We start from the raw sequence: 54,634 nt of genomic DNA on the forward strand, positions 1-54,634 counted from the left end.
GGCCGCATTCCGCTGCTGGTGGGCGGCACCATGTTGTATTTCAAGGCGTTGCTGGAAGGATTGTCGCCGTTGCCGTCCGCCGATCCCGCGGTGCGCGAGCGCATCGAACGGCAAGCGGCGGAGCAGGGCTGGGAGGCGCTGCACCGTCAGTTACAGGCGATCGATCCGGTCGCGGCAGTGAGAATTCATCCGAATGATCCGCAGAGACTGTCCAGAGCACTGGTAAGTTTTTTTTATTTCGGGTAAAACTTTAACGGAACTGACTAAAATTTCGGGTGAATCGTTACCGTATCAAGTTCACCAATTTGCGATAGCGCCGACCAGCCGTGAGTTGATCCATCAACGCATCGAGCTGCGGTACCATCAAATGTTGGCGGCGGGTTTTGAGACGGAAGCGCGTGCACTTTTCGCACGGGGTGATTTGCATACGGACTTGCCCTCCATTCGCTGTGTCGGTTACCGCCAGATGTGGTCATACTTGTCTGGTGAAATTAGTTACGATGAGATGGTTTATCGTGGTATTTGCGCAACACGTCAGTTGGCTAAACGCCAGATGACCTGGTTACGGGGTTGGGAGTCGGTCCATTGGTTGGACAGTGAAAAGCCGGGAGAGGCTTTGGACTCGGTGACACAGGTTGTTAGTGCATAGGTTGGGTGATTGTGTACAATTGCTGAGTATTCAGCGCGCAAATTTTTTACGTCGTTTATTTTAGAGCCGACAGGTTCTTAGTTACAAACAACAAGCAAATAAGGAAAAGATAGAATGGCTAAGGGGCAATCTTTGCAAGATCCGTTCCTGAACGCATTGCGTCGTGAACGTGTTCCGGTTTCTATTTATTTGGTGAATGGTATTAAGCTGCAAGGCCAGATTGAGTCTTTTGACCAGTTTGTCATCCTGTTGAAGAACACGGTTAGCCAGATGGTGTACAAGCACGCTATCTCTACCGTTGTCCCGTCACGCCCGGTCTCGCATCACAGCAACAATCCGAGCGGCGGTTCAAGCAACTATCACCATGGTAACAATCCGTCTGCGCAGCAACAGCCGCAGCAGGAAAGCGATGACGCTGAATAAAGCGCGTTGCAAGTCAACCATGACGGGGAGCATAAGCAGCCGCGTGCTGTTTATGTCCCCCAAACTCACGGTGAGTGTCCGTTTGAGAGGTTGCACGCTTGTTTGACCGTTATGAAGCCGGTGAGCAGGCCGTACTGGTTCATATCTATTTCTCGCAAGACAAAGATACGGAAGACCTCAACGAGTTCGAATCGCTGGTCTCCTCAGCCGGTGTCGAAGCTTTGCAAGTGGTGACTGGTAGCCGCAAAGCCCCGCATCCGAAGTACTTTGTCGGCGAAGGAAAGGCCGAAGAAATTGCAGATGCGGTGAAAGCCAGCGGCGCGTCTGTTGTCCTGTTTGATCATTCCCTTTCCCCGGCGCAGGAAAGAAACCTCGAGCGCCTGTGCGAATGCCGGGTGATCGATCGCACCGGGCTGATTTTAGACATCTTTGCCCAGCGTGCCCGCACCCATGAAGGTAAGCTGCAGGTGGAGCTGGCGCAGTTGCGTCACATTGCCACGCGTCTGGTACGCGGCTGGACGCACCTGGAGCGGCAAAAAGGGGGGATTGGCCTGCGCGGGCCGGGGGAAACCCAGCTTGAGACCGACCGTCGCCTGTTGCGCGATCGCATCAGCTTGATTCTGCGCCGCCTGGAGCGGGTAGAAAAGCAGCGTGAACAAGGCCGACGCGCGCGGACCCGCGCCGATGTGCCGACCGTATCGCTGGTGGGCTACACCAACGCCGGCAAATCCACCCTGTTTAACCGAATAACGTCTGCCGAGGTGTATGCGGCGGACCAGCTATTTGCCACCCTGGATCCTACGTTGCGGCGCATTGACGTGCCGGACGTGGGGGATACCGTGTTGGCGGATACCGTAGGCTTTATCCGACACCTGCCGCACGATCTGGTGGCCGCCTTCAAGGCGACGCTGCAGGAGACGCGCCAGGCCTCTTTGCTGCTGCACGTCATCGACGCGGCGGATCCGCGCGTCGACGAGAACATCGACGCGGTGAACACCGTGCTGGCGGAGATAGACTCGGATGAAATCCCTACACTGTTAGTGATGAACAAAATAGATATGCTGGACGATTTTGTGCCGCGTATCGACCGCAACGATGAAAACCTGCCGATCCGGGTGTGGCTGTCCGCCGCCAGCGGAGAGGGTATTCCGTTGCTGTATCAGGCGTTGACGGAGCGCTTATCGGGGGAGATCGCGCATTACGAATTGCGCTTACCGCCACGGGCAGGCCGTCTTCGCAGCCGTTTTTACCAGCTTCAGGCGATTGAAAAAGAGTGGAACGAAGAGGACGGCAGCATTGGCGTGGTGGTGCGAATGCCGATCGTCGAATGGCGTCGTCTCTGCAAGCAAGAACAGGACCTGATTGACTTTATCGTATGATCATATCCTGTTACATTTATGCTTCGCGAAAGCCTGAAGTACCCAATCACAGAATATGGAGCTAAAACATGGCGTGGAATCAGCCCGGTAATAACGGACAGGACCGCGACCCGTGGGGGAGCAGCAATAACAATGGCGGCAACTCTGGCGGTAACAACAAAGGCGGTCGTGATCAAGGGCCACCTGATTTGGATGATATCTTCCGCAAACTGAGCAAGAAATTGAGCGGTTTTGGCGGGGGCAAAGGCTCCAACAGCAATAGCGGCGGCACCGGGGCCTCCGGCCCGGGCTTCAGCGGCCGCATTATCGGTATCGCGGCGGTTGCCGTGGTGGTGATCTGGGCCGCCAGCGGCTTCTACACCATCAAGGAAGCCGAGCGCGGCGTTGTGACGCGTTTCGGTAAGTTCAGCCACCTGGTGCAGCCGGGCCTGAACTGGAAGCCGACCTTCATCGACGACGTGCGTCCGGTGAACGTGGAATCCGTGCGTGAGCTGGCGGCGTCCGGCGTGATGCTGACCTCCGATGAAAACGTGGTGCGCGTGGAAATGAACGTGCAGTACCGCGTGACCAACCCGGAAGCGTACCTGTTCAGCGTCGTCAATGCCGACGACAGCCTGAGCCAGGCGACCGACAGCGCCCTGCGCGGCGTGATCGGCAAATACTCGATGGATCGCATCCTGACCGAAGGCCGTACCGTGGTGCGTAACGATACGCAGCGCATGCTGGAAGAGACCATTCGTCCTTACAACATGGGCATCACGCTGCTGGACGTCAACTTCCAGGCGGCGCGTCCGCCGGAAGAGGTGAAGGCGTCGTTCGACGATGCGATCGCCGCGCGTGAGAACGAGCAGCAATACATCCGTGAAGCGGAAGCTTACGCCAACGAAGTTCAGCCGCGTGCGAACGGCCAGGCGCAGCGTCTGCTGGAAGACTCCAAGGCTTATAAAGACCGCACCGTCCTGGAAGCTCAGGGTGAGGTGGCGCGCTTTGCCAAGCTGTTGCCGGAATACAAGTCCGCACCGCAGATCACCCGCGAGCGTCTGTATATCGAAACCATGGAAAAAGTGCTGGGCCATACCCGTAAGGTGTTGGTGAGCGACAAAGGCAACAACCTGATGGTGCTGCCGCTGGATCAGATGCTGCGCGGCCAAGGCGCGGCGACGGAGAGCGGCAACAAGGATACCAGCCTGATTCGCCTCAATCCGAATCCAGCGCCGGCTGCCAACAGCAGCACTCCGCGCACCAGCAGCGGATCGGTTATGGATCAGCGCCGGGCGAATGCGCAGCGTGACGACACCACTCGCGTAGGGAGAGAGTAATCAATGCGTAAGTCTTTTGTAGTTATTGTCCTCGCGGTGCTGGTGGTGCTGTACGCTTCGCTGTTCGTGGTGCAGGAAGGCCAGCGTGGCATCGTGCTGCGCTTCGGCAAGGTGCTGCGCGACGGCGAAAACAAGCCGCTGGTGTATGCGCCGGGTCTGCACCTCAAGATCCCGTTCATTGAGACCGTGAAGAACCTGGATGCGCGTATCCAGACCATGGACAACCAGGCCGATCGCTTCGTGACCAGCGAGAAGAAAGACCTGATCGTTGACTCCTATCTGAAGTGGCGCATCAGCGACTTCAGCCGCTACTATCTGGCGACCGGCGGCGGCGACGTCTCCCAGGCCGAAGTGCTGCTGAAACGCAAGTTCAGCGACCGTCTGCGTTCCGAAATCGGCCGCCTGGACGTGAAAGACATCGTGACCGACTCGCGCGGCAAGCTGATGTCTGACGTGCGTGACGCGCTGAACACCGGCACCGTGGGTGACGGCGAAGAAGTGGCGACCACCGAAGCCGATGACGCTATCGCCTCTGCGGCGGCGCGCGTTGAGCGGGAAACCACCGGCAAACAGCCGCAGGTGAACCCGAACAGCATGGCGGCGTTGGGCATCGAAGTGATCGACGTGCGTATCAAGCAGATCAACCTGCCGGCCGAAGTCTCCGACGCCATCTACCAGCGTATGCGCGCCGAGCGTGAAGCGGTAGCCCGTCGCCTGCGCTCGCAGGGCCAGGAAGAAGCCGAGAAACTGCGCGCCAGCGCGGACTACGAAGTGACCCGTACCCTGGCGGAAGCCGAGCGTCAGGCGCGTATCACCCGTGGTGAAGGCGATGCTGAAGCAGCCAAGCTGTTCGCCAACGCGTTCAGCCAGGATCCGGACTTCTATGCCTTTATCCGCAGCCTGCGTGCCTATGAAGCCAGCTTCAAGGACAACCAGGACGTGCTGGTACTGAGCCCGGACAGCGATTTCTTCCGCTACATGAAGTCGCCTGATACCCTGCGCAAATAAGCGCGGCAGGCAATCTGATCGAGGGCCCGTTTTCGCGGGCCCTTTCTCGTTTTTGGGGGATGCATGAACTCAACGATTTGGCTGGCGCTCGGGCTGGTTCTGGTGCTGGAAGGATTGGGGCCGATGCTGTTTCCGCAGGCCTGGCGCAAAATGATTGTGGCGATGTCGCAGTTGCCGGACGCGACGCTGCGGCGATTTGGCGGTGGAATAGTGGTTGCGGGCTGCGTGATCTACTACATGTTGAGCGGCCGCACGGGTCTTTAAAGTCTAGCCCAAAATTTATGCAATCGTATGCTAAAAGTGCTGAAAATCGAAAATTACGGTGGTAGAATCCATTTTTAAGCAATCGGTGATTTTGAAAAATGGGTAAGAACGTCGTCGTACTGGGCACCCAATGGGGTGACGAAGGTAAAGGCAAGGTTGTAGACCTGCTGACTGAACGGGCTCAATATGTTGTGCGCTACCAAGGTGGCCATAACGCTGGCCACACTCTGGTAATCAACGGTGAAAAAACCGTTCTTCATTTAATTCCTTCAGGCATTCTGCGTGAAAACGTCACCAGCATCATCGGCAACGGTGTTGTTCTGGCGCCGGACGCGTTGATGAAAGAAATGGGTGAACTCGAAGCGCGTGGCATCCCGGTACGCGAACGTTTGTTACTCTCTGAAGCTTGCCCGTTGATCCTGCCTTACCACGTTGCGTTGGATAACGCGCGTGAGAAAGCGCGCGGCGCGAAAGCGATCGGCACCACCGGTCGCGGCATCGGCCCGGCTTACGAAGATAAAGTGGCTCGTCGCGGTCTGCGCGTCGGCGATCTGTTCAACAAAGAAACCTTCGCCGTTAAGCTGAAAGAGATCGTCGATTACCACAACTTCCAACTGGTCAACTACTACAAAGTTGAAGCCGTCGATTATCAGGCGACGCTGGACTACGTGCTGTCTATCGCCGATATCCTGACCGCGATGGTGGTTGACGTTTCCGAACTGCTGGACGGCGCGCGCAAGCGTGGCGATCTGATCATGTTCGAAGGCGCTCAGGGCACCCTGCTGGATATCGACCACGGTACTTACCCGTATGTGACCTCTTCCAACACCACCGCCGGCGGCGTGGCTACCGGTTCCGGTATCGGCCCGCGTTATGTGGACTACGTGCTGGGCATCGTGAAAGCCTACTCCACTCGCGTGGGTGCAGGCCCGTTCCCAACCGAGCTGTTCGATGAAACCGGCGAGTACCTGTGCAAGCAGGGTAACGAGTTCGGCGCCACCACCGGCCGTCGTCGTCGTACCGGCTGGCTGGACGCGGTAGCGGTGCGTCGCGCGGTGCAGATCAACTCCCTGTCTGGCTTCTGCCTGACCAAACTGGACGTCCTGGACGGCCTGAAAGAAGTGAAGATCTGCGTGGGTTACCGCATGCCGGACGGCCGTGAAGTGGACACCACTCCGCTGGCGGCTGAAGGCTGGGAAGGCATTGAGCCTATCTACGAAACCATGCCGGGCTGGAGCGAAACCACCTTTGGCGTGAAAGAGCACAGCAAGCTGCCTCAGGCTGCGCTGAACTACATCAAGCGCATCGAAGAAGTGACCGGCGTACCGGTAGACATCATCTCTACCGGCCCGGATCGCAGCGAAACCATGATCCTGCGCGACCCGTTCGACGCATAATCAGGCTTTGCGGCATTAAACAAACCGGGCGCGTCCCGGTTTGTTTTTATCCTGACTCCCTCCGATTGCGGTTTCACGTCAAAAAATCCTTTCATAAACCCGCCTTAGGGCGCGGGATTCGCTAAATAATTAGCGACGAACTCTCCGGCTGGTTTATTATCCAATGAGTAATCTTTTGAATAGCGCCGAAAAGCGGCGTATCAGACGGGTAAAGTCATACCCAGAGGTAAGATGTGCAGTTAACAAGTTTTACTGATTATGGTCTGCGGGCGTTGATCTACATGGCCTCGTTGCCGCAGGACAAGATGACCAGTATCTCGGAAGTGACCGAGGTGTATGGCGTGTCTCGCAACCATATGGTGAAGATCATCAATCAGTTGAGCCGGGTCGGTTTTGTCACGGCGGTGCGCGGCAAGCATGGCGGCATCCGTTTGGGCAAACCGGCCGAGAGCATTCGCCTCGGCGATGTCGTGCGGGCGCTGGAGCCGCTTGCGCTGGTTAACTGCAGCAGCGAGTTTTGCCACATCACCCCTGCCTGCCGATTGAAGCAGGTGCTCCAACAGGGCGTACAGAATTTCCTTGAAGAGCTGGATAAGCATACGTTGGCCGACATGGTCGAAGACAATCCGCCGCTCTACAAGCTATTGCTTGTCGAATAAAACGACGTTGAGAAGACAAGGCTCAACGTCATCCTGCTGATGACAACGGAGGAACCGCAATGTCACAAGATCCATTCCTGGAACGAGAAGCAGAAAAATACGAATCTCCCATTCCCAGCCGTGAATATATCCTGGCCCATTTGGCGAAACGAGAAACGCCGGCCAGCCGCGAAGAACTGGGCAACGAATTGGGCCTCAGCGGCGAAGAACAGCTGGAAGCGCTGCGCCGCCGCCTGCGCGCCATGGAGCGCGATGGCCAGTTAGTGTTTACCCGCCGCCAGTGCTACGCGCTGCCGGAACGTTTGGACCTGCTGCGCGGCACGGTGATTGGCCACCGCGACGGCTACGGCTTCCTGCGCGTTGAAGGCAGCAAAGACGATCTGTACCTGTCCGCCGAACAGATGAAAATGGCGATCCACGGTGACGTGGTGCTGGCGCAGGCGCTGGGCGCGGATCGCAAAGGGCGTCGCGAAGCGCGCATCGTGCGCGTGCTGGTGCCGAAAACCAGCCAGATCGTCGGCCGCTTCTTCATGGATGCCGGTACCGGCTTCGTGGTGCCGGACGACAGCCGTCTGAGCTTCGATATTCTGATCCCGGCGGACAGCGTCAGCGGCGCGCGCATGGGCTACATGGTGGTGGTGGAGCTGACTCAGCGCCCGACCCGCCGCACCAAAGCGGTCGGCAAGATCGTCGAGATCCTCGGCGACAAAATGGGCACCAGCATGGCGGTGGATATCGCGCTGCGCACCCATGAGATCCCGCATACCTGGCCGCCGCAGGTGGAAAAGCAGGTGGCCGATCTCAGCGAACAGGTGCCGGAAGCGGCCAAGAAGGGCCGCGTCGATCTGCGCAAGCTGCCGTTGGTCACCATCGACGGTGAAGACGCGCGCGACTTCGATGATGCCGTGTACTGCGAGAAAAAACGCGGCGGCGGCTGGCGCCTGTGGGTAGCGATCGCCGACGTCAGCTACTATGTGCGTCCACGCACCGCGCTGGACGACGAAGCGCGCAGCCGCGGCAACTCGGTGTATTTCCCGTCGCAGGTGATCCCGATGCTGCCGGAAGTGCTGTCCAACGGGCTGTGCTCCCTGAACCCGCAGGTCGATCGCCTGTGCATGGTGTGCGAGATGACCATCTCCGCCCAAGGGCGCCTGTCCACGGCCAAGTTCTACGAGGCGGTGATGAGCTCCCACGCCCGCCTGACCTACAACAAGGTGTGGCACATTCTGCAGGGCGATCAGGAGCTGCGCGAGCATTACCACCCGCTGGTCAAGCACCTGGAAGAGCTGCACGCCATGTACAAGGTGCTGGATAAGGCGCGCGCCGAGCGCGGCGGCATCGCGTTTGAAACCGAAGAAGCCAAATTCATCTTCAACGCCGAACGCCGCATCGAGCGCGTGGAGCCGACGGTGCGCAACGACGCCCACAAGCTGATCGAAGAGTGCATGATCATGGCCAACGTGGCGGCCGCGCGCTTCGTCGAGAAACGTAACGAGCCGGCGCTGTACCGCGTGCACGATCGTCCGAGCGATGACCACATCTCCGCGCTGCGCAGCGTGCTGAGCGAGCTGGGGCTGACGCTGGGCGGCGGCAACAAGCCGCAGCCGAAGGACTATGCGGTGCTGATGGATGAAGTGTCCGAGCGCCCTGACCACGAAATGCTGCAAACCATGTTGCTGCGCTCGATGAAGCAGGCGATTTACGATCCGGAAAACCGCGGCCACTTCGGCCTGGCGCTGGCCTCTTACGGCCACTTCACCTCGCCGATCCGCCGTTATCCGGATCTGGCGTTGCACCGCGCGATCAAATACCAGCTGGCCAAAGAGCATGGCGAGCCGAAAGAGCGCTGGACGCCGACCGGCGGCTGGCACAGCGAATTCGAAGAGATGCTGCAGCTGGGCGAACACTGTTCGATGACCGAGCGCCGCGCGGACGAAGCGACGCGCAACGTCGCCGACTGGCTGAAGTGCGACTTCATGCAGGATCACGTCGGTGAAGTGTTCAGCGGCATAATCTCCAGCGTGACCGGCTTCGGCTTCTTCGTGCGCCTGAACGATCTGTTCATCGACGGGCTGGTGCACGTATCAACGCTGGATAATGATTACTATCGCTACGATAATATCGGCCAGCGCCTGATCGGCGAGTCTTCCGGCACGGTCTATCGCCTGGGGGATACGGTGGAGATCCGCGTGGATGCGGTGCATATGGACGAGCGCAAGATCGACTTCGCGCTGGTGTCCAGCACCCGCAAAGCGCGCGGTGAAGGCAAAACCGAGCGCGATCGCGCCAAGAAGGGCGGCCAACGCACGCTGCGCGACAGCGGCAATGCGGGGCGCGGCAAGCGCCGCGGCGGCAAACCGCCGGCCAACTTCGAGCCGGACAGCGCCTTCCGTAAGCAGGATGACGCCAAGCCCGCGGACAACGTGAAGAAGGCGAAAAAGAAAGCCAAGAAAGCGTCCGACAAAACGCGGAAAATCGCGGCGGCGACCAAAGCCAAACGCGCAGCCAAGAAGAAAGGTGCCGAGCAGGCTTAACCTGCCGCACATCGTTACCATCGGCCGGTTATCGCCGGCCGCACGACTTTAAAAGAGCATCATGAGCGAAATTATTTACGGCATCCACGCCGTCAAAGCCCTGTTAGAGCGCGATCCGCAACGCTTCCTGGAAGTGTTTATCCTGAAAGGCCGCGAAGATCGCCGCCTGCAGCCGCTGATCGCCGAGCTGGAAGCGACCGGCATCGTGATCCAGGTGGCGAATCGCCAATGGCTGGATGACAAGGTTGAAGGCGCGGTGCACCAAGGGATCATCGCCCGGGTGCGCGAAGGGCGTCAGTATCAGGAGAACGATCTGCCGGGCCTGTTGGAGAGCGTGGAAACGCCATTCCTGCTGGTGCTGGACGGCGTGACCGACCCGCATAACCTCGGCGCCTGCCTGCGCAGCGCCGATGCGGCCGGCGTGCACGCGGTGATCGTGCCCCGCGATCGTTCCGCCCAGTTGAACGCCACCGCCAAGAAAGTGGCCTGCGGCGCCGCCGAAAACGTGCCGTTGATCCGCGTGACCAATCTGGCGCGCACGCTGCGTCTGCTGCAAGAGATGAATGTCTGGGTCGTCGGCACCGCCGGCGAAGCCGACCATACCCTGTATCAGAGCAAAATGACCGGCCCGATGGCGCTGGTGATGGGCGCGGAAGGCGAAGGCATGCGCCGCCTGACCCGCGAACACTGCGATGAGCTGATCAGCATCCCGATGGCCGGTACCGTCTCTTCACTGAACGTGTCGGTCGCCACCGGCATCTGCCTGTTCGAAGCGGTGCGCCAGCGCGGCTGATTCTTCTGACGGGGGCGCCGTGCTCCCGTTAATTCCCCCTCTTGTGATCCCGCCTGCGGCAGAAATCTCTGCGCCGACCATACTTACCCCTGACGCTTTTTTCAGGGAGCACTCTCATGGTCTGGACTACGCACACCGTTTTTAACCAACCCAAGCCGCTGGGCAACAGCAACCTGTTTCTCTCCGATACGCCGCTGCGCGAAGCGTTGCAGCGCGAGCAAGGCGGTTGGGACGCAGAGATATTGGCTTCGCTGGGCCAGCAGCTCGGCACGCAGGAGTCGCTGGAGCTGGGGCGGCTGGCCAACGCCAACCCGCCGGAGCTGCTGCGCTACGACGCCACCGGCCAGCGGCTGGACGACGTTCGCTTTCACCCGGCCTGGCATATCCTGATGCAGGGGCTGATCGCCAACCGGGTGCACAACCTGCCCTGGCAGGAGGATGCGCGCATCGGTTCCTTCGTGGCGCGCGCCGCGCGCTTTATGCTGCATGCGCAGGTCGAGGCCGGCACGCTCTGCCCGGTGACCATGACCTTCGGCGCCACGCCGCTGCTGCTGCAGGCGTTACCGGCCGAGTTTCGCGCCTGGCTGACGCCGCTGCTGTCGGATCGTTATGACGCTCATCTGCTGCCGGGCGGGCAAAAGCGCGGCCTGCTGATCGGCATGGGCATGACAGAGAAGCAGGGCGGCTCCGATGTCTTGAGCAATACCACCACCGCCACGCCGCTCGGCGCGCGCGGGCCGGGCGAAGCCTACCGGCTGGTGGGGCACAAGTGGTTCTTCTCGGTGCCGCAAAGCGATGCGCACCTGGTGCTGGCGCAGGCCGAAGGCGGGCTGTCCTGTTTCTTCCTGCCGCGCATTTTGCCGGACGGCAGCCGCAACGCCATTCGCCTTGAGCGGTTGAAAGACAAGCTGGGCAACCGCTCCAACGCCAGCAGCGAGGTGGAGTTTCAGGACGCCACGGCCTGGCTGCTGGGCGATGAGGGCGACGGGGTGCGGCATATCCTGAAGATGGGCGGCCTGACTCGTTTCGACTGTTCGCTGGGCAGCCACGGCCTGATGCGCCGCGGGCTGTCGGTGGCGCTGTATCATGCGCTGCAGCGGCAGGCGTTCGGCAAATTGTTGATAGAACAACCGCTGATGCGCCAGGTCTTGGCGCGCATGGCGCTGCGGCTGGAAGGGCATACCGCGTTGCTGTTCCGGCTGGCCCGCGCCTGGGAGAGCCGCAGCAATGAAGGCGAGCTGATCTACAGCCGCCTGCTGACCCCGGCGGCCAAATACAGCATCTGCCGTCAGGGCATGCCGTTCATCGCCGAGGCGATGGAGGTGCTGGGCGGCATCGGTTACTGCGAGGAGAGCGAGCTGCCGCGCCTGTACCGTGAAATGCCGGTGAACAGCATCTGGGAGGGCTCCGGCAACATCATGTGTCTGGACGTGTTGCGCAGTCTGCATAAACTGCCGGGCGCGCTCGAGATGTTACAGTTCGAGCTGCAGCCGGTGCGCGGCCAGAATCGGTTGTTCGATCACGCCTGGCGGCAGTGGCAGCAGCGTGCCCGGCAACCGAGCGAGGAGATGGGGCGGCTGCTGACTCAACAGCTGTTCGACCTGTGCTGCGCCGCGCAGCTGCTGCAGCACGCCAGCCCGCTGATCGCCGACGCCTGGTGTCATCTGACGCTGGATCACCGCGGCGAGAGCCTGCTGTCGGCCGAGGCGTGCGAACTGCTGCTGAACCGCGCCATCGGCGGTTAGGGAAAAGGGTGGCGCCCGGCGGCGAAAACCTTTTTAATTCAGCCTCACTCTGACAGGAAAATGCACATGGATATTCTCAGCGCGTTGGCGGCGTTCGCCTCTTACTTCTTCAGCGGCTTCGCCATGATTTTGGTGTTTCTGTTCGTCTATACCCGCATCACCCCGCACGACGAATGGGCGCTGATCAAGTCCGATAATCAATCCGCCGCCTTTGCTTTTATCGGCGCTTGCCTGGGATATGTGATCCCGCTGGCCAGCGCGGCGATCAACTCGATCAGCCTGCTGGATTACCTGCTGTGGGGCGTGGTGGCGCTGGTGGTGCAACTGCTGCTGTTCGCCGCCGTGAAGATCTACATGCCGCGCATCAGCGACAAGATAGAAGCGAATCACCTGGCCGCCGGGATTTTCCTGGGGGCGTCTCCGTCAGCGGCGGGGTGTTGAATGCGGCTTGCATGAGCTACTAAAGGTATAAGATGGCCGAGGCGCGCCAGCCAAGCGGGTGCGCCTGCTCTTCCATCCGCAGGATGCGGTAATAGCTGGCGCCGTGTTGGTCGGCGGTGCGGGCGATGGCCAGTTCCGCCTCCTGCGGTGAGCCGGGCAAATCGTTGAAGGTGATCTCGGCGATTTCACTGAGCGGCGTCACGCGATCGGCGGGCGCCAGCTCGGCGGACTGTGCGCCGGTGCTGAGCAATCCCATGGAAAGCAAGAGGGAGGTGAGTGCGGTGGAGCGTTTCATGGCGTTCCCCTTCGTCAGATCCTGAATCGACACCCGCAACATGCGGCATGCTGTCCCTCAGTGTGCAACACCCTTCTTCAGCCAGTGCAAAGCCAGTGTAAAGCTGCTTAAAAAATCCCCGCCTTAGCGATACAGGATCGCCTGGGAATACCATTGGCCCGGCACGACGGTTTCGCTGTTCATGATGATCACGTAATAACGGGCACCGGCGGCGGTGGCCTTGCGTTGGATCTCCGCTTCCACGTCCATCGGGCTGCCGCGCACCACGGCGGTGACGGTGCCCATTTTCACCAGCTCGGCGGTCTGCGCGCGAACGATCTCCTGCGCCTGAGCGGTGGGGGGCGGCGGCGGTTTCGGCGTGGTGGTCATGATGCCGCAGGCGGAAAGCTGTGCGGCCAGCGTCAGGGTAATGAGTGTGCGGGCAATCGTCATGGTGACCTCGTAAGCGCCGGTGCGATGGCTTCAGTGTAACGCAATATAAGCTGTAACAGATTGAGCTAACGCTGCTTCGCGCAAGTTTGTCATGATGAATGCCAACAGGTGAGTTGAGGATGAACGGATGATCGAAATTCATGACGAGCAGGCTGGCGATATCGCGGTGATCCATGCGGTGCCGGCGGGGCAGTATCATCGGCCGCTGCCGACGGTGTTCTTCTGCCATGGCTATACCTCGTCGAAAGAGGTATACGCTTATTTTGCCTATGCGCTGGCGCGCGCCGGTTTTCGGGCGGTGTTGCCGGATGCCGATCGGCACGGCGAGCGATTCGACGGCGATGAGGCGCGGCGCCTGGCGTCATTCTGGGAGATCCTGCGCAGCAATATCGACGAACTGCCGCAGATCAACGCGCATTTTGAGCGGCTTGGCCTGATCGCCGACGGCCGCATCGGCGTCGCCGGCGCCTCAATGGGCGGCATGACCGCGCTTGGCGCCTTCGCGCGCTTTCCGTGGATCCGTGCGGCCGCCAGCCTGATGGGTTCCGGCTATTACCGTGCGCTGGCGCAAACGCTGTATCCGCCGTTGGGCGAGACGGGCGAGGCGCTCTCGCCGACGGCGTTTGCGGCGCGCACCGCCGTGCTGGCGGAGTATGAGCTGGAAGGACGTTTGGCGCAGATTGCAGGGCGGCCGCTGCTGCTGTGGCACGGCGAGACGGACGACGTGGTGCCGGCGGCGGACAGCCTGCGTTTGGCGGCTGAACTGCGGCAGCAAGGTGCGGACGGCCGTTTGACATCGCTCGTCGAGCCGGGCGTGAAGCATCGCATCACGCCGCTGGCGCTGTCCGCCACCACCGATTTCTTTCGCCGCGAATTGTAATGTGCCTCCGGGCGCGATGCGTGGAATTGCGGTGCTCTCTGCAGGCTGTTTCGGTCATTGTTTGACGCATGGCGGAGGAGAATGTCAGCGTGAATTCTTTCAGGGGCGGCAAGGAGCGGAGAGCATGATAAAGGGTATCAGCAATACGGCCGAGACAGCGCGCGGGCTGGCGGGAACGATGAAAGCGCGCGCCGATCTTAACTCAATGGCCTTCAGTGAGATGCTGGGGGCAGCCGACGGCAAGGCGCGGCAAAACAAGGCAAATCCGCTGTCGCGCATCACCGCGCATACGGTGCAAAACATGACGGCGCTGTTCGCCTCCGCGCCGAAAGCGGCGGCCGCGCAAACCGCGAAGGCCGGCTCGCTCTCCTTCGAGCAGCGGGCGACGCTGGAGGAAAGCGCCGAACTGCTGCAGGTACGGACAAACTATCTGCGGATGGCGCTGCAATTGCACAATCAGGGCAAAGCGTTCAGCGCGCCGACGTTGCTCAAACTGTGATGGGTGAGGAAGTGGAGCGCCCGACAGGCGGCGCTCCGATGCGGACTGAACGGGCTTTCTGATGAAGCCCTGGGGATTTCCCTGGCGTGGCGCGTCTTTTTAACGGTACAGCTCGGCGCTGACGTGCATCGTGCTGTTGTCGCCCGGTTCGTGCAGGGCGATGATGCGATAAGAGCTTGCACCGCGTTGATCGGCGATTTTACTGACCTGGCTGCTGGCGTCATCCGGCGAGACCACGTTCTGGTTCAGGGTGACGAAGCCAACGCTCTGGCGTTGATCGGCCTGGTGCGAGGAGATCTCCGTCGCGGCCATCACGTTGGCGGAGAACAGGGCGGCAAGCGCCGTCGCGAGAATGATGCGTTTCATAGTGCCTCTCTTACTTTTTGCCGTTACGGCCTGACAGCGAGTGTCGCTGCGGCAAAAAGTCATTTATCTGCATTGAATAACCTGGAATCTTTTTCGTCGCGCTGTCTGCGGCGGATAAGGTTAATTTTAGTCGGTTGCGGCGGATTAAAAAGCGGGGCGTTTTGATGGCCTCTTTCAAAAAAAATGAAATAGATTTGTGATTCAGCGCTGATTTCATTGAAAGATTTTTGAAACTGATGGATTGGCGTACATAGGTTTCCCCGCCAGCAAATCGTGCTATTTCCCATACCCCCTCTCAATAACGCGAATAAAACCCACGCAGTCCTTGAGTTTCCCGCCCTGCGTCAGTATGATTACGCGTCATTTTTCAGCCGCACACTAAACACGTTCCTTGCTTCCATGGGCCGCGGTTGACCCTGACAGGAGGCTGAATAATCCGTAAGGAGCAATTCGATGCGTCATTACGAAATCGTTTTTATGGTCCATCCTGACCAAAGCGAACAGGTTCCGGGCATGATCGAGCGTTACAGTGCTACCATCACTAACGCGCAAGGTCAGATTCACCGTCTGGAAGACTGGGGCCGCCGTCAGCTGGCTTATCCGATCAACAAACTGCACAAAGCTCACTACGTTCTGCTGAACGTTGAAGCGCCGCAGGAAGCGATCGATGAGCTGGAAACTAACTTCCGCTTCAACGACGCCGTTATCCGCAGCATGGTTATGCGCGTTAAGCACGCGGTAACTGAAGCATCTCCGATGGTTAAAGCGAAAGACGAACGTCGTGGCGATCGCCGCGAAGACTTCGCTAACGAAACCGCAGATGATGCAGATGCTGGGGATTCTGAAGAGTAATTGCCGCCGTGACGGCTAATCGTCTGGTTTTGTCGGGCACTGTGTGCAAGGCGCCGGTTCGAAAAGTGAGTCCTTCCGGGATACCGCACTGCCAATTTGTGCTAGAGCACCGTTCGCAGCAGATGGAAGCCGGATTCAGCAGACAAGCATGGTGCCGAATGCCCGTGGTTGTCAGCGGACAACAGTCACAAGCACTAACTCAAAGATTAACGGTCGGCAGTCAGATTACCGTGCAAGGCTTTGTAAGCTGCCATCAAGGGCGCAACGGGCTGAGCAAATTGGTTCTGCATGCCGAGCAGATTGAATTGATAGATTCTGGAGACTAGCCAAATGGCACGTTATTTCCGTCGTCGCAAGTTCTGCCGTTTCACCGCGGAAGGCGTTCAAGAGATTGACTATAAAGACATCGCTACGCTGAAAAACTACATCACCGAAAGTGGTAAAATTGTACCGAGCCGTATCACCGGTACTCGTGCAAAATATCAGCGCCAGCTGGCCCGTGCTATCAAGCGCGCGCGCTACCTGTCTTTGTTGCCGTACACTGATCGTCATCAGTAATCGGCCACTGTCCATTAACGACTTTGAGAGGATAAGGTAATGCAAGTTATTCTGCTTGATAAAGTAGCAAACCTGGGCAGCCTGGGTGATCAAGTTAACGTTAAAGCGGGCTACGCTCGTAACTTCCTGGTACCACAGGGCAAAGCTGTTCCTGCTACCAAGAAAAACGTTGAGTTCTTCGAAGCACGCCGTGCTGAACTGGAAGCCAAACTGGCTGACGTTCTGGCTGCTGCTGAAGCTCGCGCAACCAAGATCAACGAACTGGGTTCAGTGACCATCGCTTCCAAATCTGGCGACGAAGGTAAACTGTTCGGCTCTATCGGCACCCGCGACATCGCTGACGCAGTGACTGCGGCAGGCGTTGAAGTTGCCAAGAGCGAAGTTCGTCTGCCGAACGGCGTTCTGCGTACCACTGGTGAGCACGAAGTGCACTTCCAGGTACACAGCGACGTGTTCGCACAGCTGAATGTAGTTGTGGTTGCAGAAGCGTAATTTACGCTGCTGTTAACCCGGTTAAAACGCCAGCCTCGCGCTGGCGTTTTGCTTTTCTGCGCCCGGCAAAACGCGCTACGCTAGAAGACGGGATGAAAAGGGAGAGCGTGTGATGGCAACGATTACGCTACAGCGGGTTTACGACTTCAGCGCGCCGGCGCCGGCGCATTGCTATCTGATAGACAGGCTATGGCCGCGCGGCATCAGCAAGGAGAGGCTGGCGGGCGTGCAGTGGTTGAAACAGGTGGCGCCGGATGACGAGCTGCGCAAGTGGTTCCATCAGCATACCGACCAGTGGGAAGCCTTCGAGGCGCGTTACCGCCAACAGCTGGCGGCCAACGACGCCTGGCAGCCGCTGGTGGCGCTGTTGCGGCAGGGGGAGGCGCTGACGCTGCTGTATGGCAGCAAAGATACCGAGCACAACCAGGGCGTGGTGCTGCGCGAGTTTTTGCTGGCGCAGCTTTAGCGATTAGCGTTCCCGGCGGTAGCTGCCGTCGGCCTGGCGGCGGAACAGCGCCTGGCTGTTGTCCACGGTGGTGACCGACAGCGCGTTAATCACGCCGTTGGCGTCGCGTTCGATGCGCACTTCCTGACCGGCTTTCATGTTGCTCAGCGGTTTGTCGCCGCCTTCCACCTGCGCCATGGCGAACACCTCATTCACCGGCAGATTGTTGTCGCGAAACAGCTGGGCCAGCGTCTGGCCGGGCTGGATCTGATAACGCTGCCAGTTGCCCGCCGGCGTCGGTTCGTTGGTCGGCGTGGCGGCGCCACCGCCGTTTTGCAGCTCAGCCTGCAGCGGCACGCTGGTTTCCTGCTGAGAGACCGGGAACGGCTGTCTTTCGGGCGAGTAGGGCCACAGCAACGCCAGCAGCAGAATGATGCCGAAGATCAGCACCCAGCGGCGGTGAAAGTAGGGCAGTGGTTCCATCCAATGGAAACCGTCCGGCAGATGCCAGACTTTGGCCAGCAGCGCTTTGACCCGCTGCATCTTGTCGTTGGCCGACGGCGGTTCCGATGGCGACTCCGCGTCTTCCTGCGTGGGTGCGGCGCCGGGTTTCAGGCGCTGGCTGATGTTCAGCCAGGTGCGCAGCAGCGGCTGGTAGATGCGGGTGGTTTTCCTTCTCCTGGGCGCGATTCTGCCCATGGTGACCTCTCTTCGACGGCGTAATAATAAGCGCGGCGCGGCAAGCGCGTCGCCTGCCCGATATCCTGCTTTCAGTATAGTCCGCTAACTGATTGAAGTGAAAGGCGGCTGAGCGGCAGGGCCGGGGTTTGCGGCTGCGGGCGTTAACAGAAGGTTATTGTTTCTTTTTCTACGACAAAAGTCATCATTCTCCACACAAGATTTTACCCGGCATTGACGCGCTGTTATGCTGCGCTTTCGACTTTTTACAGACTTAAGGAAAACCCCATGACAACCCCTTCTTTTGACAGCGTTGAAGCGCAAGCAAGTTACGGGATTGGTTTACAGGTCGGCCAGCAGCTGCAAGAGTCCGGGCTGGAAGGTTTGCAACCGGAAGCTTTGCTGGCGGGTCTGCGCGACGCGCTGGAAGGGAATGCCCCGGCGGTTCCGGTAGACGTGGTGCACCGTGCGCTGCGTGAAATCCACGAGCGTGCGGATGCGGTGCGCCGCGAGCGCCAGCAGGCGATGGCCGTTGAAGGCCAGAAATTCCTGGACGACAACGCCAAGCGCGACGACGTGACGCTGACCGAGTCTGGCCTGCAGTTCTCCGTACTGGAGCAGGGCAACGGCCCAATCCCGTCCCGTCAGGATCGCGTGCGTGTGCACTACACCGGCCGTCTTATCAACGGCGACGTGTTCGACAGCTCGGTTGAACGCGGCCAGCCGGCAGAATTCCCGGTCAGCGGCGTGATCCCAGGCTGGATCGAAGCGCTGACCCTGATGCCGGTCGGTTCCAAATGGCAGCTGTATATCCCGCACAACCTGGCCTACGGCGAGCGTGGCGCAGGCGCGTCCATCCCGCCGTTCAGCGCGCTGGTGTTCGACGTCGAGCTGCTGGAAATCCTGTAATCCCACCGAGGATTACTCTGGGCGCCTTCGTGGCGCCCTTATTTTATGCGCCGCGCAAACGGGCGATGAATGGCCGGGCGAGCCGGCCAGTGACAGTGAGTTACTTACCGCTTAAATCGATGCGATAAACCGCGAAGCCGATGCTGTCGCTGCCTGCGGCGCTCATCGGGTATTGGGCGTGCTCTTTGATAAACTTCGTCGCTTTGTCCGAAGGCGAGGTCTCGAAGCGGATATCCAGCGGCTGCTTGCTGCTGAAGTTAGCCAAACGCCAATTGTTGTCCGCCTGCGGGCGCACCGCGCCATGCCGCTGGGTTTCGGCGGTGATGTAGGCCGCCAGCACCGAGCGGTTTTCATCCGGCGAAGCGAAGGCGATATGTTTGTCGCCGGTGCCGGCAAACTTGCCGCCGTAGGCGCGGTAGTTGTTGGTGGCAACCAGGAAGGTGGCGTTCGGATCGATCGGCTTGCCGTTGAAGGTCAGCTGCTTGATGCGCTCCGCCTTAGCGTTGATCAGCTGGCATTCGCCGTCGTAGCGCGCCGGTTGGCTGACGTCGATCTGGTAGTTGACGCCGTCGATCACGTCGAAGTTATAGGTGCGGAAGCCGTCCCAGTTGATCAAGCCTTGCGGCTTGGCGCTGTTGACGTCGATCTGGTTGAACTGGCCGGCGGAGCACTCCAGCCACTCTTTCACCTCTTTGCCGCTGGCCTTCACCACCACCAGCGTATTGGGATAGAGATAGAGATCGGCGGCGTTGCGGAAGGTGAGCTGGCCTTTTTCCACTTCGACGAAGCTGGCGGGGTCGTTCTTGCGGCCGCCGACCTTGAACGGGGCCGCCGCGGACAGCACCGGCAGATCGGCCAGGTCCGGGTCGCCCTGGATGTAATGTTCGACGTAGGCCTTCTGCGCATTGTTGACGATCTGCACCGTCGGATCGTCCTGCACCAGCGCCAGGTAGCTGTACATGTTGCCGTCGGATTTACCGATCGGCTGGCTGACGAACTCGCGCGTGCCTTTGTGATCGTCCGCCAACACCTTCACCAGCGCGGCATCTTCCGCCGCCAGCGATTTCTTGTTCTCTTTGTCGTAGATCGGCCGCGCTTCCGCTTTGGCGGCGGTCACTTTCCAGCTACCGCCATCGTTGTTGAGCTGCAGATCGACCACGCCGAGATGGTCGCCCCATTGACCCGGCATCACCGCCGGTATGCCATTCAGCAGGCCTTTGTCGATATCCGCGCCTTTGATGTTGGCGAAGTCCTTGCTCGGGAACACCGCGTGGGCGTGGCCGAACATGATGGCGTCGATGCCGGGCACCTGGCTGAGGTAATAGACCGAGTTTTCCGCCATCGCCTTGTAAGGCTCGCTGGACAACCCGGAATGCGGGATCGCCACCACCAGATCGGCGCCCTGTTTACGCATCTGCGGCACGTAGCGCTTGGCGGTGGCGGTGATGTCGTCCACCGTCACTTTGCCCTGCAGGTTGGCTTTGTCCCACACCAGGATCTGCGGCGGCACGAAGCCGATGTAGCCGATGCGCAGCGTATGCGCCTTGCCATCGCGATCCTTCACCGGGGTATCGACGATGATGTATGGCGTGAACAGCGGTTTTTGCGTTTTGGCGTCGATGACGTTGGCGTTGATGTACGGGAATTTGGCGCCGGCGATGGCGTTCTTCAGGTAGTCCAGCCCGTAGTTGAACTCATGGTTGCCGATGTTGCCGACCACATAGTCCAGCGTGTTCATCGCCTTATAGACCGGGTGCACGTCGCCCGGTTTCAGCCCCTTGGCCGCCATGTAATCGCCGAGCGGGCTGCCCTGAATGATGTCGCCGTTATCCACCAACACCGCGTTGGCGGCCTGCTGGCGCGCCTGTTGGATCAGGCTGGCGGTGCGCACCAGGCCGAACTTGTCGGTCGGCGTGTCCTTGTAGTAATCGAAGTCCATCATGTTGCTGTGCAGATCGGTGGTTTCCAGCACGCGCAGATCGACGGTGGCCGCCTGCGCCGAGGCGCACACCAGCAGCGCAAGCGCGGACAGCGTCAGTGGATGCTTCATCATTTGGGGTTCTCTCCATTCCATTATTCGAGTGTTATCGCAGAGGGAAATGTAATTAACACTGCTTGCCACAGTAAACTGTGAAGTGTGGCAGAAAACGGCGGCGGGTAACGCGGGGAAGTTCACAGTTGTGCCCAACAAGATCTGAGGAATTCCCGCGGCTTAGCCGGTTGAGATGGATATTCGGCGTAAAAAAAACTAGTCTGCTAGCAGAGACAGAGGGAAATTTCCCACGGAGATGCAGAGTTGAGGTGCATGATGTTAGAGCGAATTTGCCAACTGTCCCGCGAGGCGGGGGCGGCGATCATGGCGGTGTACGACGGTGAACAACCGCTTGATGTCGCACAGAAAAAAGATGACTCACCGGTGACGGCGGCCGATCTGGCGGCGCATCACATCATCAAGCGCGGCCTGGCGGCCCTGACGCCGGAGGTGCCGCTGCTGTCGGAAGAGGATCCGCCGGCGTGGGAAGAGCGCCGCAACTGGACGCGCTACTGGCTGGTCGATCCGCTGGACGGCACCAAAGAGTTCTTGCATCGCAATGGCGAGTTCACGGTCAATATCGCCTTGATTGAAGACGGGCAGGCGGTGATGGGCGTGGTGTACGCCCCGGCGATCGACGTGTTGTACCTGGCGGAGCGCGGCAAGGCCTGGAAAGAAGAGAAGGGCGTGCGGCAGGCGATCGGCGTCAGCAACGCGCATCCGCCGCTGGTGGTGGTGAGCCGCTCGCATATCGACGACGAATTGAAAGACTATCTGCAGCAGCTGGGCGAGCACCAGACCGTGTCCGTCGGTTCCTCACTGAAGTTCTGCCTGGTGGCGGAAGGTAAGGCGCAGCTTTATCCGCGCTTCGGGCCGACCAACATTTGGGATACCGCTGCAGGACACGCGGTGGCGGTGGCCGCCGGGGCGCAAATTCACGATTGGCAGGGCAAGCCGTTGCTCTATACCCCGCGTGAATCTTTCCTCAACCCCGGCTTCCGGGTGTCGCTGTTCTGAATCAGTTCGCCAACAGCTGGTGCAGCTTGGACATCACCTGCTGCACCTCTTCCGGCGTCAGCGCGCCGTCTTTGGCGAACTGAATGCGCCCTTGCTTATCCAGCACCACGATGGCGGAACCTTTCGGCTGCAGATCCCAGGCTTTGCGCACGTTGCCGTCGCTGTCGACGATAAACTGCGACCACGGGAACTCTTTCTTGCTGTCTTCGATGCTGCTGCGCACGAACATGGCGGTGCCCATCAGGGCATCGTCGGTGTTGACGATTGTCGTCGTTTGGTAACGATCGTGTGGTAGTTTCGCCTTCTTAATCGCTTCAATCAGTGGGTCGTTCATGTCTTTGGCGGAGCTGCGACCGGCAATGTGCTGTATCACCCGCACTTTTCCACTGAGCTGCGCGCTGTTCCAATTCTGGTAGCTAAAATTACCGTCAGCGTAATTGAGCTCTCCTTTATCGCTGACGCCAACCGGCGCCACGCGCTGCTGGAGCTGGAAGTTGTGCGCGGAAGCGAAAAGCGGGGCGAGCAGCAGGGATACCATCAGCATGCGACTTGTTTTCATGCTTTCTCCTTGTAAATGGGGGAATTTGTGCGACAGCACTTCGACAGCCTAAAGCATAGGATGTGATAAGAGGTCTGTCCTGTTAACCGGATCGCAGTTTTTCCCTTGGTTCGCTAATCATCAGATTTTGAAGGGATATCCTGAAAACGTTATAAATCATCATATACAATTCTGTCAAAAAGTGTAAATCCAGTGCAGATCACCGGGCGGAAGTGAACGATCTGGTCTTTACTGGGTCTACTACATGCAATCAAGTTGCGTTCTGAATTTCGAGGCTGCCACCTTTGGCGGCTCGCTGAGCGCATGGATCAACGGGAGGAGCGTAAAAGAATGAGAATCTTCCAGCGTTATAACCCTTTGAAAGTGGCGAAGTACGTTAAGACCCTGTTTCGCGGAAGGCTGTATATCAAGGACGTGGGCGCATTTGAATTCGACGAGGGGAAAATCCTGCCGCCGAAGATTCGCGACAAGCGCCATTTCAGCGTGATGTCCGAAGTGAACCGCCAGGTGCTGCTGCTGCAGGCCGAGGTCAGCTGAACACGGCGCTGACAGCGGTAAAAAAATGCGGCCCCGATGGGGCCGCTGATGTTTTTGTCCTTCGCGCCGTCAGGCCGCAGGCGTGTCGTCCGGCGCTTTCGGCAGCACCGCCGCCGGTTTGTCGCTCAGCCGGGTGACCAGCAGCTGATCTATCTTGTAGCTGTCGATATCCACCACTTCGAACTTGTAGCCGGCGTATTTGACGAAGTCGGTGCGTTTCGGGATCTTGCGCAGCATGTACATCATAAAGCCGCCAATGGTTTCGTAGTTGCCCGCCTGCGGGAACTCGTCGATATCCAGCACGCGCATCACGTCGTCGATCGGCGTGCCGCCTTCAATCAGCCATGAGCTTTCGTCGCGCGCCACGATCTGCTCTTCCTGGCCCTGGCCGACCAGATCGCCCATCAGCGTGGTCATCACGTCGTTAAGGGTGATGATGCCCACCACCAACGCATATTCATTGAGGATCACCGCGAAGTCTTCGCCGGCGGTTTTGAAGCTTTCCAGCGCTTCGGACAGCGTCAACGTGTCCGGCACAATCAGCGCCGAGCGGATCTGCACGCCGCTGCTCAGCACCAGGCTCTGGTTGCCCAGCACGCGGTTCAGCAGGTCTTTGGAATCGACATAACCCACCACCTGATCGATATGGCCGTCGCACACCAGGAACTTGGAGTGCGGATGGGTCGAGACCTTCTCCTTGATGCTCTCTTCGCTTTCGCGCAGATCGAAGTACACCACGCTTTCGCGCGAGGTCATCGAAGACGGCACGGTGCGCGATTCCAGTTCGAACACGTTTTCAATCAGCTCGTGCTCCTGCTTGCGCAGCACGCCCGCCAGGGCGCCGGCTTCCACCACCGCGTAGATGTCATCGGAGGTGATGTCGTCTTTACGCACCATCGGCAGCTTGAACATGCGGAAGATCAGGTTGGCCATGCCGTTGAAGAACCACACCAGCGGGCGGAAGATCATGATGGAGAAACGCATCGGGTTGATGATCCGGACGGCGACCGTCTCTGGTGCAATCATACCGATGCGCTTCGGGGTCAAATCGGCGAACAGGATAAACAGGCTGGTCACCAGCACGAAGGAGCAGATGAAACTGACCTGTTCCGCCAGTTCGGGCGACAGGAAGCGATCAAACACCACCTTGAACGTGGGGGAAAAAGCCGCGTCGCCGACGATACCGCCGAGGATGGCCACGGCGTTCAGGCCGATCTGCACCACGGTGAAGAAGATGCCTGGGGTTTCTTGCAGTTTAAGCACTCTGGCGGCGTTGATGTTGCCTTCATCCGCCATCAGCTTCAGTTTGATCTTGCGCGAGGCGGCCAGAGAGATTTCCGACAGTGAGAAAAACGCACTCACCGCGATCAGAAAAAGAATCAGTAAAATACTGTTTAACATAATCTATCCATACGTGCCGACGGGATGCCGGCGCTCTTGAGGAAGGGTAGTACATAGTAAAAAAAGCAGCGATAACAACCAGAAGAGAAGCTATCGGGCCGCAGAAGCGGCCCGTACAGTATAGCAGTTGCCCCACAGGGGCCGCCAGCGGTTAAAAAAGTGCCGCCGGCCGGCATCGGATCAGCCCTGCGGCGGCAGGCAAACGCCGATGCCGCCCAGCCCGCAGTAACCTTCCGGGTTTTTGAACAGGTACTGCTGGTGATCGTCTTCCGCATAATAGAACGGCAGCGCCGGCGCGATCTCGGTGGTGATGACGCGCTTGTCGCCCGCCGCCGCCATCGCCTGCTGGAAGCGTTGCAGGCTGCTTTCCGCCTCGGCCTGCTGCTCTGGGCTCAGCGTGTAAATCGCCGAGCGGTACTGCGTGCCGACGTCGCCGCCCTGGCGCATGCCCTGCGCCGGATCGTGATTTTCCCAGAACACCTGCAGCAGCTGCTTGTAGCTGACGACCTGCGGATCGAACACCACGCGCACCACTTCGGCGTGGCCGGTCTGGCCGCTGCACACTTCGCGGTAGGTCGGGTTCGGCGTGTAGCCGCCGCTGTAGCCGGCGGCGGTGCTGTAGACGCCCGGCTGTTGCCAGAACAGACGCTCAACGCCCCAGAAACAGCCCATGGCGAAGATCGCCACTTCCATGCCGGCCGGCACCTGAGTCATCGAGTGTTCGGTGACGACGTTGAGCGTTGCGACAGGCATTGGCGTGGTGCGGCCAGGCAGCGCGCTTGCCTTATCGACGGTTTGTGATTTATCAAAAAATGGCACCACGGTTGACTCCTGTTGTCACAGTAAGAATTGACCCTACATGGCGGCGGTTCGGTTGTATCTCACCGCGTCTTTGCCCACAATAAGCGGCAAGTGGGATTTTGTATAAGCTTAACGCAGTATTTTGAGCGCCAAAAGTGAAGAATTCGCCTGTTGCGCGGCGGCAAAGCGCGGCGGGCGGCGTCCGGAAGAAGGTTGAAGAGGGCTGCCGTCATGATAGCGCGGAGTCTGCCCTGGCCCCGGAGCGAACACCATAACAGGAAAGTAAAATCAATAAGGAGAACACGTGCCAAAGTACCCGGTCATGTGCTTGATATCTGTGTTGCTTGCGGCACCTGCAGCCTATGCGGCCAACGTGCGGCTGCAGGTGGAGGGGTTAAGCGGAGAGTTGGAAAAAAACGTCCGGGTGCGGCTGTCGTCGATCACGCCTGAAGAGGTCGGCACCGACGGTCGCTTCCGCGCACGGGTGGATGAGGCGGTGCGCCAGGGGCTGCGCGCGCTCGGTTATTACCAGCCGACCATCGAGTTTACGCTGGACGATCGGCCGGGGATGTCGCGTCCGGTGCTGCATGCCAAGGTCAATCCGGGCGAACCGGTGCGCATCGCCGGCGCCAACATCGTGCTGGAAGGTGGCGCGAAGACCGATGAGGACTACCTGGCGCTGGTAAAGAAGGATCGGCCGACCATCGGCGAGATCCTCAACCACGGCAAGTATGACAGTTTCAAAGGCTCGCTGACCGGCCTGGCGCTGCGCAAAGGCTACTTCGACGCCGACATGACCAAAAGCCAGCTCGGCGTGGCAGAAGATCTGCACAAGGCGTTTTGGGATATCGATTTCAACAGCGGCGAACGTTACCGCTTCGGCAAGGTGAAATTCACCGGTTCGCAAATCCGCGAAGACTATCTGCAAAATCTGGTGCCCTTTCATCAGGGGGATTACTACAGTTCGGAGGATTTGGCCGAGCTGAACCGCCGTTTGTCCGCCACCAACTGGTTCAACTCGGTGGTGGTGTCCCCTGATTTCAACGATGCCAAAGAGAACAAGATTTTGCCGTTGGACGCGCTGGTAACGCCGCGTACGCGCAATACCATCGAAACCGGTATCGGTTACTCCACCGACGTCGGCCCGCGGGTGAAAGGCACCTGGAAAAAGCCCTGGCTCAACGATCGCGGCCACAGCCTGGAAACCAGCGCCAGCGTGTCGGCGCCGGAGCAGCAGCTGGATCTGACCTATAAGATCCCGCTGCTGAAGAATCCGCTGGAGCAGTATTACCTGCTGCAGGGCGGGCTCAAGAACGTCGACCTTAACGACACCAAATCCGTGACCTCCAAAGTGGTGGCCTCGCGCAACTGGGATCTCTCCAGCGGTTGGCAGCGGGCGATCAACCTGACCTGGCGCTGGGATAACTTTACCCAGGGCAACGTCAGCAACACCACCATGCTGCTGTACCCCGGCGTCAGCTTCAACCGCACCCGCTCGCGCGGCGGCCTGATGCCGACCTGGGGCGACAGCCAGCGCTACTCCATCGACGTATCCGACACCACCTGGGGCTCGGGCGTGGACTTCGCGCTGATGCAGGCGCAGAACGTCTGGATCCGCACGCTTGCCGACAAGCATCGTTTCGTGGCGCGCGGGCAGGTGGGATGGATAGAAACCAACGACTTCGACAAGGTGCCGCCGGATTTGCGCTTCTTCGCCGGCGGTGACCGCAGCATTCGCGGCTACAAGTACAAAGACATTTCTCCGCGCGGCGACGACGGCAAGCTGACCGGCGCCTCCAAGATGCTGACCGGCTCGCTGGAGTATCAATACAACGTGACCGGCAAATGGTGGGGGGCGATGTTCGTCGATTCCGGTGAAGCGGTGAACGATATCAAGCAGAGCAACTTCAAGACCGGCGCCGGCGTAGGCGTGCGCTGGCAGTCGCCGGTGGGGCCGGTGAAGCTGGATATCGCCGCGCCCGTGGGAGACAAGGACACTCACGGGATGCAGTTCTACATCGGTTTGGGGCCTGAACTATGAGCCTGGTTAAAAAGATTTGTCTCGGATTTCTGGTCGTTCTGCTGCTGCTGATCGGCGGGCTGGCCTTTCTGGTGGGGACCACCACCGGTTTGCATATGGTCATCAACGGCGCGGCGCGCTGGGTGCCGGGGCTGGAGATCGCCGGCGTCAGCGGCGGCTGGCGCGATCTGACGCTGAAGGGCGTGAAGTATCAGATGCCGGGCGTGACGGTCAACGCCGGGCAATTCCATTTGTCCCTCGATCTCTCCTGCTTTAAACGCAGCTCGCTGTGCGTCAACGCCTTGACCGCTCAGGACGTGGACGTGGCGGTGAACACCAAAGAGATGGCGCCCTCCGCGCCGGTAGAGGAGAGCAGTGAGCCGACCACCAATCTCAGTACGCCTTATCCGATCACCCTGCGCCTGCTGGCGCTGAACAACGTTAAGGTCACCGTCGACGACACCGCCATTTCTCTGGCCGAGTTCCGCACCGGCGCGCAGTGGCAAGAGCGCGCGCTGACGCTGATGCCGACCAAGATCGGCTCGTTGCTGATCGCCTTGCCGAAAACGCCGCAAAATCCGTTGCCGGAAGCGGTGCAACCCGCGGTCGAGGTGGCGAAAAAGGTCGGTGAGCAGGTTACCGACGCGGCGAAACCGGCGCCGCAGCCGGAAGAGAAGCCGCTTGGCGAAACGCTGAAAGAACTGTTCGCCAAACCGCTGTTGCCGGATCTGCCGGACATCCGCCTGCCGCTGGATATCACCGTGAAAGAGATCAGCGGCGAACAGCTGCGCTTGACCGGCGATACCGACGTGCTGATCACGAGTCTGTTGCTGCAGGCCAGCACGCAGGATCAGCATATCCAACTGGACAACTTCGACGTGAAGTCGCCGCAGGGCACGTTGTCGGTGCAGGGGCAGGCGACCCTGACCGGCGATTGGCCGGTGGCCCTGACCGCCAACAGCGCATTGAACATCGACCCGTTGAAGGGCGAGAAGGTGAAGCTGAACATCGGCGGCGGGTTGCGTGATGAGTTGAAAGTCGCGCTGAACCTGTCCGGCCCGGTCGGCGCCCAGCTCGATGTGCAAACCCGGCTGGCCGAAGCCGGCCTGCCGCTGGCGCTGACGCTGCAGAGCAAACAGCTGAAATGGCCGCTGAGCGGCGAGGCGCAGTACCAGGTTAACGATTTCCGCCTGCGCTTTAACGGCAAGGCGACCGACTATGCGTTGTCGACGCGCGCCAATCTGAAAGGTCAGGATCTGCCGCCGGCGGTGCTGACGCTGGACGGCAAAGGCAACGTCGAGCAGTTCAAGCTGGAGCGCCTGCGGCTGGCGGCGCTGCAGGGCAATACCGATCTCACCGCGCTGGTGGACTGGAGCAAGGCCATCAGCTGGAACTCGCAATTGACGCTGAGCGGCATCAATACCGCCAAGCAGTGGCCGGAATGGCCGGCGAAACTCGACGGCAAGATCACCACGCGCGGCAGCCTGCACGGCGGCAGCTGGCAGCTGCAGGTGCCGGTGCTGCAGCTGGACGGCAACGTGAAGCAGAACAAGGTCACGGCGCGCGGCACGCTGAGCGGCAACGCCGCCGGGCAGTGGAAAATCCCCGGCATCGATCTGACGTTGGGGCGCAACCAGCTGAACGTCAAAGGACAGCTGGACGAGAAGAGCTGGAACCTGGACGCCAACATCGACGCGCCGCGTCTGGACGGCGCGCTGCCGGGCCTGGGCGGCACCGCCAAAGGGCTGCTGAAGCTGCGCGGCAATCTGCAGGCGCCTCAGCTGCTGGCGGATTTGACCGCCTCCGGCTTGCAGTGGCAGGCGCTGCGCATCAACCGGGTGAAGATCGACGGTGACGTGCGCTCCACGGATCAGATCCAGGGGCAGCTGGTGGTACGCGTCGAGCAACTGAAGCAGGACGCGCTGGAAGTCAGCCTGCTGACCCTCGACGCCAAAGGCAGCGAGAAGCAGCATCAGCTGCAGTTGAAGATCGACGGTAAGCCGGTCTCCGGCCAGCTGGCGCTGCAGGGCAGCTTCGATCGTCAGCAGCAGCGCTGGCGCGGCAATCTGAACAATACCCGCTTCGATACGCCGGTGGGGGAGTGGCGCCTGACGCGCGCCATCGCGCTGGACTACCTGAACACCGCGCAGAAAATCAGCATCGGGCCGCACTGTTGGCAGAACCCGAACGCCGAGCTGTGCGTGCCGAAGACCATCGAAGCCGGCCAGAGCGGCCAGGCCAGCGTGGTGCTCAACCGGTTCGATCTGGCGATGATCAAGCCGTTCCTCGGCCCGGAGACCGCCCTGAGCGGCGTGTTCACCGGCCGGGCCGACGTCAGTTGGAAACCGGGCGGCGCGCTGCCGGAGGCGAAGGTCACGTTGGCCGGCAACGGCGTCAAGGTGGTGCAGCAGGTGCAGGGCAACGCGCTGCCGATCGCCTTCGATACGCTGACCCTCAACGCCGGTCTGAACAACGGCCGCGCGCAGGCCGACTGGCGGATCAAACTGACCAACAACGGCCAGTTCGACGGCAATATTCAGGTGGCGGATCCGCAGGTGCGGCGCACCATCAGCGGCAACGTCAATATCACCAACATTTCGTTGGCGCTGATTAACCCGGCGCTGATGAAGGGCGAAAGCGCTGCAGGCATGCTGAACGCCAACCTGCGTCTGGGCGGCAGCGCGCAGAAGCCGCTGGTGTTCGGGCGTCTGGCGTTGGATCGGGCGAAGGTGCAGGGCCACTGGATGCCGTTCGATATGACCGACGCGCGGCTGGCGGTGAATTTCAATGGCATGACATCGACGCTGGAAGGGCTGCTCAGCACCACGCGCGGCCAGCTGAATCTGGCGGGCGATGCCGACTGGCGTGACATCAACGCCTGGCGTGCGCGCATTGCCGCCAAGGGCGACAAGCTGCGGGTGACGGTGCCGCCGATGATCCGCATCGACGTGTCGCCGGATCTGGTGTTCGAAGCCACGCCGCAGCTGTTCTCGCTCAACGGCAAGGTCGACATCCCTTGGGCGCGCATCACGGTGCAGGAGCTGCCGGAAAGCGCGGTGGGCGTCTCTTCCGACGAAGTGATGCTGGACGACCAGCTGAAGCCGATTCAACCGAAGACCGCCTCGATTCCGATCAACAGCAACCTGATGATCCACGTCGGCAATGACGTGCGGCTTGACGCCTTCGGCCTCAAAGCCCGCTTGAAGGGTGATTTGAAAGTGGTGCAGGACAAGAAAGGGCTGGGCCTCAATGGCCAGATTGACATCCCTTCCGGTCGCTTCCATGCTTATGGTCAGGATTTGATCGTGCGTAAAGGGCAGCTGATGTTCTCCGGCCCGCCGGATCAGCCGCTGCTCAATATCGAAGCGATCCGCAACCCGGAATCCACCGAGGACGACGTGACCGCCGGCGTGCGCGTGACCGGCCTGGCGGATGCGCCGAAGCTGGAAGTGTTCTCCGATCCGGCCAAATCGCAACAGGAAGCCCTGTCTTATCTGCTGCGCGGCCAGGGCTTGAACAGCTCAGGCGCCGACGGCAACGCCATGACGTCGATGTTAATCGGCATGGGGGTTGCACAAAGTGGTCAACTTGTGGGTAAAATCGGCGAGGCATTCGGCGTGAGTAATTTGGCTCTGGACACTCAAGGGGTTGGCGACAATTCCCAGGTTGTCGTGAGCGGCTATGTCCTCCCAGGCTTACAAGTAAAATATGGGGTGGGCATTTTCGACTCGCTGGCCACGCTGACGTTGCGTTATCGCCTGATGCCTAAGTTGTATCTTGAAGCGGTGTCTGGTCTCGACCAGGCATTAGATTTGCTCTATCAGTTTGAGTTTTAGCGATGCGAATAATTGTCTACGGCAGTTTACGACGCAAACAGGGAAACAGCCATTGGATGACCAACGCCCAATGGCTCGGCGAGCACGAGCTCGAAGGCTATCAGATTTACAATCTGGGCCATTACCCGGCGGCGATCCCTGGAGAGGGCACGATACATTGCGAGGTGTATCGTATTAACTCATCGATTCTGGCAGAGCTGGACGAACTGAAAAGCAACACCAAGGACTATAAGCGCGAGCTGATTCAGACGCCTTATGGGAGTGCGTGGATCTACCTGTACAAACACAGCGTGGACGGTTACCCGCGAATTACCAGCGGTGACTGGCTGAAGCGTCTCGAAGAACAGTAAGAAAAAAAACACCGCTCAATGAGCGGTGTTTTTTCATCGGACGGCGGCTGGAATTACTTCTTGGCAGCGCGTTCGAAGGAGGCGATGATTTCCGCTTTAGCCGCGGCAGCGTCTGCCCAGCCTTCCACTTTCACCCATTTGCCTTTTTCCAGATCTTTGTAGTGCTCAAAGAAGTGAGCGATCTGGGCTTTCAGCAGTTCCGGCAGGTCGTTCACGTCTTTCACGTGATCGTACTCTTTGGTCAGCTTGCTGTGCGGCACCGCAACCAGCTTGGCGTCTTCACCGGCTTCGTCGGTCATTTTCAGCACGCCAACCGGACGGCAGCGGATCACGGAGCCCGGCTGCAGCGGGTATGGGGTTGGAACCAGCACGTCAACCGGGTCACCGTCCAGAGACAGGGTGTGGTTGATGTAGCCGTAGTTGCACGGGTAGAACATCGCGGTGGACATGAAACGGTCAACGAACAGCGCGCCGGTTTCTTTGTCGATTTCGTATTTGATTGGATCGGCGTTGGCCGGGATTTCGATTACTACGTAGATGTCTTCCGGCAGGTCTTTGCCAGCAGGGACCAGATTCAAGCTCATGTCGGTTTCCTTTAATCATCAAACCAGAAATGGAGTGGCGGCTATTATAGCGGACTCTTTTGCGATTTCCTGCCCTTTTCATCGTCGAAAACCCCGCGCGCCGACGCAGGGATAATTTCCAGATTAATCCCGCCGCGGCATGAAGTTTTGCCTCCGCCTGCCGATAACTTCAACAAACAATAATGAGCCAGCAAAGCTGGCTCCGCGTTTTGCCACCCCTACTACGTCTGATCTCACTATTCTGAAGCCGGGAAGAACTCATGCTAAAAAAGATTACGGTGAAGGCTGGGCTGATCGCCCTGCTGAGCCTGATGACCATGCTGTTGATCATGGTCAGCGTTATTGGCGTCAACGCGATTAACGAAGGATCGCGCTCGATCCATACCTTAAACCAGATCCTCGGCGAAGAGCTGGGCTCGCTGGCCAACAGCTCCAACCTGACGCTGCGCGCCCGAACCGCCGCCTCGCTGGCGGTGCGCCAACGGGAGATCGGCCAGACTGATGTCTCCGACGCCACCGTGGGCCGCATCTACGGCTACCTCGAGCAGTCGAACAAGGAAATGGCGCGCTTTGTCGGCGTCGGCACCGTGACCGAGCGCGGCCGCGAACTCTCCAGCCGCCTGCAAAACAGCTATCGCGCCTATCTGGAGCAGGGCGTGAAGCCGATGGCCGCCGCCATCAAGGCCGGCAAGATCGATGAGTATTACCATATCCAGGAGACGCGCATTTCCGCCTTGAGCATCGCGTTTGAAAAGGATCTCACCGATTTCCGCAGCTTCGCCATGAAGCTCGGCGAGAAGCAGGTGTATGAGGCGGAAAGCAACGCCAGCACCAAGATCTCGCTGATCGTGGTGGCGGGCCTGCTCAGCGTGCTGTTGGCGTTGCTGGCCTGGTTCGCGCTGCGCGTGATCATTTTGCGTCCGCTGGATGAGTCCATCGCGCAGCTGGAACACATCGCCGGCGGCGATCTGACCCACGAGATCCGCGGCGAGGGCGATACCGAGATGGGGCGCCTGGTGCGGGCGATGCAGCGCATGCAGCAGGCGCTGGCCAGTTCGGTCAGCAAAGTGCGCGACGCCAGCAGCCAGATCGACACCGGTTCGCGCGAACTGGCGGCCGGCAACCTGCATTTGGCGCAGCGCACCGAAGAATCGGCCGCGTCGCTGGAAGAGACCGCCGCCAGCATGGAACAGCTGACCTCGACGGTAAAAATGAACGCCGAGAACTGTGAACAGGCCAACCAGCTGGCGCTGAGCGTGTCCGATATCGCCAACCAGGGCAGTGAGGTGGTCAGCCAGGTGATGAGCAAGATGCAGGCGATCACCGACAGTTCGCGCCGCATCGCCGATATCATCAGCGTGATGGACGGCATCGCCTTCCAGACCAACATCCTGGCGCTGAACGCGGCGGTGGAAGCCGCGCGCGCCGGCGAACAGGGCCGCGGTTTCGCGGTGGTGGCCGGTGAAGTGCGCAACCTGGCGCAACGCAGCGCCCAGTCGGCGAAAGAGATCAAAGGGCTGATCGAAGCGTCGCAAAACCGGGTGCAGGAAGGCGAACAGATGGTGGAGTCGGCGGCGCAGACCATGAGCGGCATCACCGGTGAAGTGGGCCGGGTGACGGCGTTGATGCGTGAGATCTCGGCGGCGACGCGCGAACAAAGCAGCGGTATCGAACAGGTGAATCTGGCGGTGGCGCAGATGGATCAGGTGGCGCAACAGAATGCGGCGCTGGTGGAGGAGTCTGCGGCGGCGACGCGCTCGCTGGAAGATCAGGCTCAGCTGCTGGCGCAGAGCATGGCGGCGTTCAAGCTGTAAGGCAATAAGGGTTCGGCAAGGCGCCGAACCCTGGCAAAGAACGCGTTACTCGTCCGGGTTTTCGGCGATGAAGCGTTCTGCGTCTTCCACCATCGACTTGGTGCCGACGAAGAATGGCGCGCGCTGGTGCAGTTTCACCGGCGTGATGTCCAGAATGCGGTTTTTGCCGTCGCTGGCCTTGCCGCCGGCCTGTTCGGCCAGGAACGCCATCGGGTTGCATTCGTACAGCAGGCGCAGTTTGCCTTGCGGGTGGCTGGCGGTGCTTGGGTAGATGTAGATGCCGCCTTTCAGCAGGTTGCGGTGGAAGTCCGCCACCAGAGAACCGATGTAGCGCGAGGTGTAAGGGCGCTGCGTCGCTTCATCCTGCTCCTGGCAGTACTTGATGTATTTCTTCACGCCGAGAGGGAACTTGATGTAGTTGCCTTCGTTGATGGAATACATGTTGCCGCTCGCCGGGAAACGCACTTTCTCGTGAGAGAGACAGAACACGCCCAGAGACGGATCGTACGTGAAGGCGTGGACGCCGTAACCGGTGGTGTACACCAGCATGGTGGACGAGCCGTAAACCACGTAACCCGCTGCGACCTGGGCGCTGCCCGGCTGCAGGAAGTCTTCTTCGGTCACCGGCGTGCCGACCGGCGTGATGCGACGATAGATAGAGAAAATCGTACCGACCGAGACGTTGACATCGATGTTGGACGAACCGTCCAACGGATCCATCAATACGACATACTTGGCATTTTCAGCTCGCTCGCCGTCGAATATCACGATTTCATCTTCTTCTTCGGAAGCGATACCCGCAACTTCACCACGCGCTTTCAACGCCGCTTTCAGTTTTTCGTTCGCGTACAGGTCCAGTTTCATCTGAACTTCACCCTGTACGTTGGACACCCCGCTGGTCCCCAGAATATCAACCAGGCCGGCCTTGTTGATGTCGCGGTGAATGATTTTGGCGCCCAGTTTAATGGCAGAAAGTAACGCGGTCAGCTCGCCGGTGGCGTGCGAGAAGTCGTGCTGTTTCTCGACGATAAATTCGCCTAACGTTTTCATGACACAATCCCTGAATCTACGGATGGATAGCGGCCTGTTAACAAACCGCCAACGTTTTCGCGAGCAGTGTAGCCCAAAGATGCGCGCCATTCATAGGCAAATCCATTTCTTCTGGACGATTCTGAGCGTTAGAATATGCCGACATTCGATGCACTCACATGAGAAACCTATGCGCATTCACATTCTTGGGATCTGTGGCACCTTTATGGGCGGGCTGGCGATGCTGGCGCGCTCACTGGGGCATGACGTCACCGGTTCGGACGCCAACGTCTATCCGCCGATGAGCACGCTGCTGGAGAACCAGGGGATCGATCTTATTCAGGGTTATGATCCGGCCCAGCTGGATCCGGCGCCGGATCTGGTGATCATCGGCAACGCCATGACGCGCGGCAACCCGTGCGTGGAGGCGGTGCTGGAGCGTGGTATCCCTTACGTTTCCGGCCCGCAGTGGCTGCACGACGCCGTGTTGCGCGATCGCTGGGTACTGGCGGTCGCCGGCACCCACGGCAAAACCACCACCGCCGGCATGGCGACCTGGATCCTCGAAGCCTGCGGCTACCAGCCGGGCTTCGTCATCGGCGGCGTGCCGGGCAACTTCGACGTCTCGGCTCGCCTCGGCGGCAGCCCGTTCTTCGTGATCGAGGCCGACGAGTATGACTGCGCGTTCTTCGACAAGCGCTCCAAGTTCGTGCACTACAGCCCGCGCACGCTGATCATGAACAACCTGGAGTTCGACCACGCCGATATCTTCGACGATCTGAAAGCCATTCAGAAACAATTCCACCACCTGGTGCGCCTGGTGCCGGGAAAAGGCAAGATCATCCTGCCGGACAACGACAGCCACCTGAAGCAGGTGATGGCGATGGGCTGCTGGAGCGAACAGGAGCTGGTGGGCGAAGAGGGCACCTGGCGCGCGCAGAAGCTGACGCCGGACGCCAGTCATTACGCGGTGTTCCTCGACGGCGAGCAGGTTGGCGAAGTGAACTGGGCGCTGGTGGGCGAGCACAACATGCATAACGGCCTGATGGCCATCGCGGCGACCCGTCACGTTGGCGTGCAGCCGGCGGACGCCTGCCGCGCCTTGGGCGACTTCATCAACGCCCGTCGCCGCCTGGAGCTGCGTGGCGAAGCCAACGGCGTCACGGTCTACGACGATTTCGCGCACCACCCGACGGCGATCCTGGCCACTCTGGCCGCGCTGCGCGGCAAGGTAGGCGGCACGGCGCGCATTCTGGCGGTGCTGGAGCCGCGATCCAACACCATGAAAATGGGCATCAGCAAAAACGATCTGGCGCCTTCGCTCGGCCGTGCCGATGAAGTGTTCCTGTTCCAGCCGCATCACATTCCGTGGCAGGTTGCGGAAGTGGCGGATGCCTGCGTGCAGCCGGCGCACTGGAGCGCGGATCTCGACACGCTGGTGGAGATGGTGGTGAAAACCGCACAGCCGGGCGACCACATTCTGGTGATGAGCAACGGCGGTTTCGGCGGCATTCACGATCGCCTGTTGGACGCGTTGGCGAAAAAGCAGGAGCCGAAGGTGACCTACTGATTGTTCAGCCGCATAAGCCAACTTAAGGGCCGCATTCGCGGCCTTTTTTACGCCCATAAAAAAGCCCTCGCGAGCGAGGGCAACGGGGTTCGTCGGATAGGACGACGAGAGGGTCTCTGGGAAATCGGCGTTTGCGTCAGAACTCGGCAGTGGCAGTGACGAGGGTAATCAGCTCTGCAAAACCGTTCCCAGAGTTGTTATTTGTAAATCTCGGCGGTGGCGTGGTAGTTGCCTTCGTTACGCGCTTCGATCACGCGGTAGGCGGTCGCGCCTTTAGCATCGGCTTTCTCCGACAGCGCCTGGCGAATGTCGGTCGGTGCGCCGTCGATACCGCTGACGGTAATGGTGCCGATAGATTGCAGATTGGCGGTCTGATCGTTAGTCACCAACTGGGAGGCAGACGCGCCAAAGGAGATGACAGACAGCAAACCGAGTGCAGCGAGAGTAGTTTTCATGTTCATGATAGCGATCCTTGGTCATAACAGCCTGGAAGGGCTTGGCAGCGATTTTTATTCTTGAAGGCCGTTATGACAGCGTTTGATTCCAGAGATGTATTGCCCGTTGCCGGGTAATGCCGGTACTTATTTGTAGATTTGAGCGGTCGCGTGGAAGTTGCCGTCGTTGCGCGCTTCGATCACGCGGTAAGCGGTCGCCCCTTTGGCGTCGGCTTTATCGGACAGCGCCTGACGAATGTCGGAAGGCGCAGCGGCGACGCCGCTCACGGTGATCACACCGGCGGGCTGCAGTTTTGCGGCCTGGGTTGCGTCAACAGATTGTGCTGCGAATGCACCAAAGGAAAGCATGGACAGAACGCTCAGGGTTGCAACGGTAGCTTTAATTTTCATCATCTCACCTCATCGTATTCTTTTATCAGTTCCAACGAACTGTGATTCAGTTCACGAAAATGAGTATACAGCTAGTAACGCGAAAAATTAATAGTTCGCTAACAGTTGCTAGTGAAACTTTAACCTTATGATTCTTATTTTTTATAACTACAAGGAATAAAAAACGCTCATAAAACGATCTTTCGATGTTAAATTTATGTAATTTCAATAAGGTAAGTGCTTTTGACCAAAAGTGCGGAAGATCACAGTGGGTACTGCTGGTTACATGGATATGTCATGGAAATGTGTTGTTGCGGGATAAAAAAGCAGTGTTAAACGCGGTTGAAGGCCGGAAAGGTAACGCGAGGGTTAAAGAAGCGCTAACAAAATGCGGGCGGTAGCCGCACTTTGTTAGCGCCAGGTTTCACAGCTCTTGCTCGAACACGCCCAGGATCGCTTCATGCAGCTTCTGAGCGGTAAAGCCGCTGGACGGCGTGACGAAAATCGTGTCGTCGCCGGCGATAGTGCCGAGGATGCCCTGGGATTTGCCCAAGGAGTCAAGCAGGCGGGCGATCAGCTGTGCGGCGCCCGGACTGGTGTGGATCACCACGACGGCGTCGTTATGGTCGACGTCCAGCACCAGGTTCTTCAGCGGGCTGGTGGTGGTCGGCACGCCGAGTTCGGCAGGAAGGCAATACACCATTTCCATTTTGGCATTGCGCGTACGTACCGCACCGAACTTGGTCAGCATGCGCGATACTTTGGATTGGTTAATGTTTTCGAAGCCTTCTTCTTGCAGCGCCAAAACGATCTCGCCTTGAGAACTGAATTTTTCTTCTTTCAATAACGCTTTGAACGTCTTGATCAGATCTTCCTGTTTTGCGGGATTACGCATTTTGCACCGTGGAATGTTGATAATGGAAGTCATGATTATGCATATAGATGAATTTTTATGCAACAAAGGCCGACCCAAAGAAAATAAACATGACCGGGCGGCGAGGAAAGGGCGGCATTTTAACAAAATCCGGCCGTGATGAATATGCCCTTTTGACGTCGGAAAATCGGCCTGCGCTGGTAAATAAAATGTTATTAAAATGATGTTGTTCTGATGTTGCGTAAGGGTGTAATGTAACGGCCGGTTAACTTGCTCGTGAATAACCTCGCACTATTTTTGATTAGTGTGCGCTATGCCCTTCATGCGTAAGCGATTTAATCTAAAATGGGCGCGACAGCGGTCATTTTATTGCACCTGCAGGCAACAATTAGCTAATTTATTGTTTTTAAAGGTGTAATAATTTAAGGTCCGTCACCAACACATTCACGGCGCTTTATATATTTAAGACAATAAAGGAGTATAGGATGAAAGTTGCAGTTCTCGGTGCTGCTGGCGGTATCGGCCAGGCCCTCGCCCTTCTACTCAAAACCCAGCTTCCTTCAGGTTCTGAACTCTCTCTCTACGATATTGCCCCCGTTACCCCAGGCGTTGCCGTCGACTTAAGCCACATCCCAACCGCAGTTAAAATCAAAGGCTTCAGCGGCGAAGACGCGACCCCGGCTCTGCAGGGTGCGGACGTGGTGCTGATTTCCGCCGGCGTGGCCCGTAAGCCAGGCATGGATCGCTCTGACCTGTTCAACGTTAACGCCGGCATCGTGCGTAACCTGATTGAGCAAGTGGCGAAAACCTGCCCGAAAGCCTGCATCGGCATCATCACCAACCCGGTTAACACCACGGTCGCCATCGCGGCGGAAGTGTTGAAAAAAGCCGGCGTTTACGACAAGAACAAACTGTTCGGCGTGACTTCGCTGGATATCATCCGTTCCAACACCTTCGTGGCCGAGCTGAAAGGCAAGCAGCCGGAAGAGCTGAACGTGCCGGTCATCGGCGGCCACTCTGGCGTGACTATCCTGCCTCTGCTGTCGCAGATCCCTGGCGTGAGCTTCACCGATCAGGAAGTGGCGGATCTGACCAAACGCATTCAGAACGCCGGCACCGAAGTGGTGGAAGCCAAAGCCGGTGGCGGGTCTGCTACGTTGTCCATGGGCCAGGCGGCCGCGCGTTTCGGTCTGTCTCTGGTGCGCGCACTGCAGGGCGAGAAAGGCGTTGTGGAATGCGCTTACGTTGAAGGCGACGGCAAATACGCTCGCTTCTTCGCACAGCCGCTGGTACTGGGTAAAAACGGCGTTGAAGAACGCAAGGATATCGGCACGCTGAGCGCCTTCGAACAGAAAGCGCTGAATGAGATGCTGGACGTGCTGCACAAAGATATCGAACTGGGCGAGAAGTTCATCAATAACTGATCGTCGCCGATAGTCAGCCGATAAACGCCGCCGGACGCTGTTCCGGCGGTTTTTTTTGCCCCGCGTTCACGATTTGATGCGGGCTTTTCGATCCAGCAGGCAATCGCTGTGCGGATCATAATAGCGGCTTGGCCAGATCTCCGATGGGTGGATGCCGATTGCTTCGGCGATCAGCCATTCCCCCTTCGGCCAGGGACGCGACAGCGCGTTGGCCAGCGTTGATGAGCTTAATCCGGCCTTGCGCGACACCGCCGCCAGCGTGGTGCCCTGTTTGCGTAACGCCGCGATGATATCTGCCGGATGCCAATCTGGGTTCCTTGAATTCATGTTTACATTCCTTTTCTGATTAGCCAAAGTTGCGTTAGTGGTATAACTAACGGATCAGGGTTAGGCGTTTGAACAACGTGAAACGCTTATTCGGAAACAAGAATACCATTAAATTTCCTAAAAAATACCCAAGTAATTTCCAAAAATGACTTTGCCCACTATTGCCCAGAGATGATGGCTATGAAAAACGAGTGGTTTGCCGCCAAGGAACTGACAGGCATCGCAGGATTACCTTCCTCACCACAGGGAATCAATCTGATGGCCCGGCGCGAAGGCTGGATAAGCCGCAGGCGTAAAGGCGTGCAGGGAAAAGCGTTGGAGTATCATATCGACAGCCTGCCGCCTGGCGCGCGCAACCTGCTGATGCTGAAAGAAGATGGGGCGGCGTATGACGTAGAACGCCAGGATCCGTTAGCGGTATGGATCGAGTATTACTACCATTTGACGGAGAGCGAGCGCGAGAAAATGGTGGCTTTCCTGATGCGGGAAGGGATAGGCGGCCTGCTGGCGCGCATTGACGAAGAGAATAATACCTAGACAGGCCCGCATCAGCGGGCCTGATAAGAACGTTAAGAAACTTTTGTTTCTTAAAAATCGCGTTGCACTGCCAGATGCGCCAGGCCTTCCAGCGCCGTGCGGTGCTCCGAGGCCGGCAAGACCTGCAGCGCGGCGATCGCCTTGTCGGCTTCTTCCTCGGCGCGTTGGCGAGTGTATTCCAGCGAACCGCATTGTTGCATCGCCTGCAATACCGGCTCCAGCAGATGACGACCGTTGCCTTGCTCAATCGCGCCGCGGATCATCTCACGCTGTGCGTCGTCGCCGTTGTGCATCGCGTGCAGCAGCGGCAGGGTCGGTTTCCCTTCATTCAGATCGTCACCGGTGTTTTTGCCCAGGGTGCTGCCGTCGGCGCTGTAGTCGAGCAGATCGTCGATCAGCTGGAAAGCGGTGCCGAGGTAGCGGCCATAATCTTGCAGCGCCTTCTCTTGCTCGGCGTTGGCGCCGGACAGGATCGCCGACGATTGCGCCGCCGCCTCAAACAGACGGGCGGTTTTGCTGTAGATCACCCGCATATAGCTTTCTTCGCTGATGTCAGGATCGTGCACGTTCATCAACTGCAGCACTTCGCCTTCGGCGATGACGTTGACCGCCTCCGACATCAGCGCCAGCACGCGCAGCGATTCCAGGCTGGTCATCATCTGGAAGGCGCGGGTATAGATAAAGTCGCCGACCAGCACGCTGGCGGCGTTGCCGAACGCGGCGTTGGCGGTGGCTTTGCCGCGGCGCATGTCCGATTCGTCGACGACGTCGTCATGCAGCAGCGTGGCGGTATGGATGAATTCGATCAGGGCGGCGACGGTGACGTGCTTGTTGCCTTCATAGCCCAACGCTCGCGCCGCCAGGACGGCGATCATCGGCCGGATGCGTTTACCGCCACCGCTGATAATGTAATAGCCAAGCTGATTGATGAGCGTGACATCGGAATTCAGCTGTTCGAGAATTGTTGCGTTCACGGCCGCCATATCTTGCGCGGTTAACTCGGTAATTTGCTCTAGGTTCATTGTGTTTTTTTCAGCTGTGTTTCTCTTCACCGCGTTGAGATCGCTGCTCACATCGGTACATGGCGGTAACTGTCCCTATGATTGTACTTGAAAAACGGTTCAGATAAACGCCACGAAAGAAACTGTTGTTTTTTTTCTTCTTTTTTGTACATCTGGTCTTATTCTGCTCTTGTCATGCGCCGCTTTTTTGCGTAGAATTCGCGCCCTATTGTGAATATTTATAGCGCGCTCTGAACTAACACAGTCGGGCACGCGGAAAGCGGAGTTTTATATGTACGCGGTTTTCCAAAGTGGTGGTAAACAACACCGAGTAAGCGAAGGTCAGACCGTTCGCTTGGAAAAGCTGGACATCGCAACTGGTGAAGCGGTTGAGTTTGACCAGATTCTGATGATCGCTAATGGCGAAGATATCAAAATCGGCGTTCCTTTCGTCGATGGCGGCAAGATCAAAGCTGAAGTCGTTGCTCACGGTCGTGGCGAGAAAATTAAAATTGTTAAGTTTCGTCGTCGTAAACACCACCGTAAGCAGCAGGGCCACCGTCAGTGGTTCACTGACGTTAAAATCACCGGCATCAGCGCTTAAGTTAGGAGAGCGGATTAATGGCACACAAAAAGGCTGGCGGCTCGACTCGTAACGGTCGCGATTCAGAAGCTAAACGTCTGGGCGTAAAACGCTTTGGCGGCGAAGCAGTACTGGCAGGCAGCATCATCGTTCGTCAGCGCGGCACCAAATTCCACGCTGGTACCAACGTGGGTTGCGGCAAAGACCACACTCTGTTTGCTTTGAAAGACGGTAAAGTCAAATTCGAAGTTAAAGGCCCGAGCAATCGTAAATTCATCAGCATCGAAGCTGAATAATTTTTCGAGCCTTACGAAATAGATGTAAGCCCCGCAATTCGTTGCGGGGCTTTTTACATTTATGGGTTGCCTGCGGGCAGCCCCGTCAGCGTTGGCGAAGGTAATATGGATACGAAGCAGCAGGTCGGCGTGGGTATTTCCCTGGCGTTAACCACGGCGGTTTGCTGGGGCGCGTTGCCGATCGCGATGAAAGAAGTGTTGGCGGTGATGGAGCCGTTTACCGTCGTTTGGTATCGCTTTACCATGGCCGCCATCGGTTTGGGCGTGATCCTCGCGGTGCGCGGCAAGCTGCCGCCGCTGAAGATGTTCCGTCAACCGCGTTGGCTGCTGCTGTTGGCGATCGCCACGGCGGGGCTGTTGGGCAACTTTGTGTTCTTCAGTTCCTCGCTGCAATACCTGAGCCCGACGGCGTCGCAGGTGATTGGCCAGCTGTCGCCGGTGGGCATGATGTTCGCCAGCGTGCTGATTTTAAAAGAGCGCATGCGCATCACCCAGGTCATTGGCGCCTTGATGCTGATTTGTGGACTGATGTTGTTTTTCAACGTCAGTCTGATAGAGATCTTTACCCGGCTGACGGACTACACGCTGGGCGTCATGCTGGGCGTGTGTGCGGCGATGGTCTGGGTGAGCTACGGCGTGGCGCAGAAGGTATTGCTGCGACGGCTGGCTTCGCCGCAGATCCTGGTTATGTTGTACACTTTATGTGCGATAGCGTTGTTCCCTCTGGCCAAACCCGAGGTGATTTTCCAGCTTAGCGGCTGGCAATTGGCGTGCCTGCTGTTTTGCGGCGCCAACACGTTGATCGGCTATGGCGCGCTGGCGGAAGCGATGGCGCGCTGGCAGGCGGCGCAGGTGAGTGCGTTGGTGACGCTGACCCCGCTGTTTACCCTGCTGTTTTCTGATCTATTGGCGCTGGCCTGGCCCCAGGCGTTCGCCGCGCCGACGTTAAATCTCGTCGGCTATGTTGGCGCGTTTGTGGTCGTGGCGGGCGCTATGTTTTCCGCAATTGGTCACCGGTGGTGGCCGCGACGGGCAGAACCCCCCCAGGTTGCTCCTTTGAAGCAGCCCGGTGAATGATTTACGGAGACGGTAAATGAAGTTTGTAGATGAAGCAGCGATTCTGGTCGTTGCAGGCGATGGCGGCAACGGATGCGTCAGCTTCCGCCGCGAAAAATATATCCCTAACGGCGGGCCTGACGGCGGCGACGGCGGCGACGGCGGTGACGTCTACCTGCTGGCGGACGAGAACCTCAATACCCTGATCGACTACCGCTTTGAGAAGTCTTTCCGCGCCGAGCGCGGTCAGAATGGCCAGAGCCGCGACTGTACCGGTAAACGCGGTAAAGACGTCATCATCAAGGTGCCGGTCGGCACGCGCGTGAAGGATCAGGGCACCGGCGAGATCCTCGGCGACATGACCCGTCACGAGCAGAAACTGATGGTCGCCAAAGGCGGCTGGCACGGTCTGGGTAACACCCGTTTCAAATCGTCGGTCAACCGTGCGCCGCGTCAGAAGACGCTGGGCACCGCCGGCGAAGCGCGCGATCTGTTGCTGGAGCTGTTGCTGCTGGCCGATGTGGGCATGCTGGGGCTGCCGAACGCCGGCAAGTCGACCTTCATCCGCGCGGTGTCCGCCGCCAAACCGAAGGTGGCCGATTATCCGTTTACCACGCTGGTGCCAAGCCTGGGCGTGGTGCGCATGGACCACGAGCAGAGCTTTGTGGTCGCCGACATTCCGGGGCTGATCGAGGGCGCCTCCGAAGGCGCGGGCCTGGGCATTCGCTTCCTGAAACACCTGGAGCGTTGCCGCGTGCTGTTGCACCTGGTGGACATTGCGCCGATCGACGAATCCGATCCGGTGGAAAACGCCAAAGTCATCATCAACGAGTTGAACCAATACAGCGAAAATCTGGCGCAGAAGCCACGCTGGCTGGTGTTCAACAAAATTGATGTGATTGGTGAGGAAGAAGCTGCCGAACGCGCCAAGGCGATTGTGGAAGGCATGGGCTGGGAAGGAAAGTACTACATGATCTCCGCCGCCAACCGCGAAGGCGTCAACGCGCTGTGCTGGGACGTGATGAACTTCATCAACACCCAGCCGAAAGCGATGGCGATCGAAGAAAGCGCGCCGGAAAAAGTCGAATTCATGTGGGACGACTATCACCGCGAACAGCTGGCGGAGATGGAATCGGAAGCGGATGACGACTGGGATGACGACTGGGACGAAGACGACGACGAAGGCGTCGAAATCATTTACCAGAAGTAATTCGATGATAAAGGGCTCAGCAACGCTGGGCCCTTGTTATTTGAGCGCCTTTTCCGGCAGCCAACACTGGGCATTCAGGCCGCGCGCATCGCGGCGGTTTTCCAGCGTCAAGCGCCCCTGGTGCAGCTGCACGATGCGGATCACGATATTCAAGCCCAGTCCGCTGCCGCCGTAGCGTTGATCCATGCGGCGAAACGCCTGCGTCAGCTCCCCGACCATCTCTTCCTTGATCCCCGGGCCATCGTCGATGACCTGCAGCAGATAACCGCGGTCCTGCGGCGTTAACCGCACCTGTATCGCGCCGCCTTCCGGGCCGTATCGGTGGGCGTTTTCGACCAGGTTACGCAGCAGTAGCCGCAGCAGCACCGGATCGCCGTTCACCGCGGCGGCGGCCGGCAATTGCCAGGCCAGCGTTTGCCCGCGTTGGGCGGTCATTTCGTCGAGCTCTTCACGCAGCGGCTGGATCACATCGGCTACCCAATCGAAATGCTGGTAATGGCCGCTGGCAAAGTCTTGCCCGGCGCGCGACAGCATCAGCAACTGCTCGACGGTGTGCATCAGTTGATCGATGCGGGCGATCAGCGCCTGGCTGCCCTTGACGCCCTGTTTTTCCATCAGTTCCAGATGCAGGCGGAGGCCGGCCAGCGGCGTGCGCAGCTCGTGGGCGGCGTCGGCGGTGAACAGGCGTTCTTGCTGAATGGTGTTGTCCAGCCGTGAGAACAGCTGATTGAGCGCATTGGTGACCGCCACCATTTCCTGGCTGTCGCTGGTGATCGGCAGCGGCGTCAGGTTATCGGCAGAGCGCTTTTCCAGCCGCTGCTGCAATTGGTTGAGCGGGCGGGTGATCCAGCTGATGGCCCAGAAAGACGCCAGCAGGGTCACGATCATCATGATCAGCGAAGGCGCCAACAGCGAGGCGATGGCCTCGGCGATCTCGGTATCGACGCGCTCGCTGCGCACTTTGGCGGACAGGGTTTCGTCCACCAGGAAGCTGATCTGTTCCTGGCTTTCGTGCCACAGCCAGAAGGCGCTGATGAGCTGCGTGACCAACAGGATCAGCGCCAACATCAGCAGCAGGCGGCGGCGCATGCTGATCATGAGGAAGGTTCCAGGCGGTAGCCGATGCCGCGCACGGTGCGGATGCGATCCTTGCCCAGTTTGCGACGCAGGTTGTGGATGTGCACTTCCAGCGTGTTGGAGCCCAGATCGTCTTGCCAGGTGTAGAGATCTTGTTGCAGGAGTTCACGGTTGACCGTCTGCCCGGCCCGCATGATCAGGCGCGACAGAATGGCGAACTCTTTTGGCGTGACTTCCACCGGCTGTTGCTGCAGGTAGACCTGCTGGCTGGAGAGGTTCAACTGCAGGTCATCCACCTGCATCAGATTGTCGCTGTGGCCCTGGTAGCGCCGCAGGAGGGCGCGCACGCGCGCCTGCAGCTCAACCAGCGCGAAGGGTTTGACCAGGTAGTCGTCGGCGCCGGCGTCCAGCCCGTCGACGCGATCTTCCAGGGCGTCGCGGGCGGTCAGGATCAGCACCGGCAGATCGATCTGCTGGCGGCGCCACTGCCGCAGCAGCGCCGCGCCGTCCATATCCGGCAGGCCGAGATCCAGGATCACCATGCTGTATTGGCTGGTGATGAGCAGGCTGTTGGCCTCCGCCGCCGTGGCGGCGCAGTCGCAGACGTAACCCTCGCCGGTCAGCGCCAACGCCAGCCCCTGTTGCAGCAGTTCATCATCTTCAACGACCAGCAGCTTCATGACGACCCTCAGTTGTTTTGGTAAATATCCCGATACAGGCGGCTTTCGAAGCGCACCAGCGGCGCGCGGCGCTGTTTCTGATCTTCCGGCGGCACGGCGTAGCCGGAGAGATACTGCACGAAGGCCATGCGCTGGCCGCTGGCGGTCGTGATGAAGCCCGCCAGGTTGTAGACGCCCTGCAGCGCGCCGGTCTTGGCCGACACCTTGCCGTCGACGCCGGCTTCATGCAGGCCGCCGCGGTAGCGCAGGGTGCCGTCATAGCCGGACAGCGGCAGCATCGAGATAAAGTTCAGCTCGTTGTCGTGCTGCGCGATGTACTGCAGCGCCTGCATCATGGTCGCCGGGGCGAGCAGGTTGTGGCGCGACAGGCCGGAACCGTCGGCGATGATGGTATTGCCCAGATCGATGCCGGCCTTTTGGCGCAGTACCTGGCGCACCGCATCGGAGCCCGCTCGCCAGGTGCCCGGCACGCCGAAGCGCTCATGGCCGATGGTGCGGAAGACGGTATCGGCAATCATGTTGTCCGACTTCTTCAGCATGATCTTCAACAGATCGTGCAGCGGTGCCGACTGGGTTTGCGCGATCACTGTGCCGGTAATGCCGGGACGCGTCTGGCGTTTCAAATGCCCGTCGATCTGGATGCCGGCCTGCGTCAGCTCGTCTTTCAAGATGGCGCCCGCATAGCTGGCGCCGTCCTGGATGGCGAAGGCCAGCGGCAACGGCTCGCTGCGCTGCGTCAGGCAGCCGGTCAGGGTAAAGCGGTTCAGCTCGCCCGGCACCACGTCCAGCTCGCAGTACTGCGCGTCTGCCGAGCCGCGCGCCAGGGTGCGCACCTGGCTAAACATATTAACCGGATAATAGGAGGCGACGCGGATAAACGCCATGTCGCCCGGATTCGGCGCGCTGTACAGCGAGACCGAGAAACAGTTGCGATCGACGATGGCGGCGGCCGGCGGCGCGCTGAAGCACTGCGTCAGATCGTTCCACGGCCAACCGGGCGCTTTGTCATGGCTGGCGAAGACAGAGGTATCGACCAGCACGTCGCCGCTGATTTGGCGCACGCCTTGCTTTTTCAGGACGGCCACCATATTGCGCAGGCTCTGGCGTTTGAAGGTCGGATCGCCGCTGAAGCGAGCGATCAGGTTGCCGCGCAGCACGCCGTCGCGGATATCGCCCTGGCTCTCCAGCGTGGTAGTGAAACGGTAATCGGGCCCGAGTTGCAGCAATGCCGCCAGCGCCGTCAGCACTTTTTGGGTACTGGCCGGCAGCGCCATTTGCTGAGAGTGGTAATCGATCGTCGGCGAGCTGGCGCCGATCTTCTGAACGACCAGGGCAAGGTTGGCCCCATCAGGCAGATATTGTGTGTACTCTTCAACCGGGGCCGCATTCGCATTCAGAACAAATGCGCAAGCCAATGCACTGACAATTCGTGAAAAACGCATAATCTCGGGATAACAGCTGGATAACGTGCCGTCATACTACGGTGCAATCAGGGAAAAAGTAAACGATGACCCTCAAGGAACTCTAGGCTAAAATGCGTATCAAAATGCAAAACCGATCTTGGCTTGGGCTCCGTTCCGAGTCAGGTTTCTTTTGTTTGTCGCCTGGAGGCGGGGGGCGGTATGCCAACCGTGTTTTCATACGAATACGTCAGGATGACGGTTATTTGAACAGGAAAGATTTAGAGGTATTTATACGATGAACCAAATTCCGATGACCTTGTTTGGCGCTGAAAAACTGCGCGAAGAGCTCGAATATCTGAAAAGCGTGCGCCGCCCGAAAATCATTGCGGATATCGCTGAAGCGCGTGAACACGGCGACTTGAAAGAAAATGCCGAGTACCATGCCGCCCGCGAACAGCAGGGTTTCTGTGAAGGCCGCATTCAGGAAATCGAAGCCAAGCTGTCCAATGCTCAGGTGATCGACATCACCAAGATGCCGAACACCGGTCGGGTGATCTTCGGCGCCACCGTATCGGTGATGAATCTGGACAGCGAAGAAGAAGTGACTTACCGCATCGTTGGCGACGATGAGGCCGATTTCAAGAAAAATCTGATTTCGGTAAACTCGCCGATGGCGCGCGGCCTGATCGGCAAAGAGCAAGACGATGTGGTGGTGATCAAAACCCCAGGCGGCGACGTGGAATACGAGATCCTGAAGGTCGAGTATCTCTGATCGGGACCGTTGGTCATTAATGCGCCAACGTTTTGTAAAGATAGGAAAAAGGCCGCAAGCGGCCTTTTATCTTGGTCAGGCGCATGGCACCTTTTCGTTAACCTGATGGTTATTAACGCGGTAGACTGATCTTGCGCTCTTTCGACGGGCGGTAAAGAATAAGCGTACTGCCGATAACTTGCACATTGCAGGCGCCCGTTTCACGCACGATAGCGTCGGCGATCAGGGTCTTGGTTTCGCGATCTTCAGCGGCGATTTTTACCTTGATCAGCTCATGATGCTCCAGAGCCTGTTCAATTTCAGCCAGCACCCCTTCGGTAAGACCGTTATTGCCCAGCATCACCACCGGTTTTAACGGATGCGCCAGGCCTTTCAGGTGCTGTTTTTGTTTATTATTCAGATTCATTGTCTTTTTTTGCTTAAGTTGGGATTGAAAACGGTACATTCTACCGCCATCTCATGTATATCACCAAATCGGTCTTCACCGGTGTGAGTCTACGTGAGCAGCGACCCTGACATAAGACTCTTTTTATGATAGTTGGAAAACGAGATGGCTAATAAAAAGCGTTCGGCTAGCTCCAGTCGCTGGTTACAAGAACACTTTAGCGATAAATATGTACAGCAGGCGCAGAAAAAGGGACTGCGTTCCCGTGCCTGGTTTAAACTTGATGAAATACAGCAGAGCGACAAACTGTTCAAACCGGGCATGACCGTGGTTGATCTGGGCGCCGCACCGGGCGGCTGGTCGCAGTATGTGGTCACCCAAATCGGCGGTACCGGGCGCATCATCGCCTGTGATATTTTGCCAATGGATCCTATCGTTGGCGTCGATTTCCTTCAGGGCGATTTTCGTGATGAACTGGTGCTGAAGGCACTGTTGGAACGAGTAGGCGAGAGTAAGGTTCAGGTGGTCATGTCCGATATGGCCCCGAATATGAGTGGCACCCCGGCGGTCGATATTCCAAGGTCGATGTATCTGGTGGAGTTGGCGCTGGATATGTGTCGTGATGTCCTCGCACCAGGCGGAAGTTTCCTGGTGAAGGTGTTCCAGGGAGATGGCTTTGACGAGTACCTACGGGAAATTCGCTCCCTGTTTACGAAGGTTAAGATTCGTAAGCCAGACGCTTCCCGCGCCCGTTCGCGCGAAGTGTACATTGTAGCGACAGGGCGCAAACTGTAGTACCCTAACGCTGTTTGTTAACACAGTTGTAAGATGAGGTTAATCCCTTGAGTGACATGGCGAAAAACCTAATTCTCTGGTTAGTCATCGCGGTAGTGTTGATGTCTGTATTCCAGAGCTTTGGGCCCAGCGAGTCGAATGGCCGTAGGGTGGATTACTCTACCTTCATGTCCGAACTGACCCAGGACCAGGTTCGCGAAGCGCGAATCAACGGACGTGAAATTAACGTTACCAAGAAAGACAGTAACAAATACACGACCTACATCCCTGTCAACGATCCTAAGTTGCTGGATACGTTGTTAACGAAGAATGTGAAAGTTGTCGGCGAGCCGCCTGAAGAGCCGAGCCTGCTGGCTTCTATCTTTATCTCTTGGTTCCCGATGCTGTTGCTGATCGGGGTCTGGATCTTCTTTATGCGGCAAATGCAGGGCGGCGGCGGCAAGGGCGCGATGTCCTTCGGCAAGAGCAAGGCCCGCATGCTGACGGAAGACCAGATCAAGACCACTTTCGCCGATGTCGCCGGGTGTGACGAAGCGAAAGAAGAGGTGAGCGAACTGGTGGAATACCTGCGCGAACCGAGCCGTTTCCAGAAGCTGGGCGGCAAGATCCCGAAAGGCGTGCTGATGGTTGGCCCGCCGGGGACCGGTAAAACGCTGTTGGCGAAAGCGATCGCCGGCGAAGCGAAGGTACCGTTCTTCACCATTTCCGGTTCCGACTTCGTCGAAATGTTCGTCGGCGTGGGTGCATCCCGCGTGCGCGACATGTTCGAACAAGCGAAGAAAGCCGCGCCGTGCATCATCTTCATCGATGAAATCGACGCCGTCGGTCGCCAGCGTGGCGCAGGCCTGGGTGGCGGTCACGATGAGCGTGAGCAGACCCTGAACCAGATGCTGGTTGAGATGGACGGTTTCGAAGGCAACGAGGGCATCATCGTCATCGCGGCGACCAACCGTCCGGACGTGCTTGACCCCGCGCTGCTGCGCCCGGGCCGTTTCGACCGTCAGGTCGTGGTCGGGCTGCCGGACGTGCGTGGCCGTGAGCAGATCCTGAAGGTGCACATGCGCCGCGTGCCGTTGGCGGCCGACATCGACGCCTCCGTCATTGCGCGCGGCACGCCGGGCTTCTCCGGTGCCGACCTGGCCAACCTGGTCAACGAAGCGGCGCTGTTCGCCGCCCGCGGCAACAAGCGCGTGGTGTCGATGGTGGAGTTCGAGAAAGCCAAAGACAAGATCATGATGGGTGCGGAACGCCGCTCCATGGTGATGACTGAAGCGCAGAAAGAGTCGACCGCGTATCACGAAGCGGGCCACGCCATCATTGGTCGCCTGGTTCCTGAACACGATCCGGTGCACAAGGTCACCATCATTCCTCGTGGTCGGGCGCTCGGCGTGACCTTCTTCCTGCCGGAAGGGGATGCGATCAGCGCCAGCCGTCAGAAGCTGGAGAGCCAAATCTCCACCCTGTATGGCGGTCGTCTGGCGGAAGAGATCATCTACGGGCCGGAAAAAGTCTCTACCGGTGCGTCGAACGATATCAAAGTGGCGACCTCCATCGCCCGCAACATGGTGACCCAATGGGGCTTCTCCGAGAAGCTGGGGCCGCTGCTGTATGCGGAAGAAGAGGGCGAAGTGTTCCTGGGCCGTTCCGTGGCCAAGGCGAAGCACATGTCGGATGAAACCGCGCGTATCATCGACCAGGAAGTGAAGTCGCTGATCGAACGCAACTACACGCGTGCTCGCTCGCTGCTGATGGAAAACATGGACATCCTGCACTCGATGAAGGATGCGTTGATGAAGTATGAAACCATCGATGCGCCGCAGATCGACGATCTGATGAACCGCAAAGACGTGCGTCCGCCGGCGGGCTGGGACGATGCGAACAAAGGCAACAGCTCCGACAACGGCGGCACGCCAAAAGCCCCGACGCCGGTAGATGAGCCGCGCACCCCAACGCCGGGCAACACCATGTCCGAACAGCTCGACAAGTAACAGCGGCTGTGTAATAACATCAAACCCCGGCATGCCGGGGTTTTTTTTGCCCGGCGGGCAGTGAACCAGGCAACAGTAAGGTGGACCAACCATGCAGTTAACCGTGCGCGACATGACGCTCAATCTCTCCCATCCTCAGGTGATGGGCATCCTCAACGTGACGCCGGATTCGTTTTCCGACGGCGGCCGCCACAACACCCTGAACCAGGCGCTGGTGCATGCGCACGCGCTGATTTCGGCCGGCGCCACGATGATTGATATCGGCGGCGAATCGACAAGACCGGGGGCGGCGGAAGTGAGCGAAGAGGAGGAGCTTGAGCGGGTCGTGCCGGTGGTGGAAGCGCTGGCGCAGCGTTTTGAAGTCTTTATCTCGGTCGATACCTCGAAAGCGGGTGTGATCCGCGAATCGGCGCACGCCGGCGCACATTTGATCAACGACATCCGTTCGCTGCAGGAGCCGGGCGCCCTGGCGGCGGCGGCGGAAAGCGGTTTGCCGGTCTGCCTGATGCACATGCAGGGGCAGCCGCGCACCATGCAGCAGGCGCCCCACTACGACGATCTGATCGCCGACGTTCAGACGTTTTTCGAGCACCATATCCGGCGCTGTAACGAGGCGGGGATAACAAATCAGAAATTGCTGCTCGACCCAGGCTTCGGTTTCGGTAAAAATTTGGCGCACAACTATCAGCTTCTGGCCCGGTTGTCGGAATTTCATCGTTTCGGTTTGCCGCTGTTGGTCGGCATGTCGCGCAAATCGATGATTGGACAACTGCTGAACGTGCCGCCGGATCAACGGGTTATCGGCAGCGTGGCCTGCGCGGTGATCGCGGCGATGCAGGGGGCGCAGATTGTCAGAGTGCATGACGTTAAAGAAACCGTCGAGGCGATGCGTGTCGTCGAGGCAACACTTTCAGCTAAAGGACAGTAGAGACATGAGCGAGCGCAAATATTTTGGCACCGACGGCATCCGTGGCAAGGTCGGGGACAGCCCCATCACGCCTGACTTCGTGCTGAAGCTGGGCTGGGCGGCCGGTAAAGTGCTGGCGCGTCACGGTTCCCGCAAGATCATCATCGGTAAGGATACGCGCATCTCCGGATATATGCTGGAGTCCGCTCTGGAAGCCGGCCTGGCGGCCGCCGGATTGTCCGCCTCCTTCACCGGGCCGATGCCCACGCCGGCGGTGGCCTACCTGACGCGCACCTTCCGCGCGGAAGCGGGCATTGTCATCTCCGCTTCGCACAACCCGTTCTATGACAACGGCATCAAGTTCTTCTCGATCGACGGTGCCAAATTGCCGGACAACGTCGAAGAGGCGATCGAAGCCGAGATGGAAAAACCGCTGACCTGCGTGGAGTCCGCCGAGCTGGGTAAAGCCAGCCGTATCATCGACGCCGCCGGCCGCTATATCGAATTCTGCAAAGGCACTTTCCCGAGCGAGCTGAGCCTGAAGGGGCTGAAAATCGTGGTTGACTGCGCCAACGGCGCGACTTACCACATCGCGCCGAGCGTGCTGCGCGAGCTGGGCGCCACGGTGATCGCCATCGGCGTTGAGCCGGACGGGATGAACATCAACGAAAAATGCGGCGCTACCGATGTGCGTCAGTTGCAGGAGCGCGTACTGAAGGAAAAAGCGCACGTCGGCCTGGCGTTCGACGGCGACGGCGACCGCGTGATGATGGTGGATCACCTGGGCAACAAGGTGGACGGCGACCAGATCCTGTACATCATCGCCCGTGAAGGCCTGCGTCAGGGCCAGCTGCGCGGCGGCGCGGTCGGCACCCTGATGAGCAATATGGGGTTGGAGCTGGCGCTGAAACAGCTGGGCATTCCGTTCGCTCGCGCCAAAGTGGGCGACCGCTACGTGCTGGAGAAGCTGCAGGAGTTGGGCTGGCGCATCGGCGCGGAAAACTCCGGCCATGTGATCCTGCTGGACAAAACCACCACCGGCGACGGCATCGTGGCCGGGCTGCAGGTGCTGACCGCCATGGTGCGCAATCACATGAGCCTGCATGACCTGTGCAGCGGCATGAAGCTGCTGCCGCAGATCCTGGTCAACGTGCGCTTCGCCGGCGAGCACAACCCGCTGGAGTCCGACGCGGTGCGCAAAGTCACCGAGCAGGTGGAGGCCGAGCTGGCTGGCCGCGGCCGGGTGCTGCTGCGCAAATCGGGCACCGAGCCGCTGATCCGCGTGATGGTGGAAGGCGAAGACGAGCAGCAGGTGACCGCGCTGGCGCATCGCATCGCCGACGCGGTGAAATCCGCAGGTTAAAACAGACAGTTAGCCGCCGGGCTTGGCATCGCTGAGCCTGAACAGGCGATTGTTGGCGTTTTTTTCCGCAAACGCGCCGGCGGCTGCAAATTGCCCTTGCGCGGGTTGGCGGCTTTGGTTAGTATTCACACCCGCTTCAGTAGGCAGTTTATAAAAACGCCTGCTTGATGAGTGTGAAGCATTTGGCATGCGGTAAGGCCGCAAGGATACGGGTACTACTATGTACGAAGCTCTTCTGGTAATTTTCCTGCTGATCTCAATCGGGCTGGTTGCTCTGATTATGTTGCAGCAAGGTAAAGGCGCTGATATGGGAGCCTCTTTCGGAGCAGGTGCATCAGGCACATTGTTCGGTTCGAGTGGTTCCGGTAACTTTATGACCCGCATGACTGCTGTGCTGGCGACGTTGTTCTTCGTCATCAGTCTGATTCTGGGCAACCTCAGCAGCAACCAGAGTAAGAAAGGCAGCGAGTGGGAAAACCTGGGTCAGCCAGTGAAAACTGAGCAGACGACCGCGCCGGCGGCACCAGCCAAGCCGAGCAGCGATATCCCGCAGTAAGCCGCAACA

General features: G+C 59.0%; 57 protein-coding genes and 2 pseudogenes (1 of these 59 cut by a window edge). 39 read left to right on the plus strand and 20 right to left on the minus strand.

Annotated features, from left to right (window positions below; genetic code table 11):
• From miaA to SERRSCBI_RS01850, 12 genes and pseudogenes are all read left to right on the plus strand, one after another.
• Positions 1 to 649 (plus strand): annotated as a pseudogene (gene miaA, locus SERRSCBI_RS01795) (tRNA (adenosine(37)-N6)-dimethylallyltransferase MiaA) (it extends 294 nt beyond the left edge of the window).
• Between the two features lie 114 nt (positions 650 to 763).
• Positions 764 to 1,072 carry an RNA chaperone Hfq gene (gene hfq, locus SERRSCBI_RS01800; protein WP_004933678.1) on the plus strand — a complete coding sequence of 103 codons (309 nt, stop codon included), beginning with the start codon at positions 764 to 766 and terminating at the stop codon, positions 1,070 to 1,072.
• 98 nt (positions 1,073 to 1,170) lie between these two features.
• Entirely contained in the window at positions 1,171 to 2,451 is a 1,281-nt protein-coding gene (gene hflX, locus SERRSCBI_RS01805) for a ribosome rescue GTPase HflX (protein WP_042783518.1), read from the plus strand.
• 68 nt (positions 2,452 to 2,519) lie between these two features.
• Positions 2,520 to 3,770 (plus strand): FtsH protease activity modulator HflK, encoded by a 1,251-nt coding sequence (gene hflK / locus SERRSCBI_RS01810; RefSeq protein WP_033641626.1) that lies wholly within the window; start codon positions 2,520 to 2,522, stop codon positions 3,768 to 3,770.
• A gap of 3 nt (positions 3,771 to 3,773) precedes the next feature.
• Positions 3,774 to 4,778, plus strand: coding sequence for a protease modulator HflC (gene hflC / locus SERRSCBI_RS01815; RefSeq protein WP_004933669.1), 1,005 nt, complete (start codon positions 3,774 to 3,776; stop codon positions 4,776 to 4,778).
• 63 nt (positions 4,779 to 4,841) lie between these two features.
• A complete protein-coding gene (locus SERRSCBI_RS01820) occupies positions 4,842 to 5,042 on the plus strand; it encodes a DUF2065 domain-containing protein (RefSeq protein WP_004933666.1) in 201 nt (66 codons plus the stop codon).
• 98 nt (positions 5,043 to 5,140) lie between these two features.
• Positions 5,141 to 6,439 (plus strand): adenylosuccinate synthase, encoded by a 1,299-nt coding sequence (locus tag SERRSCBI_RS01825; protein WP_025159583.1) that lies wholly within the window; start codon positions 5,141 to 5,143, stop codon positions 6,437 to 6,439.
• 233 nt (positions 6,440 to 6,672) lie between these two features.
• The gene (nsrR, locus tag SERRSCBI_RS01830; protein ID WP_015376391.1) at positions 6,673 to 7,098 is read left to right on the plus strand and encodes a nitric oxide-sensing transcriptional repressor NsrR; all 426 of its coding nucleotides are present in this window, start codon (positions 6,673 to 6,675) and stop codon (positions 7,096 to 7,098) included.
• A 59-nt stretch (positions 7,099 to 7,157) separates the two neighbouring features.
• Entirely contained in the window at positions 7,158 to 9,632 is a 2,475-nt protein-coding gene (gene rnr, locus SERRSCBI_RS01835; RefSeq protein ID WP_033651494.1) for a ribonuclease R, read from the plus strand.
• Positions 9,633 to 9,693: 61 nt separating this feature from the next.
• Positions 9,694 to 10,425, plus strand: coding sequence for a 23S rRNA (guanosine(2251)-2'-O)-methyltransferase RlmB (gene rlmB, locus SERRSCBI_RS01840; RefSeq protein ID WP_004933653.1), 732 nt, complete (start codon positions 9,694 to 9,696; stop codon positions 10,423 to 10,425).
• Between the two features lie 116 nt (positions 10,426 to 10,541).
• Positions 10,542 to 12,170 (plus strand): isovaleryl-CoA dehydrogenase, encoded by a 1,629-nt coding sequence (locus SERRSCBI_RS01845; protein WP_042783519.1) that lies wholly within the window; start codon positions 10,542 to 10,544, stop codon positions 12,168 to 12,170.
• Between the two features lie 66 nt (positions 12,171 to 12,236).
• Positions 12,237 to 12,634, plus strand: a pseudogene (locus tag SERRSCBI_RS01850) (DUF350 domain-containing protein).
• On the opposite strand, the gene SERRSCBI_RS01855 reads toward SERRSCBI_RS01850, so the two are convergent.
• Entirely contained in the window at positions 12,631 to 12,906 is a 276-nt protein-coding gene (locus SERRSCBI_RS01855) for a DUF1471 domain-containing protein (RefSeq protein ID WP_025305027.1), read from the minus strand. The pseudogene SERRSCBI_RS01850 and the gene SERRSCBI_RS01855 sit on opposite strands and share 4 nt — an antisense overlap.
• Before the next feature lie 123 nt (positions 12,907 to 13,029).
• Positions 13,030 to 13,338, minus strand: coding sequence for a biofilm peroxide resistance protein BsmA (bsmA, locus tag SERRSCBI_RS01860; RefSeq protein ID WP_033651492.1), 309 nt, complete (start codon positions 13,336 to 13,338; stop codon positions 13,030 to 13,032).
• A gap of 127 nt (positions 13,339 to 13,465) precedes the next feature.
• Between bsmA and yjfP the strand changes: the two genes are divergently transcribed.
• Both yjfP and SERRSCBI_RS01870 read left to right on the plus strand, forming a co-directional pair.
• Entirely contained in the window at positions 13,466 to 14,218 is a 753-nt protein-coding gene (yjfP, locus tag SERRSCBI_RS01865) for an esterase (protein WP_042783520.1), read from the plus strand.
• A gap of 124 nt (positions 14,219 to 14,342) precedes the next feature.
• Positions 14,343 to 14,717, plus strand: coding sequence for a hypothetical protein (locus SERRSCBI_RS01870; RefSeq protein ID WP_042783521.1), 375 nt, complete (start codon positions 14,343 to 14,345; stop codon positions 14,715 to 14,717).
• Between the two features lie 99 nt (positions 14,718 to 14,816).
• Here the strand turns inward: SERRSCBI_RS01870 and SERRSCBI_RS01875 are convergent, their stop codons facing one another.
• Positions 14,817 to 15,083 (minus strand): DUF1471 domain-containing protein, encoded by a 267-nt coding sequence (locus SERRSCBI_RS01875; RefSeq protein ID WP_033638913.1) that lies wholly within the window; start codon positions 15,081 to 15,083, stop codon positions 14,817 to 14,819.
• Between the two features lie 10 nt (positions 15,084 to 15,093).
• Entirely contained in the window at positions 15,094 to 15,300 is a 207-nt protein-coding gene (locus SERRSCBI_RS24610; protein WP_156965081.1) for a hypothetical protein, read from the minus strand.
• A 236-nt stretch (positions 15,301 to 15,536) separates the two neighbouring features.
• Between SERRSCBI_RS24610 and rpsF the strand changes: the two genes are divergently transcribed.
• From rpsF to SERRSCBI_RS01895, 5 genes are all read left to right on the plus strand, one after another.
• Entirely contained in the window at positions 15,537 to 15,935 is a 399-nt protein-coding gene (gene rpsF / locus SERRSCBI_RS01880; RefSeq protein ID WP_004933634.1) for a 30S ribosomal protein S6, read from the plus strand.
• Positions 15,936 to 15,943: 8 nt separating this feature from the next.
• On the plus strand, positions 15,944 to 16,261 hold the full coding sequence (priB, locus tag SERRSCBI_RS23885) for a primosomal replication protein N (RefSeq protein ID WP_049233092.1): 318 nt from the start codon (positions 15,944 to 15,946) through the stop codon (positions 16,259 to 16,261).
• Between the two features lie 4 nt (positions 16,262 to 16,265).
• Positions 16,266 to 16,493, plus strand: a complete 228-nt coding sequence (gene rpsR / locus SERRSCBI_RS01885; protein ID WP_000135199.1) for a 30S ribosomal protein S18 — start codon at positions 16,266 to 16,268, stop codon at positions 16,491 to 16,493.
• A 39-nt stretch (positions 16,494 to 16,532) separates the two neighbouring features.
• Positions 16,533 to 16,985: a 50S ribosomal protein L9 gene (rplI, locus tag SERRSCBI_RS01890; protein ID WP_004933629.1), complete on the plus strand. Its 453-nt coding sequence runs from the start codon at positions 16,533 to 16,535 to the stop codon at positions 16,983 to 16,985.
• A gap of 112 nt (positions 16,986 to 17,097) precedes the next feature.
• Positions 17,098 to 17,451, plus strand: coding sequence for a DUF488 domain-containing protein (locus SERRSCBI_RS01895; RefSeq protein ID WP_042783523.1), 354 nt, complete (start codon positions 17,098 to 17,100; stop codon positions 17,449 to 17,451).
• Between the two features lie 3 nt (positions 17,452 to 17,454).
• Here SERRSCBI_RS01895 and SERRSCBI_RS01900 read toward each other — a convergent pair whose 3' ends face one another.
• Positions 17,455 to 18,129, minus strand: coding sequence for an OapA family protein (locus SERRSCBI_RS01900; protein ID WP_042783524.1), 675 nt, complete (start codon positions 18,127 to 18,129; stop codon positions 17,455 to 17,457).
• 267 nt (positions 18,130 to 18,396) lie between these two features.
• Here SERRSCBI_RS01900 and fklB point away from each other — a divergent pair, with 267 nt between their 5' ends.
• Positions 18,397 to 19,017 carry an FKBP-type peptidyl-prolyl cis-trans isomerase gene (gene fklB / locus SERRSCBI_RS01905; RefSeq protein WP_004933618.1) on the plus strand — a complete coding sequence of 207 codons (621 nt, stop codon included), beginning with the start codon at positions 18,397 to 18,399 and terminating at the stop codon, positions 19,015 to 19,017.
• A 100-nt stretch (positions 19,018 to 19,117) separates the two neighbouring features.
• On the opposite strand, the gene SERRSCBI_RS01910 is transcribed toward fklB, so the two are convergent.
• Positions 19,118 to 21,070, minus strand: coding sequence for a bifunctional 2',3'-cyclic-nucleotide 2'-phosphodiesterase/3'-nucleotidase (locus SERRSCBI_RS01910; RefSeq protein ID WP_042783525.1), 1,953 nt, complete (start codon positions 21,068 to 21,070; stop codon positions 19,118 to 19,120).
• Between the two features lie 255 nt (positions 21,071 to 21,325).
• On the opposite strand from SERRSCBI_RS01910, the gene cysQ reads away from it, so the two are divergent.
• Entirely contained in the window at positions 21,326 to 22,066 is a 741-nt protein-coding gene (gene cysQ, locus SERRSCBI_RS01915) for a 3'(2'),5'-bisphosphate nucleotidase CysQ (protein WP_033644177.1), read from the plus strand.
• A gap of 1 nt (position 22,067) precedes the next feature.
• Here the strand turns inward: cysQ and SERRSCBI_RS01920 are convergent, their stop codons facing one another.
• Positions 22,068 to 22,625: a YtfJ family protein gene (locus tag SERRSCBI_RS01920; RefSeq protein ID WP_025159587.1), complete on the minus strand. Its 558-nt coding sequence runs from the start codon at positions 22,623 to 22,625 to the stop codon at positions 22,068 to 22,070.
• Between the two features lie 330 nt (positions 22,626 to 22,955).
• On the opposite strand from SERRSCBI_RS01920, the gene SERRSCBI_RS01925 reads away from it, so the two are divergent.
• Positions 22,956 to 23,162 (plus strand): DUF1107 domain-containing protein, encoded by a 207-nt coding sequence (locus tag SERRSCBI_RS01925; RefSeq protein ID WP_042783526.1) that lies wholly within the window; start codon positions 22,956 to 22,958, stop codon positions 23,160 to 23,162.
• Positions 23,163 to 23,231: 69 nt separating this feature from the next.
• Here the strand turns inward: SERRSCBI_RS01925 and SERRSCBI_RS01930 are convergent, their stop codons facing one another.
• Complete coding sequence (locus SERRSCBI_RS01930) at positions 23,232 to 24,563, minus strand: hemolysin family protein (protein ID WP_042783527.1); 1,332 nt, start codon at positions 24,561 to 24,563, stop codon at positions 23,232 to 23,234.
• A gap of 180 nt (positions 24,564 to 24,743) precedes the next feature.
• A complete protein-coding gene (gene msrA / locus SERRSCBI_RS01935) occupies positions 24,744 to 25,382 on the minus strand; it encodes a peptide-methionine (S)-S-oxide reductase MsrA (RefSeq protein ID WP_089195519.1) in 639 nt (212 codons plus the stop codon).
• 304 nt (positions 25,383 to 25,686) lie between these two features.
• Between msrA and SERRSCBI_RS01940 the strand changes: the two genes are divergently transcribed.
• From SERRSCBI_RS01940 to SERRSCBI_RS01950, 3 genes are read left to right on the plus strand one after another with little or no spacing between them, the layout of a single operon-like run.
• Positions 25,687 to 27,405 (plus strand): autotransporter assembly complex family protein, encoded by a 1,719-nt coding sequence (locus SERRSCBI_RS01940; RefSeq protein WP_169539905.1) that lies wholly within the window; start codon positions 25,687 to 25,689, stop codon positions 27,403 to 27,405.
• Positions 27,402 to 31,220, plus strand: coding sequence for a translocation/assembly module TamB domain-containing protein (locus SERRSCBI_RS01945; protein ID WP_042783528.1), 3,819 nt, complete (start codon positions 27,402 to 27,404; stop codon positions 31,218 to 31,220). The genes SERRSCBI_RS01940 and SERRSCBI_RS01945 overlap by 4 nt, the downstream gene beginning before the upstream one ends.
• Before the next feature lie 2 nt (positions 31,221 to 31,222).
• The gene (locus SERRSCBI_RS01950; RefSeq protein WP_025159589.1) at positions 31,223 to 31,570 is read left to right on the plus strand and encodes a gamma-glutamylcyclotransferase; all 348 of its coding nucleotides are present in this window, start codon (positions 31,223 to 31,225) and stop codon (positions 31,568 to 31,570) included.
• Between the two features lie 53 nt (positions 31,571 to 31,623).
• Here the strand turns inward: SERRSCBI_RS01950 and ppa are convergent, their stop codons facing one another.
• Positions 31,624 to 32,154 (minus strand): inorganic diphosphatase, encoded by a 531-nt coding sequence (gene ppa / locus SERRSCBI_RS01955; RefSeq protein WP_004933594.1) that lies wholly within the window; start codon positions 32,152 to 32,154, stop codon positions 31,624 to 31,626.
• 260 nt (positions 32,155 to 32,414) lie between these two features.
• On the opposite strand from ppa, the gene SERRSCBI_RS01960 reads away from it, so the two are divergent.
• Complete coding sequence (locus tag SERRSCBI_RS01960; RefSeq protein ID WP_033651483.1) at positions 32,415 to 33,968, plus strand: methyl-accepting chemotaxis protein; 1,554 nt, start codon at positions 32,415 to 32,417, stop codon at positions 33,966 to 33,968.
• 45 nt (positions 33,969 to 34,013) lie between these two features.
• On the opposite strand, the gene fbp is transcribed toward SERRSCBI_RS01960, so the two are convergent.
• Positions 34,014 to 35,018 (minus strand): class 1 fructose-bisphosphatase, encoded by a 1,005-nt coding sequence (gene fbp, locus SERRSCBI_RS01965; RefSeq protein ID WP_004933587.1) that lies wholly within the window; start codon positions 35,016 to 35,018, stop codon positions 34,014 to 34,016.
• Positions 35,019 to 35,187: 169 nt separating this feature from the next.
• Here fbp and mpl point away from each other — a divergent pair, with 169 nt between their 5' ends.
• On the plus strand, positions 35,188 to 36,567 hold the full coding sequence (gene mpl / locus SERRSCBI_RS01970) for a UDP-N-acetylmuramate:L-alanyl-gamma-D-glutamyl-meso-diaminopimelate ligase (RefSeq protein WP_033651482.1): 1,380 nt from the start codon (positions 35,188 to 35,190) through the stop codon (positions 36,565 to 36,567).
• A gap of 197 nt (positions 36,568 to 36,764) precedes the next feature.
• Here the strand turns inward: mpl and yhcN (SERRSCBI_RS01975) are convergent, their stop codons facing one another.
• The 3 genes from yhcN (SERRSCBI_RS01975) to argR form a co-directional block, all read right to left on the minus strand.
• Complete coding sequence (gene yhcN / locus SERRSCBI_RS01975; RefSeq protein WP_042783529.1) at positions 36,765 to 37,028, minus strand: peroxide/acid stress response protein YhcN; 264 nt, start codon at positions 37,026 to 37,028, stop codon at positions 36,765 to 36,767.
• 120 nt (positions 37,029 to 37,148) lie between these two features.
• On the minus strand, positions 37,149 to 37,412 hold the full coding sequence (gene yhcN / locus SERRSCBI_RS01980; RefSeq protein ID WP_042785630.1) for a peroxide/acid stress response protein YhcN: 264 nt from the start codon (positions 37,410 to 37,412) through the stop codon (positions 37,149 to 37,151).
• Positions 37,413 to 37,815: 403 nt separating this feature from the next.
• Positions 37,816 to 38,286, minus strand: a complete 471-nt coding sequence (argR, locus tag SERRSCBI_RS01985) for a transcriptional regulator ArgR (RefSeq protein ID WP_016929335.1) — start codon at positions 38,284 to 38,286, stop codon at positions 37,816 to 37,818.
• 464 nt (positions 38,287 to 38,750) lie between these two features.
• On the opposite strand from argR, the gene mdh reads away from it, so the two are divergent.
• Positions 38,751 to 39,689 (plus strand): malate dehydrogenase, encoded by a 939-nt coding sequence (mdh, locus tag SERRSCBI_RS01990; RefSeq protein WP_033636811.1) that lies wholly within the window; start codon positions 38,751 to 38,753, stop codon positions 39,687 to 39,689.
• A 66-nt stretch (positions 39,690 to 39,755) separates the two neighbouring features.
• Here the strand turns inward: mdh and SERRSCBI_RS01995 are convergent, their stop codons facing one another.
• Entirely contained in the window at positions 39,756 to 40,016 is a 261-nt protein-coding gene (locus SERRSCBI_RS01995) for a helix-turn-helix transcriptional regulator (protein ID WP_004933567.1), read from the minus strand.
• A 180-nt stretch (positions 40,017 to 40,196) separates the two neighbouring features.
• Between SERRSCBI_RS01995 and SERRSCBI_RS02000 the strand changes: the two genes are divergently transcribed.
• Positions 40,197 to 40,553, plus strand: a complete 357-nt coding sequence (locus SERRSCBI_RS02000) for a DNA-binding protein (protein ID WP_033651481.1) — start codon at positions 40,197 to 40,199, stop codon at positions 40,551 to 40,553.
• Positions 40,554 to 40,603: 50 nt separating this feature from the next.
• On the opposite strand, the gene ispB is transcribed toward SERRSCBI_RS02000, so the two are convergent.
• Positions 40,604 to 41,575: an octaprenyl diphosphate synthase gene (gene ispB, locus SERRSCBI_RS02005; RefSeq protein WP_033641648.1), complete on the minus strand. Its 972-nt coding sequence runs from the start codon at positions 41,573 to 41,575 to the stop codon at positions 40,604 to 40,606.
• A gap of 271 nt (positions 41,576 to 41,846) precedes the next feature.
• On the opposite strand from ispB, the gene rplU reads away from it, so the two are divergent.
• From rplU to cgtA, 4 genes are all read left to right on the plus strand, one after another.
• Positions 41,847 to 42,158: a 50S ribosomal protein L21 gene (rplU, locus tag SERRSCBI_RS02010; protein WP_004933561.1), complete on the plus strand. Its 312-nt coding sequence runs from the start codon at positions 41,847 to 41,849 to the stop codon at positions 42,156 to 42,158.
• Positions 42,159 to 42,175: 17 nt separating this feature from the next.
• Positions 42,176 to 42,433: a 50S ribosomal protein L27 gene (rpmA, locus tag SERRSCBI_RS02015; protein ID WP_004933559.1), complete on the plus strand. Its 258-nt coding sequence runs from the start codon at positions 42,176 to 42,178 to the stop codon at positions 42,431 to 42,433.
• 105 nt (positions 42,434 to 42,538) lie between these two features.
• Positions 42,539 to 43,510, plus strand: coding sequence for a DMT family transporter (locus tag SERRSCBI_RS02020; protein WP_033651479.1), 972 nt, complete (start codon positions 42,539 to 42,541; stop codon positions 43,508 to 43,510).
• 16 nt (positions 43,511 to 43,526) lie between these two features.
• On the plus strand, positions 43,527 to 44,699 hold the full coding sequence (cgtA, locus tag SERRSCBI_RS02025; protein WP_033641651.1) for an Obg family GTPase CgtA: 1,173 nt from the start codon (positions 43,527 to 43,529) through the stop codon (positions 44,697 to 44,699).
• Positions 44,700 to 44,735: 36 nt separating this feature from the next.
• Here cgtA and pmrB read toward each other — a convergent pair whose 3' ends face one another.
• Genes pmrB through dacB form a run of 3 tightly spaced genes read right to left on the minus strand, consistent with a single transcriptional unit; the run spans position 44,736 to position 47,898 of the window.
• Entirely contained in the window at positions 44,736 to 45,797 is a 1,062-nt protein-coding gene (pmrB, locus tag SERRSCBI_RS02030) for a two-component system sensor histidine kinase PmrB (RefSeq protein WP_042783530.1), read from the minus strand.
• A complete protein-coding gene (gene pmrA, locus SERRSCBI_RS02035) occupies positions 45,794 to 46,456 on the minus strand; it encodes a two-component system response regulator PmrA (protein WP_033641655.1) in 663 nt (220 codons plus the stop codon). Before pmrA ends, pmrB begins: the two co-directional genes overlap by 4 nt.
• An 8-nt stretch (positions 46,457 to 46,464) precedes the next feature.
• Positions 46,465 to 47,898 carry a serine-type D-Ala-D-Ala carboxypeptidase gene (gene dacB, locus SERRSCBI_RS02040; protein ID WP_042783531.1) on the minus strand — a complete coding sequence of 478 codons (1,434 nt, stop codon included), beginning with the start codon at positions 47,896 to 47,898 and terminating at the stop codon, positions 46,465 to 46,467.
• Positions 47,899 to 48,154: 256 nt separating this feature from the next.
• Here dacB and greA point away from each other — a divergent pair, with 256 nt between their 5' ends.
• Positions 48,155 to 48,631, plus strand: coding sequence for a transcription elongation factor GreA (gene greA / locus SERRSCBI_RS02045; RefSeq protein ID WP_004933539.1), 477 nt, complete (start codon positions 48,155 to 48,157; stop codon positions 48,629 to 48,631).
• A 112-nt stretch (positions 48,632 to 48,743) separates the two neighbouring features.
• Here the strand turns inward: greA and yhbY are convergent, their stop codons facing one another.
• A complete protein-coding gene (gene yhbY, locus SERRSCBI_RS02050; protein ID WP_004933536.1) occupies positions 48,744 to 49,037 on the minus strand; it encodes a ribosome assembly RNA-binding protein YhbY in 294 nt (97 codons plus the stop codon).
• A gap of 144 nt (positions 49,038 to 49,181) precedes the next feature.
• Here yhbY and rlmE point away from each other — a divergent pair, with 144 nt between their 5' ends.
• The 5 genes from rlmE (at position 49,182) to secG (ending at position 54,625) form a co-directional block, all read left to right on the plus strand.
• Positions 49,182 to 49,811, plus strand: a complete 630-nt coding sequence (rlmE, locus tag SERRSCBI_RS02055; protein WP_004933533.1) for a 23S rRNA (uridine(2552)-2'-O)-methyltransferase RlmE — start codon at positions 49,182 to 49,184, stop codon at positions 49,809 to 49,811.
• 56 nt (positions 49,812 to 49,867) lie between these two features.
• Positions 49,868 to 51,799 (plus strand): ATP-dependent zinc metalloprotease FtsH, encoded by a 1,932-nt coding sequence (gene ftsH, locus SERRSCBI_RS02060; protein ID WP_004933529.1) that lies wholly within the window; start codon positions 49,868 to 49,870, stop codon positions 51,797 to 51,799.
• A 91-nt stretch (positions 51,800 to 51,890) separates the two neighbouring features.
• On the plus strand, positions 51,891 to 52,727 hold the full coding sequence (folP, locus tag SERRSCBI_RS02065; RefSeq protein ID WP_042783532.1) for a dihydropteroate synthase: 837 nt from the start codon (positions 51,891 to 51,893) through the stop codon (positions 52,725 to 52,727).
• A gap of 4 nt (positions 52,728 to 52,731) precedes the next feature.
• A complete protein-coding gene (glmM, locus tag SERRSCBI_RS02070; RefSeq protein ID WP_033651476.1) occupies positions 52,732 to 54,069 on the plus strand; it encodes a phosphoglucosamine mutase in 1,338 nt (445 codons plus the stop codon).
• Positions 54,070 to 54,289: 220 nt separating this feature from the next.
• Positions 54,290 to 54,625, plus strand: a complete 336-nt coding sequence (secG, locus tag SERRSCBI_RS02075) for a preprotein translocase subunit SecG (protein ID WP_004933519.1) — start codon at positions 54,290 to 54,292, stop codon at positions 54,623 to 54,625.
• The last annotated feature ends 9 nt before the right edge of the window (positions 54,626 to 54,634 follow it).

The sequence above is a fragment of the Serratia sp. SCBI genome, from assembly GCF_000747565.1.
Taxonomy (GTDB): domain Bacteria; phylum Pseudomonadota; class Gammaproteobacteria; order Enterobacterales; family Enterobacteriaceae; genus Serratia; species Serratia ureilytica.

Coding starts and splice junctions, on each gene's coding strand:
- hfq (WP_004933678.1), top strand. CDS start 764: ATGGCTAAGGGGCAATCTTTGCAAGATCCGTTCCTGAACGCATTGCGT.
- hflK (WP_033641626.1), top strand. CDS start 2,520: ATGGCGTGGAATCAGCCCGGTAATAACGGACAGGACCGCGACCCGTGG.
- hflC (WP_004933669.1), top strand. CDS start 3,774: ATGCGTAAGTCTTTTGTAGTTATTGTCCTCGCGGTGCTGGTGGTGCTG.
- SERRSCBI_RS01820 (WP_004933666.1), top strand. CDS start 4,842: ATGAACTCAACGATTTGGCTGGCGCTCGGGCTGGTTCTGGTGCTGGAA.
- SERRSCBI_RS01825 (WP_025159583.1), top strand. CDS start 5,141: ATGGGTAAGAACGTCGTCGTACTGGGCACCCAATGGGGTGACGAAGGT.
- rnr (WP_033651494.1), top strand. CDS start 7,158: ATGTCACAAGATCCATTCCTGGAACGAGAAGCAGAAAAATACGAATCT.
- rlmB (WP_004933653.1), top strand. CDS start 9,694: ATGAGCGAAATTATTTACGGCATCCACGCCGTCAAAGCCCTGTTAGAG.
- SERRSCBI_RS01845 (WP_042783519.1), top strand. CDS start 10,542: ATGGTCTGGACTACGCACACCGTTTTTAACCAACCCAAGCCGCTGGGC.
- SERRSCBI_RS01855 (WP_025305027.1), bottom strand. CDS start 12,906: ATGAAACGCTCCACCGCACTCACCTCCCTCTTGCTTTCCATGGGATTG.
- bsmA (WP_033651492.1), bottom strand. CDS start 13,338: ATGACGATTGCCCGCACACTCATTACCCTGACGCTGGCCGCACAGCTT.
- yjfP (WP_042783520.1), top strand. CDS start 13,466: ATGATCGAAATTCATGACGAGCAGGCTGGCGATATCGCGGTGATCCAT.
- SERRSCBI_RS01870 (WP_042783521.1), top strand. CDS start 14,343: ATGATAAAGGGTATCAGCAATACGGCCGAGACAGCGCGCGGGCTGGCG.
- SERRSCBI_RS01875 (WP_033638913.1), bottom strand. CDS start 15,083: ATGAAACGCATCATTCTCGCGACGGCGCTTGCCGCCCTGTTCTCCGCC.
- SERRSCBI_RS24610 (WP_156965081.1), bottom strand. CDS start 15,300: ATGAAATCAGCGCTGAATCACAAATCTATTTCATTTTTTTTGAAAGAG.
- rpsF (WP_004933634.1), top strand. CDS start 15,537: ATGCGTCATTACGAAATCGTTTTTATGGTCCATCCTGACCAAAGCGAA.
- rpsR (WP_000135199.1), top strand. CDS start 16,266: ATGGCACGTTATTTCCGTCGTCGCAAGTTCTGCCGTTTCACCGCGGAA.
- rplI (WP_004933629.1), top strand. CDS start 16,533: ATGCAAGTTATTCTGCTTGATAAAGTAGCAAACCTGGGCAGCCTGGGT.
- SERRSCBI_RS01895 (WP_042783523.1), top strand. CDS start 17,098: ATGGCAACGATTACGCTACAGCGGGTTTACGACTTCAGCGCGCCGGCG.
- SERRSCBI_RS01900 (WP_042783524.1), bottom strand. CDS start 18,129: ATGGGCAGAATCGCGCCCAGGAGAAGGAAAACCACCCGCATCTACCAG.
- fklB (WP_004933618.1), top strand. CDS start 18,397: ATGACAACCCCTTCTTTTGACAGCGTTGAAGCGCAAGCAAGTTACGGG.
- SERRSCBI_RS01910 (WP_042783525.1), bottom strand. CDS start 21,070: ATGATGAAGCATCCACTGACGCTGTCCGCGCTTGCGCTGCTGGTGTGC.
- cysQ (WP_033644177.1), top strand. CDS start 21,326: ATGTTAGAGCGAATTTGCCAACTGTCCCGCGAGGCGGGGGCGGCGATC.
- SERRSCBI_RS01920 (WP_025159587.1), bottom strand. CDS start 22,625: ATGAAAACAAGTCGCATGCTGATGGTATCCCTGCTGCTCGCCCCGCTT.
- SERRSCBI_RS01925 (WP_042783526.1), top strand. CDS start 22,956: ATGAGAATCTTCCAGCGTTATAACCCTTTGAAAGTGGCGAAGTACGTT.
- SERRSCBI_RS01930 (WP_042783527.1), bottom strand. CDS start 24,563: ATGTTAAACAGTATTTTACTGATTCTTTTTCTGATCGCGGTGAGTGCG.
- SERRSCBI_RS01940 (WP_169539905.1), top strand. CDS start 25,687: ATGTGCTTGATATCTGTGTTGCTTGCGGCACCTGCAGCCTATGCGGCC.
- SERRSCBI_RS01945 (WP_042783528.1), top strand. CDS start 27,402: ATGAGCCTGGTTAAAAAGATTTGTCTCGGATTTCTGGTCGTTCTGCTG.
- SERRSCBI_RS01950 (WP_025159589.1), top strand. CDS start 31,223: ATGCGAATAATTGTCTACGGCAGTTTACGACGCAAACAGGGAAACAGC.
- ppa (WP_004933594.1), bottom strand. CDS start 32,154: ATGAGCTTGAATCTGGTCCCTGCTGGCAAAGACCTGCCGGAAGACATC.
- SERRSCBI_RS01960 (WP_033651483.1), top strand. CDS start 32,415: ATGCTAAAAAAGATTACGGTGAAGGCTGGGCTGATCGCCCTGCTGAGC.
- fbp (WP_004933587.1), bottom strand. CDS start 35,018: ATGAAAACGTTAGGCGAATTTATCGTCGAGAAACAGCACGACTTCTCG.
- mpl (WP_033651482.1), top strand. CDS start 35,188: ATGCGCATTCACATTCTTGGGATCTGTGGCACCTTTATGGGCGGGCTG.
- yhcN (WP_042783529.1), bottom strand. CDS start 37,028: ATGAACATGAAAACTACTCTCGCTGCACTCGGTTTGCTGTCTGTCATC.
- yhcN (WP_042785630.1), bottom strand. CDS start 37,412: ATGAAAATTAAAGCTACCGTTGCAACCCTGAGCGTTCTGTCCATGCTT.
- argR (WP_016929335.1), bottom strand. CDS start 38,286: ATGCGTAATCCCGCAAAACAGGAAGATCTGATCAAGACGTTCAAAGCG.
- mdh (WP_033636811.1), top strand. CDS start 38,751: ATGAAAGTTGCAGTTCTCGGTGCTGCTGGCGGTATCGGCCAGGCCCTC.
- SERRSCBI_RS01995 (WP_004933567.1), bottom strand. CDS start 40,016: ATGAATTCAAGGAACCCAGATTGGCATCCGGCAGATATCATCGCGGCG.
- SERRSCBI_RS02000 (WP_033651481.1), top strand. CDS start 40,197: ATGAAAAACGAGTGGTTTGCCGCCAAGGAACTGACAGGCATCGCAGGA.
- ispB (WP_033641648.1), bottom strand. CDS start 41,575: ATGAACCTAGAGCAAATTACCGAGTTAACCGCGCAAGATATGGCGGCC.
- rplU (WP_004933561.1), top strand. CDS start 41,847: ATGTACGCGGTTTTCCAAAGTGGTGGTAAACAACACCGAGTAAGCGAA.
- rpmA (WP_004933559.1), top strand. CDS start 42,176: ATGGCACACAAAAAGGCTGGCGGCTCGACTCGTAACGGTCGCGATTCA.
- SERRSCBI_RS02020 (WP_033651479.1), top strand. CDS start 42,539: ATGGATACGAAGCAGCAGGTCGGCGTGGGTATTTCCCTGGCGTTAACC.
- cgtA (WP_033641651.1), top strand. CDS start 43,527: ATGAAGTTTGTAGATGAAGCAGCGATTCTGGTCGTTGCAGGCGATGGC.
- pmrB (WP_042783530.1), bottom strand. CDS start 45,797: ATGATCAGCATGCGCCGCCGCCTGCTGCTGATGTTGGCGCTGATCCTG.
- pmrA (WP_033641655.1), bottom strand. CDS start 46,456: ATGAAGCTGCTGGTCGTTGAAGATGATGAACTGCTGCAACAGGGGCTG.
- dacB (WP_042783531.1), bottom strand. CDS start 47,898: ATGCGTTTTTCACGAATTGTCAGTGCATTGGCTTGCGCATTTGTTCTG.
- greA (WP_004933539.1), top strand. CDS start 48,155: ATGAACCAAATTCCGATGACCTTGTTTGGCGCTGAAAAACTGCGCGAA.
- yhbY (WP_004933536.1), bottom strand. CDS start 49,037: ATGAATCTGAATAATAAACAAAAACAGCACCTGAAAGGCCTGGCGCAT.
- rlmE (WP_004933533.1), top strand. CDS start 49,182: ATGGCTAATAAAAAGCGTTCGGCTAGCTCCAGTCGCTGGTTACAAGAA.
- ftsH (WP_004933529.1), top strand. CDS start 49,868: ATGGCGAAAAACCTAATTCTCTGGTTAGTCATCGCGGTAGTGTTGATG.
- folP (WP_042783532.1), top strand. CDS start 51,891: ATGCAGTTAACCGTGCGCGACATGACGCTCAATCTCTCCCATCCTCAG.
- glmM (WP_033651476.1), top strand. CDS start 52,732: ATGAGCGAGCGCAAATATTTTGGCACCGACGGCATCCGTGGCAAGGTC.
- secG (WP_004933519.1), top strand. CDS start 54,290: ATGTACGAAGCTCTTCTGGTAATTTTCCTGCTGATCTCAATCGGGCTG.